We start from the raw sequence: 57,430 nt of genomic DNA on the forward strand, positions 1-57,430 counted from the left end.
CACTTTCGGGCTCGAGGTCTGGTAAGCGGTCTCGCCATCGACCGTGGCGCGCGCATTGCCGCGCGCATCCTTCTGCACGCCGAACGCGTCCAGCACCTGCTGAACCGGCGAGACGAAGCCCATCGCCAGCAGCACCAGGTCGGCCTTCATCTCGAACTCCGAATCCGGCACCTCAAGCATCTTGCCGTCCTTCCATTCGACGCGGCAGGCGATCAGCTTTTCGACCTTGCCGCCCTTGCCTTCCAGGCGCTTGGTGGCCACCGCCCAGTCGCGCTCGCAGCCTTCCTCGTGCGACGACGAGGTGCGCAGGCGGGTCGGCCAGTAAGGCCAGACCAGCGGCTTGTTCTCGTGCTCGGGCGGCTGCGGCAGCAGCTCGAACTGGGTCACCGACGCGGCGCCATGGCGGTTCGAGGTGCCGACGCAGTCCGAACCGGTGTCGCCGCCGCCGATCACCACCACGTGCTTGCCGGTCGCCTTCAGCTGGTCCTTCAGCTTGTCGCCGGCATTCACGCGGTTCTGCTGCGGCAGGAAGTCCATCGCGAAGTGCACGCCTTTCAGCTGGCGCCCCGGCACCGGCAGGTCGCGCGGCTGCTCGGCGCCACCGGCCAGGATCACGGCGTCGAATTCCTTGTCCAGGTCTTCCGGGAAGATGGTGTCGCGCGCCATGTTGCTGACGCTGGCCGGGAAGTCCTTGCCGATCAGGACACCGGTGCGGAACGTTACACCTTCGGCCTGCATCTGCTCGACCCGGCGGTCGATCAGTCCCTTTTCCATTTTAAAATCGGGGATGCCGTAGCGCAGCAGGCCGCCCACGCGATCGCTCTTTTCGAACACGGTGACGTCATGGCCGACGCGCGCCAACTGCTGGGCCGCGGCCAGGCCGGCCGGGCCGGAGCCGACGATGGCGACCTTTTTTCCGGTCTTGGCGGCGGGAGGCTGCGGCACCACCCAGCCGTGTTCCCAGCCGGTGTCGATGATCTTGCGTTCGATCGACTTGATGCCTACGGGATCGTTGTTGATGCCCAGGGTGCAGGCCGATTCGCACGGGGCCGGGCAGATGCGGCCGGTGAACTCGGGGAAGTTATTCGTCGAGTGCAGGTTTTCCAGCGCGTGGCGGTAATTGTTGTGGAAGACCAGGTCGTTCCAGTCCGGGATCATGTTGTTGACCGGGCAGCCCGTGTTGCAGAACGGGATGCCGCAATCCATGCAGCGCGCGCCCTGGACCTTGGCTTGCGCGTCGGTCAGGGTGATCGTGAATTCCTTGTAGTTCTTGAGTCGCGCGGCGGGTTCGAGGTGGTCCTCTTCCTGCCGTTCGAATTCCATGAAGCCGGTGATTTTACCCATCTGTTTTCCTTGTCAGTCGGTCAGCGCTGCAGGCGTTACGCTGCCAGCTCGATCTTGTCGTTCGCTTCTTCCATGCTCGAGAAATGCATCTCTTCGAGCGCGCGCTTATAATCGGTCGGGAACACCTTGACGAACTTGGCGCGGCTGTTGGCCCAGTCGTCGAGCAGGTTGCGCGCGCGCGTGCTGCCGGTGTACTTGAAGTGGCGTTCGATCAGGCGCCGCAGGATGACCTCATCGGCCTCGCGCTCGCCGTCGCGGGTCTGGCTGTGCCAGGCCGCGGGGTCAAGCTGCTCGCGCGCGGACAGCACCGGCTCCAGGTTGACCATGGTGGTATTGCAGCGGCCCGCGAAGTCGCCCTTCGGGTCGTACACGAAAGCCACGCCGCCCGACATGCCGGCCGCGAAGTTGCGCCCGGTCTCGCCCAGCACCACCACGGTCCCGCCGGTCATGTATTCGCAACCGTGGTCGCCGCAGCCTTCCACCACCGTGGTGGCGCCCGAATTGCGCACCGCGAAGCGTTCGCCGGCCACGCCGTTGAAGAAGGCTTCGCCCGAGATCGCGCCATACATCACGGTATTGCCGACGATGATGTTGTCGACCGCGCGGCCGCGGAACTCGGTATTCGGCCGCACGATGATGCGCCCGCCCGACAGGCCCTTGCCGACGTAGTCGTTGCCCTCGCCGACCAGGTCGAGCGTGATGCCGCCGGCCAGGAACGCTGCCGCCGACTGGCCCGCGGTGCCTTGCAGCTGGATGTGGATGGTGTCGTCCGGCAGGCCGGCGTGGCCATAGCGCTTGGCGACTTCGCCCGACAGCATGGCGCCGACGGTGCGGTTCAGGTTCTTCACCGGCGAGATGAACGAGACGCGCTCGCCCTTCTCCAGCGCCGCCTTGGCCTGCGCGATCAGCTTGTGGTCCAGGGCCTTATCGAGGCCATGGTCCTGCTCTTCGGTGTGGAACAGGGCGCGCGGGCTGTCGACCTTCGGCTGGTAGAAGATGTTCGAGAAGTCCAGGCCCTGCGCCTTCCAGTGCCCGATCGCTTTCGACTTGTCGAGCAGGTCGGCGCGGCCGATCAATTCGTCATAGGTGCGGATGCCCAGCTGCGCCATGATCTGGCGCGCTTCCTCGGCCACGAAGAAGAAGTAGTTCACCACGTGTTCCGGTTTGCCCTGGAACTTGGCGCGCAGGACTGGATCCTGGGTCGCGACGCCGACCGGGCAGGTATTCAGGTGACACTTGCGCATCATGATGCAGCCTTCCACCACCAGCGGTGCGGTGGCGAAGCCGATTTCGTCGGCGCCCAGCATGGCGGCGATCACGACGTCGCGGCCGGTGCGCATCTGGCCGTCCGCTTGCACGCGGATGCGGCTGCGCAGGCCGTTCAGCACCAGCGTCTGCTGGGTTTCTGCCAGGCCGAGTTCCCACGGCGTGCCGGCGTGCTTCACCGACGACAGCGGCGAGGCGCCGGTGCCGCCGTCGTGGCCCGCGACCACCACGTGGTCGGCCTTGGCCTTCGAGACGCCGGCGGCGACGGTGCCGATGCCGACTTCCGACACCAGTTTCACCGAGATCGAGGCGCGCGGGTTGGCGTTCTTGAGATCGTGGATCAGCTGTGCCAGATCTTCGATCGAATAGATGTCGTGGTGCGGCGGCGGCGAGATCAGGCCCACGCCCGGCACCGAGAAGCGGAGGGAAGCGATGTACTCGGACACCTTGTGGCCCGGCAGCTGGCCGCCCTCGCCCGGCTTGGCGCCTTGCGCCATCTTGATCTGGATCTGGTCGGCCGAGTTCAGGTACTCGGCGGTGACGCCGAAGCGGCCCGAGGCCACCTGCTTGATCTTCGAGCGCAGCGAGTCGCCGTCTTCCAGCGGAATGTCCGCCACTACCCGGTCGGCGCCGAGCACCGAACCCAGGGTCTCGCCCTTCTTGATGACGATGCCCTTGAATTCGTTGGTGTAGCGCAGCGGGTCTTCGCCGCCTTCGCCGGTATTGCTCTTGCCGCCGATGCGGTTCATCGCGATCGCCAGCGTGGCATGGGCTTCGGTACTGATCGAGCCGAGCGACATGGCGCCGGTGGCGAAGCGCTTGACGATGTCCTTGGCCGGTTCCACTTCGTCCAGCGGGATCGCCTTTTCGCGCTCGATGCGGAATTCGAACAGGCCGCGCAGCGTCAGGTGGCGCTTGCTCTGGTCGTTGATCAGCTGCGCGTATTCCTTGTAGGTGGAATAGTTGTTGGCACGGGTCGAGTGCTGCAGCTTGGCGATCGCATCCGGCGTCCACAGGTGGTCTTCGCCGCGCACGCGGAAGGCGTATTCGCCGCCGACGTCGAGTGCGTTGGCCAGCACAGGGTCGGCGCCGAAGGCCAGCGCGTGCAGGCGCAGCGCTTCCTCGGCTACCTCGAACACGCCGATGCCCTCGACGTTCGAGGCAGTGCCCTTGAAGTACTTGTCGACCAGCGACTTGTTCAGGCCCACGGCCTCGAAGATCTGGGCGCCGCAGTAGGACATGTAGGTGGAGATGCCCATCTTTGACATCACTTTCAGCAGGCCCTTGCCGACCGCCTTGATGTAGTTGTAGCTCGCCGTCTCGGCCGACATCTCGTGCGGCAGGCCGTGGGCCAGCTCGGTCAGGGTTTCGAGTGCGAGGTAAGGGTGCACGGCTTCGGCGCCGTAGCCGGCCAGCAGCGCGAAGTGGTGGGTCTCGCGCGCCGAGCCGGTTTCCACCACCAGGCCGGTGGACGCGCGCAGGCCGCGCGCCACCAGGTGCTGGTGCACGGCGGAGGTGGCGAGCAACGCCGGAATCGCGACCAGGTCGGGCGACAGGCGGCGGTCCGAGACGATCAGGATGTTGTGGCCGGATTTGACGGCGTCCACCGCTTCCGCGCACAGCGAGGCGATCGAGGCTTCGATGCCTTCCTTGCCCCAGGCGACCGGATAGCAGATGTTCAGCTCATAGGCCTTGAACTTGCCGCCGGTGTGCTGCGAGATGCCGCGCAGGCGCGCCATGTCGTCGAAGCCCAGGATCGGCTGCGCCACTTCCAGGCGCATCGGCGGGTTGACGTTGTTGGTGTCGAGGATGTTCGGCTTGGGGCCGATGAACGACACCAGCGACATCACCATGCTTTCGCGGATCGGGTCGATCGGCGGGTTGGTCACCTGGGCGAACAGCTGCTTGAAGTAGTTGTACAGGGGTTTCAGCTTGTTCGAGGTGACGGCCAGCGGCGAATCGTTGCCCATCGAGCCGGTGGCTTCCTCGCCCAGCACCGCCATCGGCGCCATCAGGAATTTCAGGTCTTCCTGGGTGTAGCCGAAGGCTTGCTGGCGGTCGAGCAGCGTCAGCGCCGGCTTTTCGCCTTGCGCGTCCTGGGTGCGCTGCTGGCTCTCGGCGAGCTTGATTTCATTGAGTTTGATGCGCACAGACTTGATCCACGCCTTGTACGGCTTGGCGTTGGCGTAGGTGTCCTTGAGTTCCTTGTCGTCGATGATGCGGCCGGCTTCCAGGTCGATCAGGAACATCTTGCCCGGCTGCAGGCGCCATTTCTGGACGATGCGCGATTCGGGAATCGGCAGCACGCCGGATTCGGACGCCATCACCACCAGGTCGTCCTCGGTGATCACGTAGCGCGCCGGACGCAGGCCGTTGCGGTCCAGGGTACCGCCGATGTGGCGGCCATCGGTGAAGGCCATCGCGGCCGGGCCGTCCCACGGCTCCATCATCGCAGCGTGGTATTCGTAGAAGGCGCGGCGGTTGTCGTCCATCGCCGGATGGTTTTCCCAGGCTTCGGGAATCATCATCATCATCGCCTGGCCGATCGGGTAGCCGGCCATGATCAGCAGTTCGAGCGCGTTGTCGAAGCAGGCGGTGTCGGACTGGCCTTCATAGATCAGCGGGAACAGCTTCTGCAGGTCGTCGCCCAGCACCGCCGACTTGAGGATGCCTTCGCGCGCGCGGGTCCAGTTGAAGTTGCCCTTGACGGTGTTGATCTCGCCGTTGTGCGCGATCAGGCGGTACGGGTGGGCCAGCGGCCACTCGGGGAAGGTGTTGGTGGAGAAACGCTGGTGCACCAGGGCCAGGGCCGAGATGCAGCGCGGATCCTGCAGGTCCTTGTAGAACACGCCGACCTGGTCGGCCAGCAGCAGGCCTTTATAAACCACGGTGCGCGCCGACATCGACGGCACGAAGAACTCCTTGCCGTGCAGGAGTTTCAGGGCCTGGATCGCGTGGCCGGACGACTTGCGGATCACATACAGTTTACGTTCGAGCGCATCGGTGACCATGATGTCCGGGCCGCGGCCGATGAAGATCTGGCGGATCACCGGCTCCTTGGCGCGCACGAAGGGCGACATCGGCATGGTCTCGTCGACCGGCACGTTGCGCCAGCCCAGCACCACCTGGCCCTCGATGCGCACGGCGCGTTCGATTTCCTGTTCGCAGGCGATGCGCGACGCGTGTTCCTTGGGCAGGAACACCATGCCGACGCCATACTCGCCGGGCGGCGGCAGTTCGACGCCCTGTTTCGCCATCTCGTCGCGGTAGAACTGGTCCGGGATCTGGATCAGGATGCCGGCCCCGTCGCCCATCAGCGCATCGGCGCCGACCGCGCCCCGGTGGTCGAGGTTCTTCAGGATCTGCAGACCCTGTTCAACAATCGAGTGACTCTTGTTGCCCTTGATATGGGCGATGAAGCCGACGCCGCAGGCATCGTGTTCATTGGCGGGGTCATACAAACCTTGGGCAATCATGAGGCGTTCTCCACAGCTTTTTCGAGGGTCGAACGCCGAGAATAGTGCAATGCAAAATCCCCCGTCAACCTAAACAATTAGGGTCAGAGTCGAATTGTTTGACAACTTTTTGCGGGAGGGATTAATTAGGGACAGAGTCAATCACAGAATTGGATCGGCTGCGGATGACTTGTTAAGCCTTTGATTTTTATAGGAATGCAGATGCAAAAACGGCACGGATAACCGTGCCGTCAGAGGGGTAATTCGTGCCGCTCAGGGCTGTGGAAGCGGTGGTAGAGGACGCGCAAACGGGCGTCCGCGCTTGGCAGGCAAGATCTGGCGCTGGGTTTTACGCTCGAGGTCGGTCTTGAAACCATTCGAGCCCAGCGGCTGGTTCTTCAGGATCGACAGCGTGATGAATTCGACCTCTTCCGTGGTGAGACCCTGCTGCACCATGTCCATGTAGGCGGCCTCGCGCTGGAACGGCGTATTGCCCAGCGCCCAGAACAGCGCGTGGTCGGCCACCAAGGTATCGACCTTGGCGCCGGCGTGGTGCGCATAGCTGGACCAGGGATAGTCGCCCGGTCCGGCCACCATCTGGGCGCGCACCGGATTGAGCTCGATGTAGCGGCTGCAAGTCATGAAGTAGCGGTCGGTGTCGATCAGCGAGGTGCGGAAGCGGCCTTCGAACAGGCCGCCGGTGCGCTCATACTTGTGATTGAACCAGGGAACGTAGAGGCGGCCGAGCTTCTGCATCATCAGCGCCAGGCCGGTGGCGTCGGCGGGCGTGGCCAGCAGGTGCAGGTGGTTCGGCATCAGGACATAGGAATGAATCGCGACCTCGTAGAAGCGCGCCGCATCCTTGAGCCAGACCAGGAAACGCTGGTAGTCGGCCTCTTCGCGGAAGATCACCTGGCGGTCGTTGCCACGCTGGATTACGTGGTGCGGTTGCTGGGGAACGATGAGTCGGGGTTGGCGGGCCATGGCGTCTGCTTCATTGTTGAGCAGCGATTCTACCGCGTAAAAATGACTCTGTCCCTAATTAATCGCAAGCTCGGCCCAAATTGACTTGACTCTGTCCCTAATTATTGATGAACAGATCCCGAAGACCGTTGACTCTGTCCCTTTTTAGCGAAATCGAGTCCTAACGGCCATATAAGCGAATAAATTGGCCAATAATTCGACTCTGACCCTAATTGTCCGAGTGGATATTGGCCAACAATTCTACTCTGACCCTAATCAGAGGGGGGATGGGGGCGCCGTGGGGGCGCCGGGGTCAGGCGAGGGTGAAGCCGGCGGAGAGGCTGTAGCCTTCGCCGTAGGCGCTGCGCAGGGGCAGGTCCTGGCCGAGGCCGGAGCGGGCTTTCTTGCGCAGGCGGTAGACCAGCATGTCGACCCGGCGGCTGGCGTCCGGGTCTTCGCCGCCCATGCCGGCCACGATCACGTGGCGCGGGACCGGACGGGTGTTGATCGTCAACAGGTGCAGGAAGTTGCACTCTTTTTCGGTCAGGTCGATCGTCTTGTCCATCAATTGCAGCTGGCGCGCGCTGACGCGCAGGGTCCACTTGCTCGGGGCCGGCGCCGGATCGGGCGGGCGCACGCGGCGGTCGAGGGCTTCGATGTGGGCGGCCAGCTCGGGGAACTTGATCGGCTTGGTCAGATAGTGGTCGGCACCCAGGCGCAGGCCCAGGATGCGGTGGTCGAACGCCACGCGGCCGGTCAATACCAGCAGCCCGATCTCGGGATACAGCTGGCGCATGCGCGGAATCACGTTGAATCCGTCCTCGTCCGGCAGGCCGAGGTCGAGCACCACCACGGCCGCGGGCGTGCGCGTCAGCGCCGCCCACATCTCGCTGGCCGTCCTGGCGATCGTGACCTCATGGTCGAGTTCGGTAAGGAACTCGGCCATGTCGTCGGCGTACTCGCCATTGTCTTCAACAATCAATATCTGCGTCATGCGTTGGCCATGTTGGTCTCGTTACCCAGCCGTGTTAGCGTTATCCATACCGGGTCGATCCCGATTATCACTGTTGAGGCTAACTGAGGCAAGGAGTTGTTCCTCTACATTCCAAGCGCCGGCATCCAGAGGCGGAATTCGGCGCCTCCCCGTTTTTGCTCCTGCTCCTGCTCCGGCAGGGGCGCCAGGCTCAGCATCCCCCCGTGCACTTCGACGATCGAACGGGCCATGTACAGACCCAGCCCGCTGCCCGCCATGCCGGCCGCGTTCTTGCCGCGGTAGCCCTTGTCGAACACCCGCTCGGCATCTTCCGGCGCCACCCCGTCGCCGCCGTCCAGCACCGCCAGCTCGACCCCGCCGCCGCTGCGCCGTGCGCGCAGGGTGACCGGGCTGCCGGGCGGCGAAAAGGCCAGCGCGTTGTCGATCAATACTTTCAGCGCCAGCCGCAAGCCTTCCGGTTCGCCGCGCAGCATCAGCGGCAACTCTTCGGTTTCCAGCAGAGCCTGGCGGTGCGCGGCGCGCACTTGCTGCACCCCGGTCTCGACCAGGTCGCGCACCGTGATCGTGTTCGGCTGGCGCGTGCGGCCCAGCGCGGCCATGCGGTCCGGCGACAGATATTCATCCAGCATTCCGATCAGGCGGTCGACCGCGGCGCCGATCTTGCGGTAGCGCTGGCGGGTGGCGTCGTCGGCCTGGCTCGAGGTCGCTTCAAGACGCTGGATGGCGCCGTCGATGGTGGCCAGCGGGGTGCGGAATTCGTGGTTCAGCATGCTGGCGAAGCGTTTCTGCTCGGCCAGGTAGGCACGGCGCTCGGACAGGTCGCACAACAGGCCGACCAGGGCCGTGGACGAATCTTCGCCCTGCACGACGGTCGCGATCGCTTCCAGCGCCAGCGGCCGGCCTTCGGCATGCGGCAAATCGAATTCGCGCACACAGCGCTCGCCCGGCACGCCGTAGGACGCTTCGGTCAGCCAGGCGCCCAGCGGCGCCAGCGGCGCCGGGCCGATGCCGTCCAGCGCGCCCTGCAGGGCGGCGGCGTCATGACCGCTCAGCTCGGCAAAGCTCGGGCTCAGGTAGGCCAGACGGCCTTCCGGCAAGGCGATGCTGAAGGCGACGTCGCCGCCCAGTTCGGCCATGGTCCGGAACTGGTCGAGCGTCGGCAGGCCCGCCGCCTCGGACGAATCCGGGACGGTGGACGAGGCGGCGGTCGGGCTGGACTTCATAGGAATAATTTCTTAACCAACTGTAAATTGTGTTGTGTTTACTATCAAGTATAGCTCTGCTGTTCAATATCTGCAGGAATAATATGTTTCAACAGAGTTTTGTCCCGCGCGCGGAACGCGAAACAATTGCGCCACGGTGGCGGGAGATGCGCGATAATTCGCGCACTATGACCGATACCGCAACCCTCCCCCCACTCCCAGACCGGCTCTCGATCGATCCGAGCAGCCCTTTCCACAACCGTGACGTGTTCCAGCACGAAGTCGGCATCCGTTTCAACGACAAGGACCGCTACGACGTCGAAGAATATTGCCTGAGCGAAGGCTGGATCAAGGTCGCCGCCGGCAAGACCCTGGACCGCAAGGGCAAGCCGATGCTGATCAAGCTGAAGGGCAAGGTCGAAGCGTTTTACAAGTAATTCTCGCAGTAATACACGTAAATGAAACAGGGCGCACTTGGCGCCCTGTTTCTTGTTCACATCCGCATCAGCCTTCTTCCAGCGGCGCGAAGATCGCCTGCAGATCTTCCTGCGTCAGCGCCATCTTCTGCGATTCGCCTTCCGACAGGATCGACTGCGCCAGCTCCGACTTCTTCTGCTGCAGCTGCTGGATCTTCTCTTCCAGCGTGCCCTTGGCGATCAGTTTATACACGAACACCGGTTTATCCTGCCCGATGCGCCAGGCGCGGTCGGTGGCCTGGTTTTCGGCCGCCGGGTTCCACCACGGGTCGTAGTGGATCACGGTGTCGGCCGCCGTCAGATTGAGGCCGACGCCGCCGGCCTTCAGGCTGATCAGGAAGATCGGCACCGCGCCCTGCTGGAAGGCGGCCACCTGGGCCGAGCGGTCGCGCGTCTCGCCAGTGAGCAGCGCATAGCGGATGCCGCGTGCGTCGAGTTCTTCCTCGATCAGGCCGAGCATGCTGGTGAACTGCGAGAACACCAGGATCTTGCGCCCTTCGCCCAGCAGGTCTTCCACCATCTGCATCAGGTCCGTCAGCTTGGCCGACACCGCCGCCGTGTTCTTCTTGGCCGGCATCGCCTTCACCAGGCGCGGATCGCAGCAGACCTGGCGCAGCTTGAGCAGCGCTTCCAGGATCACGATCTGGCTGCGCGCCACGCCCTTGCGGTCGATCTCTTCGCGCACCTTCTTGTCCATCGCCAGGCGCACCGTTTCGTACAGGTCGCGCTGCGGGCCCGAGAGCTCGATGCGGCGCACCATCTCGGTCTTCTCGGGCAGCTCCTTGGCCACGTGGTCCTTGGTCCGGCGCAGCAGGAACGGACGGATGCGGCGATTGAGCAGCGCACGGCGCACCGGATCGTCCTGGCGTTCGATCGGATGGCGGAACTGGGTGTTGAAGGTTTTCTCGTCGCCCAGCAGGCCCGGGAGCAGGAAGTGGAACTGCGACCAGAGCTCGCCCAGGTGGTTCTCGAGCGGGGTGCCCGACAGGCACAGGCGATGGCGCGCGTCGAGCGAGCCGGCGGTCTGCGCCGCTTTCGAGCGGGTGTTCTTGATGTAGTGCGATTCGTCCAGGATCACCAGGTGATAGTGGTGCTTGCGCAGCTCTTCCTCGTCGCGCGGCAGCAGCGCGTAGGTGGTCAGGACCACGTCGGCATGGTCGATCTGGTCGAACTGGTCCATGCGCTCCTTGCCCTGCAGGAGCAGCACCTTCAGGCTCGGCGCGAAGCGCGCGGCTTCCTCGAACCAGTTGGTCATCAGGCTGGTCGGCGCGATCACCAGTGCGGGACTGGTCAGGCGGCCGGCTTCCTTTTCGGTCAGGATGTGGGCCAGCGTCTGCACGGTTTTACCGAGACCCATGTCGTCGGCCAGGATGCCGCCCAGGTCGTACTCGCGCAGGAACTGCATCCACGACAGGCCGTCGAGCTGGTAGTCGCGCAAGGTCGCCTGCAAGCCCGCGGGCGCTTCCACTTTTTTCACCGCGCCGAACTGGCTCAGTTTGCGGCCGGTCTCGCGCAGGCGCTCGCCGCCGGTCCAGCGCAGCTCGACGCCGCGCGCCAGTTCTTCCAGGCGCGCCGCATCCAGCGTCGACAGGCGCACCTTGGATTTGATCTTGTCGTTGAAATACAGCTCGCCCAGCGTGGCCAGGATCGGTTTCAGGCGGCCCCACGGCAGCGCCACCCGCACGCCGTCCGGCAGCACGGCCAGCATCTGGTCGGCTTCCTGGTGCGCGGCCAGTACGCTCGGATCGAATTCGAGCGGCGCGCTGCGGATCAGCTGCACCAGCACCGGCAGCAGCGGCACGCGCTTCTTCGCCACCACGATGCCCAGCTCCAGCTCGAACCAGGCATTGCCTGCTTCGGCCGGTTCGTCGATGTCGGCATACCAGTCTTCGACCGCGACCACGTCGTAGCGGTACTTGGCCGACTTCTGCACGTGCCAGCCGGCGTCGGACAGCGCATCCAGGTCGCCCTCGGCGAAGCGCAGCCAGTGCGCCTGGCTTTCCAGCTGCAGCGCGCCGGCCATGGCGTTGAACGGCGCGGTGGCCGGTTTGCGGAAGCCCAGTTCGCCCAATTTATCCAGGGCGTCGCTTTCAAGCTTCGGATCGCGTTCGATGATCTCGGTGAGGTCGCCGATCTGGCGCACCACGCGCTGCGACGGATCGAACGAGACGCGCTGGCCGTCGTAGTCGTAGGCCAGCACGGCGAAGTCGTGCCAGCGCGTGACGCCGCCGTCGGCCAGCTGCACCGAGTCTAGCAGCAGGTGTGGAATCGGCTTGACGTCATTCCGCAGGCGCTGGGTCAGCGGCTGCGGCAGCGGCATCAATTGCTGCAGGCCGTGCGCCAGCAGCAGCTGCGACACGCGCTTCTTGTCGGTGCCGCTCAAGAGCGGCGCCTGCGCCACCAGCGCCTGCAGCTCGGCCAGCGAGATGTCGATGCCGCCGCGATTCAGGTCCAGCGGTCCGCACGACAGGTTGTCGATGTACCACGGCGGATCGGTCGGCAGCATGTAGTCGATCTGGTCGGCCGCGCTGTGGGTGGCGGCGCCGTTCACCGGCGCCACCGACCACCCCAGTTTGGCGGTGCGGCCTTCGTCGCGCCAGGCCAGGCTGGCCAGGCGGGTTGGCCCCGCCTGCAGCGGATAGACCAGGCCATTGGCCATGTCGGACCACGAGTTCGCCCACAGCAGCTTGCCCTGCTCGAGCAGCATCTGCAGCAGGATCGCGCCGACTTTGCCTTTCGGTTCGGTGGCGCTGGTGCCCTGCGACGAGCCGCTGCGCATGGCGATGAAGAAGCGCACCAGGTCGACGTCGTCGCCTTCCAGGTAGGCGGGCGGCGCCGACAGCAGCGAGAACACTTCGCTCACCGGGCTGGCCGCGGCCACTTCGCCGTTGGCGCGCAGGCGCGCCTTGCACAGGCAGACCGCGACGTGGCGGCCGCCACTGGTGGGCGCCATCACGTACACGAACTTGTACTGCGCCGCCTTCGGATCCGCGACCTCGTCGGTCAGCTTCGGCTGCGGATGCGCCGCCGCTTCGACCCGCTGGAGCCAGCTGACCACGGGCGCAGGCAGGGCGGGAGCACGTGCGGGAGCGCGGGCCGCGGGTAGCTCGCCGGCTTTCTCGCGAAGATAATCGACTGTGGTCATTGGGTCTCGTGGCAGGTAACAAAAAAGGCAATAACGGGCATTATCTCGCATGCGAACACTTCCGTTTTGTTCGGAATCGCACTTAGCAGGCAAATCTCATCCGTGCGTAATGCCGCGTTTTCATCTCAACCGGTTGTTCTCTCATGTTCGGATTACGCTGTCAAGACTGGCGTATCGTTCATGTTTGCGTATCATTGGTTGCTTGACTCAGTTGCTACACACTTGCCACAACATCGCATCACGCATGCCTGCCTGATTTTTTCGCACCTCCGTTTTTGCTCTTCGCTTTCCGACTGCCCATGCTGCCTTCCATCGAACAACGCCTCGCCCAAGAACTGGCCGCCCGTCCGGCCCAGGTGGCCGCCGCCATCGCCCTGCTCGACGAAGGCGCCACCGTGCCCTTCATCGCCCGCTACCGCAAGGAAGCCACGGGCGGTCTCGACGACACCCAGCTGCGCCTGCTGGAAGAGCGCCTGCGCTACCTGCGCGAGCTGGAAGACCGGCGCGCGGCGATCATCGGCTCGATCACGGAACAGAACAAGATGACGCCGGAGCTGATGCAGGCGATCGCGCTGGCCGAAGACAAGACCCGCCTCGAAGACCTGTACCTGCCGTATAAACAGAAGCGCCGCACCAAGGCCCAGATCGCGATCGAGGCCGGCCTGATGCCGCTGGCCGATGCGCTACTGGCCGATCCGGCGCTCGATCCGGAAAGCATTGCGAAAGACTATCTGCGCGAAGCCTTCACCAACGCCGATGGCGGCGCCAATCCGGGCGTCGTGGATACCAAAGCGGCGCTGGACGGCGCGCGCCAGATCCTGATGGAGCGCTTCGCCGAAGACGCCGAGCTGCTGCAGTCGCTGCGCGAGTACGTGCAGGAGCACGGCGTGGTGGAATCGAAAGTCGTCGCCGGCAAGGAAGACGAAGGCGAGAAGTTCGCCGACTATTTCGACTACAACGAGCCGCTGCATGCAGTGCCGTCGCACCGCGCGCTGGCGCTGCTGCGCGGACGGCGCGAGGGCGTGCTGGACGTGACGCTGCGCCTGGATTCGGAACCCGAGAAACCGAAGTGGGATGCGCCGCTCAATCCGTGCGAAGGCCGCATCGCGGCGCGATTCGGCATCAAGGCGCAAGGCCGCGCGGCCGACAAATGGCTGCAGGACACCGCGCGCTGGACCTGGCGCGTGAAGAGCTTCATGCACCTCGAGACCGATTTGATGGGCGCACTGCGCGACAAGGCCGAACAGGATGCGATCGGCGTCTTCGCGCGCAACCTGAAGGCCCTGCTGCTGGCGGCGCCGGCCGGCCCGCGCGCGACCATGGGCCTGGACCCGGGCCTGCGCACCGGCGTCAAGGTGGCGGTGGTGGACGCCACCGGCAAGGTGGTCGATACCGCCACCGTGTATCCGCACCAGCCGCGCAACGACTGGGATGGGGCCCTGCACACGCTGGCCAGGCTGGCCGCGAAACACAATGTGTCGCTGATCTCGATCGGCAATGGCACCGGCTCGCGCGAGACCGACAAGCTGGCGCAAGACCTGATCAAGCAGAACCAGGAACTCAAGCTGACCAAGATCGTGGTGTCGGAAGCCGGCGCCTCGGTGTATTCGGCGTCCGAATTCGCGTCGCGCGAATTGCCCGACATGGACGTGTCGCTGCGCGGCGCGGTCTCGATCGCGCGCCGCCTGCAAGACCCGCTGGCAGAACTGGTGAAGATCGATCCGAAGTCGATCGGCGTCGGCCAGTACCAGCACGACGTGTCGCAGACCCAGCTCGCGCGTTCGCTCGACGCGGTGGTGGAAGACTGCGTGAACGCGGTCGGCGTGGACGTCAACACGGCGTCGGCGCCGCTGCTGGCGCGCGTGTCGGGCCTGTCGAACACGGTGGCCCAGGGGATCGTGGCCTACCGCGACAGCAACGGCGCGTTCGCTTCGCGCGCGGCGCTGAAAAAGGTGCCGCGCCTGGGCGACAAAACGTTTGAACAGGCGGCGGGCTTCCTGCGCGTGATGAACGGCGCCAATCCACTCGACGCGTCGGCGGTGCACCCGGAATCGTATCCGGTGGTCGAGAAGATCCTGGCGGACGTGAAGCGCGACGTGAAATCAGTGATCGGCGATGGCCCATTGCTCAAAGGCTTATCCGCGGCCAGGTATGCGGACGAGAAGTTCGGCGTGCCGACCGTGAGCGACATCCTGAAGGAACTGGAAAAGCCGGGGCGCGACCCGCGTCCGGAATTCACCACCGCCACCTTCAAGGAAGGCGTGGAAGCGATCTCGGACCTGAAGGTCGACATGATCCTGGAAGGCGTGGTGACCAACGTCGCGGCCTTTGGCGCGTTCGTCGACATCGGCGTGCACCAGGACGGCCTGGTGCACATCTCGGCGCTGTCGAACACGTTCGTCAAAGACCCGCACACGGTGGTCAAGGCCGGCCAGGTGGTGAAGGTCAAGGTGCTGGAAGTGGATCCAAAGCGCAAGCGCATCGCGCTGACCATGCGCCTGAGCGACAGCGCGCCGCAGGCGGGTTCGCGTCCGGAACAACGTGGCGACCGCGTCGACGCCAAGCGCGTGGCCCAGCACCAGCGCCAGGAACGCGCGGCGCCGCCGTCCGGCAATGCGATGGCGGCGGCATTCGCCAAGCTGATGAAGTAAGCCGGTGCTGCGCGTCGCTCTTGCCGATCCCGCCAGCCTTGAATCGCTGCGCTTGATCGCGCAGCTCGACGCGGCGCTGAGCGCGATCACCGGCGACAGCGGCGCCTCGTCGTTCGATCCGCGCGACGTGCAGGGACTGGACGCGGCCTTCGTGATCGCCTGGAATGCGCGCGGCGAGGCGGTCGGCTGCGGCGCCTTTCGCAAGCTCGAAGGGGACGTGGCCGAACTCAAGCGCATGTACGCGCGGCCCGGCAGCGGCGCCGGCGCATGCATGCTGGCCGACCTGGAACGGCGCGCGGCCGCTTGCGGGTACCGGCAGGTGTGGCTGTCGACGCGGCGCGTGAACACGCGCGCCGTCGGCTTCTACGAACGGCATGGCTACGCGCCGGTCGCGCCGTGGGGACGCTATGTCGGCCGCGAGGTCTCGGTGTGCCTGGGCCGCAGCCTGGGGTAGTCCTGCTTGATCAGCTGTGCTTGAGCAGGATGCCGACCAGGTAGACCGCCAGGCAGCCGAAGCCGATCAACAGCATCTTCGCCTGCGGGATGGCCGGCAGACCGGTCTTCCTGATGTACATCGCATCGCGCACCAGCAGCACCGCATACACCAGCGCCGCCAGGCCCGACAGGATGTCGCCCGGAATCTGCTGCGTGATGCCGCGATAGATGTTGAGGATGCCGGGAATGCCCAGCAGGGCGGCGATCACGAGGTTCGCGTTCGGCGACGGCACACGCGGGCGGGGTTGTTCTTGCATCGGGATTCTCCGGTCGGCTTGTCAAATTGGCGCGATCATACCGCATGGCCGGGCGCCGACCCAGCGACAGCGGTCAGCCGATCGCCTGCGTCCCCTGCAGCACCAGCTTCACCAGGAAGCCGCCGGCGAACAGGCCGAAGCAGATGTAGCCGGCCAGCGTGACTTCGCGCGAGGCCAGCCTGGCGTCGTTCCCGGCGCGGCGCTGCAGCGCGCAGTAGGCCAGGAAGCCGGCCATCAGCAGCGGACCGATGGCGAAGAAGAAGCGCGCCGGCTGGTGCGAGGTGATGCCGACGGCGATGTCGTACAGGGCCGGCAGCCCGAGCAGCGCGGCGAAGATCCACATGGCGAGCGGCGGCAGGGTGGCGAAGGTGTTGTGCATGGTGCTTGACGGAGTTGGAATCCGGTTGATGATAGCAGCAGGTGGCGCTACGCAACGATGACCGGCTGGTTCTGATGCGCATGCAGAAATTGGGCCCCCACCTGCGTGGGGGCGACGTTGTGGGCTGATGCCCACAACGTCGAATTCTTATAAAATGGCGCCATCCAACCTATTTTTCCAAAGGCAGAACCAAAATGAGCGACGTGCAAACCTGGATCAAAGAAACCGTGACCTCTACCCCGGTCGTGCTGTTCATGAAGGGTACCGCCCAGTTCCCGCAGTGCGGCTTCTCGGGCCGTGCCATCCAGATCCTGAAAGCCTGCGGCGTTAACAATGTTGCCACCGTCAACGTGCTGGACGACCCTGAAGTGCGCCAGGGCATCAAGGACTTCTCGAACTGGCCAACCGTGCCGCAGCTGTACGTGAACGGCGAGTTCATCGGCGGCACCGACATCATGAACGAGATGTACGAGTCGGGCGAACTGCAGACCCTGCTGAAGAATGACTGATCGTCCGCGCCGGATCGTCGTCGCCATCACCGGCGCGACCGGCGCGACCTACGGCGTGCAGCTGCTCAAGCGCCTGCACGCCACACCCGGCGTCGAGACCCACCTGGTCATTTCCGACGCCGCCTCCCTCACCCTGCACCAGGAACTCGGCCTGCAGCGGCGCGACGCCGAAGCGCTGGCCCACGTGGTCCATCGCAACCGCGACATCGGCGCCACCATCGCCAGCGGTTCGTTCCCGACCGACGGCATGGTGATCGCTCCCTGTTCGATGAAGACGCTGGCGGCCGTGGCCCATGGCCTGTCCGACAACCTGGTCACGCGCGCGGCCGACGTGATCCTGAAGGAACGCCGGCGCCTGGTGCTGATGGTGCGCGAAACGCCGTTCAACCTGGCGCACCTGCGCAACATGACGGCCGTGACCGAGATGGGCGGCATCGTGTTCCCGCCGCTGCCCAGTTTTTATCACCGGCCGGCGTCGATCGCGGACATGGTCGAGCACAGCGTCGACCGGGTGCTGGATTTGCTGGGGATAGAGAATGCCCAGGCCGCCCGCTGGGGCGGCATGAAGGGCGGCCTGAAAGACGACCTGCCGGCAGACTAGGCCGGCGCTGCGCCGGCCTCCAGGCTCAGCGCCGGCCGTCGCCCGTGCTGTCGTACAGGTTGCCGTCGGCCTTTTTTGCTTCGCGTGCTTCTTCAAGCATCCGCCGCCGGGCATTGCGTTCCCGTAGCACTTCGGCGTGACGCGCCGCCGTCATCGGCGGCGCAGTCATCAATTCCTTGAGCTGGGCGGTGTTGGCGTAGTTGTTTCGCATGCGTCAGCTGCTCCTCGATGGATCCGGTAGCAGCGATCGCAGCCACCGAAGCTGATTATGAACCAGCTGCGGCCGTTTGTGCTGCACGGCATGACGAAAAGTGCAACGCCGGGTGTCGACGGGGCTTACTTGGTTTCCGCTTTCTGGTGATTCATGCGGACCAGCATGCGGATGAACTCGCGCGCCAGCTGGCGGTGGTGTTCATCCAGGCGCTGCAGATCGGCGATCAGTTTGACGTCGGCCGATTCGAAGCGCGCGCCGCCGCCGGCCGCATCGGCGCTGGCAGCCTGCTCGGCGCCGCCGAAGCGCAGCCAGTCGGCAGGCACGCCCAGCCACTGGGCGATCATGCGCAGCTTTTCCTGGGTCGGAATGGCTTCGCCCACCAGCCATTTACGGGCGGCGTGTACCGTAATCGGACGTCCTTCAAAGCGGATATTGAATTCCCGGGCCAGCCGGGTCGGGCTATCGGGGGAGTAATGCGCGTTCTTCAGGGCCTGCTGCAGTCGCTCGCTGAAGCTCTCCCGTTCATTCGTTGAGTTCATCGTGGTACTTGTTATTGATGCGGACGGGTAACTTCTTCTGTTGAGAAGCATGAATCCTAAATCATACCTCTAAAATGTAACAATGATGTGGTTTTTTAATAGTTTTTACGGATGTGATTTTACGTTCCAAATAGCAAGACTCCGAAGGATGTTTTGTTCAGAATCACCCTGAGCGGCTAAAATGTATTCTTTACGTACAATTACTTAGCATAGTCGATGGAACATACATTCCAAAATATATGTATTTTGTAGTTACAATGATGTGCCAACACGTGTAAATCGGAAAATCCCGTCGTTACTTTGTAACTTTTTCATGTCGCCGTCGTAATAAAGCTTGTGCAAGTGTGCCAATGCCTCACCCAATGCAAAGCTGAGTTGGTGGGCGTCGAGCGGACGCCGGAACATGACGGGGACAATGTCCATCGCCGATTGCGGAGTGCTGCAAACTTGCAACACTTCAGCCAGGCGCGCCGCGTGATGTTCGCGCAGCTGCGCGATGCGGGTATGCAGCCCGCGGAACGGCTTGCCATGCGACGGCAGCACCAGCACGTCGTCGGGCAGGCCGGCGAACTTGTCCAGCGAATCGAGGTACAGCTGCAGCGGATTGCCGTCCGGCTCGACCGCGAACACCGAGACATTGGTCGAGATGCGCGGCAGCACCATGTCGCCCGAGATCAGCACGTTCAGCTCGGCGCAGTACAACGCCGCGTGTTCCGGTGAATGGCCGAAGCCGGTGATCACGCGCCAGCGCCGGGCGCCGATGCGCACTTCCTGCCCGTCCTGCAGGCGGGTGTAGGCGTCGGGCACCGCCGGCACCAGCGAGGGATAGTAATTGCGGCGGCTGCGCATCTGGTCCAGCAGCGCCGCGTCGACCAGGCCATGGCGCTCGAAGTGCGGGATCGCCGACGGCCCGTCCACGCCCGGCAGCGCCGCCGCCATCATGCGTGCAAAGCCGAACTCGCCGGTAGTGATCCAGAACGGCGCCCCGAAGCGCTCGCACAGCCAGCCGGACAGGCCGACGTGGTCAGGATGGCAATGGGTGGCGATCACGCGCACCAGCGGTTCGCCTTTCAAGCCGTCGGCGAACACCTGTTCCCACGCGGCGCGGCTGGCGTCGGTGCCGGCGCCGGTGTCGATCGCGCTCCAGCCGGCGCGGCCGTCGACCTCGTCCTGCAGCAGCCACAGGTTGACGTGGTCGAGTGCGAACGGCAGCGGCATGCGCGCCCAGCGCAGGCCGGGCGCGATCTCGTGCAGTGCGCCCGGCGCGGGAATCAGGTCCGCGAGCGGATAGGCAAGCTGGGCTTCGAGCGGGTTCATGGCAATCTTTCGTGTGCGGAGCAAATTCATCGCGCTACAATGCGCCTGCTACCGACAGTTAACGTAAACGGAAAATGCGTTCTGATTTTAGCGATTTCATTTGTTCTTTGCTATCCCTCTAACAATCATGGCTACTTTTACCATCGCCGAACTGGCGCGCGAATTCGACATCACAGCACGGGCGATCCGTTTTTACGAGGATCAGGGCCTGCTCAGCCCAATGCGCGAAGGCGTCGGCGGACGCAACCGCGTGTACACGCCGCGCGACCGTACCCGTTTGAAACTGACGCTGCGCGGCAAGCGACTGGGGCTGACGCTGTCCGAAATCAAGAGCATCGTCGATATGTACGAGTCGCCCAAGGACACCGCGGCCCAGATCGACCGCTTCCTCGGCGTGCTGGCGCAACAGCGCCTGACGCTGGAACAACAGCGCGCCGACATCGAGATGGCGTTAGAAGAAATTTCCGCCCACGAGGAAGAATGCCGGCGCCTGCTGGCCGAAGACGAGGCCGGCCGCGACGCCGCCTGAGCAACCACAAGTCACATTTATCCCTCACTTTGGTTGACGTTTACGTTAACGTCACAGGCGAGTATGATGATCGCTCATCGGCGCCCTGCCCCAACACCGTTCATCGTGAGGACGACATGCTGCACCTTCCCGGCTTGACCTTTGACCATGGCGAGGACATCGCCGCCTTGCGCGAAGCGGTACAGCAGTTCGCCGCCAGCGAAATCGCCCCGCGCGCGGCGGACATCGACCGCAGCGACCAGTTCCCGATGGACCTCTGGAAGAAGATGGGCGAGCTGGGCCTGCTCGGCATCACCGTCGGCGAGGAATACGGCGGCGCCAACATGGGCTACCTGGCGCACATCGTCGCCATGGAAGAAATCTCGCGCGCCTCGGCCTCGGTCGGTCTCTCCTACGGCGCCCATTCGAACCTGTGCGTCAACCAGATCAAGCGCAACGGCACTGAAGAACAAAAGCGCAAATACCTGCCGAAGCTGATCTCGGGCGAGCACGTGGGCGCGCTGGCGATGTCGGAGCCGAACGCCGGTTCCGACGTGGTCAGCATGAAGCTGCGCGCCGACCTGAAGGGCGACCGCTACGTCCTGAACGGCACCAAGATGTGGATCACCAACGGCCCCGACGCCGACACCCTGGTGGTGTACGCCAAGACCGACCTCGAAGCCGGCCCGCGCGGCATGACCGCCTTCCTGATCGAGAAGGGCTTCAAGGGCTTCTCGATCGCGCAGAAGCTCGACAAGCTGGGCATGCGCGGCTCGCACACGGGCGAACTGGTGTTCCAGGATTGCGAAGTGCCGTTTGAAAACGTGCTGGGCGGCGTCGGCCGCGGCGTGAACGTGCTGATGTCGGGCCTCGACTTCGAGCGCACCGTGCTGTCCGGCGGCCCGCTCGGGATCATGTCGGCCTGCATGGACGTGGTGGTGCCGTACATCCACGAGCGCAAGCAGTTCGGCCAGGCGATCGGCGAGTTCCAGCTCATGCAGGGCAAGATCGCCGACATGTACTCGACCATGATGGCGTGCCGCGCCTACGTGTATGCGGTGGGCCAGGCGTGCGACCGCGCCAATTCTCCGGAAGCGGTGCGCGCGCTGCGCAAGGACGCCGCCGGCGCCATCCTGTACAGCGCCGAGAAGGCGACCTGGATGGCGGGCGAAGCGATCCAGACGCTGGGCGGCAACGGCTACATCAACGAATACCCGGTCGGCCGCTTGTGGCGCGACGCCAAGCTGTACGAGATCGGCGCCGGAACCAGCGAGATCCGGCGCATGCTGATCGGCCGCGAGCTGTTCGGCGAGACCATGTAACTCTTTTCGGAGACCACTACCATGAACGATCCCGTTGTCATCGTCGGCGCCGCGCGCACCCCGATGGGCGCCTTCCAGGGCGATTTTTCCTCCAAAACCGCGAGTGACCTCGGCGCCGTGGCGATCAAGGCCGCGGTCGAGCGCGCCGGCGTCGCGCCGGACGCTGTCGAACACGTCTACTTCGGCAACTGCCTGATGGCCGGCCAGGGCCAGGCCCCGGCGCGCCAGGCGCTGATCAAGGCCGGGCTGCCGCTGTCGACCGGCGCCGTCACCCTCTCCAAGATGTGCGGCTCGGCGATGCAGGCCGCGATCTTCGCCCACGACCAGCTGGTGGCCGGCAGCGCCGACATCGTGGTCGCCGGCGGCATGGAGTCGATGACCAATGCGCCCTACCTGATCCCGAAGGCGCGCGGCGGCTACCGCATCGGCCACGCCCCGATGTTCGACCACATGATGATGGACGGCCTGGAAGACGCCTACTCGCGCAACGAGAAGACCGGCGAAGGCCGCTCGATGGGCACCTTTGCCGAAGAGTGCGTGGCAAGCTATCAATTCACGCGCGAAGAGCAGGATGCCTTCGCCATCGCCTCGGTCAAGCGCGCCCAGGCCGCAGCCAACGGCGGCGGCTTCGACTGGGAGATCGCCCCGGTCAGCGTCACCAGCCGCGCCGGCGAAAGCGTGATCGACAAGGACGAAGGTCCGCTCAAGGCCAAGGTCGACAAGATCCCGTCGCTGAAGCCGGCGTTCAAAAAGGACGGCACCGTGACCGCCGCCTCGTCGTCGTCGATCAACGACGGCGCCGCCGCTCTGGTGATGATGCGCGAATCGAAAGCGAAAGAGTTGGGCCTCACGCCGATCGCGCGCGTGCTGGGCCACGCCACCTTCGCCCAGGAACCGAACCTGTTCACCACCGCCCCGATCGGCGCGATGAAGAAGCTGTTCCAGAAGACCGGCTGGACCCCGCTAGATGTCGACCTGTACGAGATCAACGAAGCCTTTGCCGCGGTGCCGATGGCCGCCATGCGCGACCTCGGGATCCCGCACGACAAGGTCAACGTGCACGGCGGCGCCTGCGCGCTGGGTCACCCGATCGGCGCCTCGGGCGCGCGCATCATCGTCACCCTGCTCGGCGCGCTCAAGCAAAGCGGCGGCAAGCGCGGCGTGGCCTCGCTGTGCATCGGCGGCGGCGAAGCGACGGCGATGGCGGTCGAGCTGGTGTAATTGGTGTCATCAGCCACGCGCGGCGATGATGAACGATCCATGCGACCATTAAGGCATTGCGTCGTCAATCCATTCACAAGGAGTTCATCATGCCTACCGTATTGATCATCGGCGCCTCGCGCGGCATCGGCCACGAGATGGTCCAGCAATACCGCAGCGACGGCTGGCGCGTCATCGCCACCGCGCGCAAGCAGGAAGACTGCGACGCGCTCGCAAGCATGGGCGCCACCGCCCACCAGCTCGACGTCACCAGCGCCGATTCCATCGCCGCCCTCGGCTGGCGCCTGGACGACGAAAAGATCGATAGCGCCTGGCTGGTGGCCGGCGTGTACGGCCCTTCCCACGGCAGTTTCCCGACCGGTCCCGAGTTCGACGCCGTGATGCACACCAACGTGCTGGCGGCGATGCGCCTGATCCCGATCGTCGGCCCGCTGCTGGCCGACACCCGCGGCAAGCTGGCCGTGCTGTCCTCGCGCATGGGCTCGATCGGCGAGCGCAGCGACACTTCGGGCACGCTGTACCGCGCCAGCAAGGCGGCGCTCAATTCGGTGCTGAAGGACGCCTCGATCACCTACGGCGCGCAGGGCGTGACCTGCGTCGCCTTCCACCCGGGCTGGGTCCAGACCGACATGGGTGGCTCGGGAGCCAGCCTGACGCCCGAGCAGAGCGTGCGCGACCTGCGCGCCACGCTGGCCAGGGTGGATGCCGGCGCCAACGGCAGCTTCCTGAACCACGACGGCGCGCCGATTGCCTGGTAACGGTTTATATCGTTAGCGGCGCGCCCGGAACCATAACGAGAATAGTCGAGACACCATGATTCTGAGCGAAGAACACCAGATGATCCGCGACGCCCTGCGCAGCTTCGCGCAGGAGCGCCTGGCGCCGCAAGCGGCGCGCTGGGACCGCGAGCACGTTTTCCCGAAGGACGAATTGAAGGAGCTGGCCGCGCTGGGCGCCTTCGGCGTCGCCGTGCCCGAGGAATACGGCGGCGCCGGCCTGGACTACGTGGCCCTGGCGCTGGTGCTGGAAGAGATCGCGGCCGGCGACGGCGGCACCTCGACCATCATCTCGGTCAACAACTGCCCGGTGTGCAGCATCGCCATGATGTACGCCAGCGAAGCGCAGAAGCAGCGCTGGCTGCGGCCATTGGCCAGCGGCGAACTGCTGGGCGCCTTTGCCCTGACCGAGCCGCATACCGGCAGCGACGCCGCCGCCCTGCGCACCACGGCCACGCGCGACGGCGACGAGTACGTCATCAACGGCAGCAAGCAGTTCATCACCAGCGGCAAGTACGGCGACGTGGCGATCGTCATGGCGGTCACCGACAAGGCCACCGGCAAGAAAGGCATCAGCGCGTTCTGGGTGCCGGTCGACACGCCCGGCTACATCGTGGCCGGCATCGAGCAGAAGATGGGCCAGCATTCGTCGGACACGGCGCAGATCGTGTTCGACAATTGCCGCATTCCGCTTGCTAACCTGATCGGCGAGGAAGGCATGGGCTACAAGATCGCCCTGTCGGGCCTGGAGGGCGGGCGCATCGGCATCGCCTCGCAATCGGTCGGCATGGCGCGCGCGGCGTATGAGGCGGCGCTGGCGTATGCGAAAGAGCGCGAGAGCTTCGGCAAGCCGATCTTCGAGCACCAGTCGGTGCAGTTCCGCCTGGCCGAGATGGCAATGAAGATCGAGGCCGCACGCCAGCTGATCCTGCATGCGGCGGCGATGAAAGATGCGGGCCTGCCGTGCCTGAAGGAAGCGGCGATGGCCAAGCTGTTCGCGTCCGAGATGGCCGAGCGCGTGGTGTCCGATGCGATGCAGGTGTTCGGCGGCTACGGCTACGTGGCCGATTTCCCGGTCGAACGCATCTATCGCGACGTGCGCGTGTGCCAGATCTACGAAGGCACCAGCGACATCCAGAAGATCCTGATCGCACGCGCGCTATGAACGTGCAGATCGTTCCGCTCGAGCCGGAGTACCTGCCGCAGCTGTTCATGTATCTGGACAAGCAGTTGCAGGAAAATGGCCGCGATGGCGCGCCGGTGTTCCAGCCGCTGTCACGCGAGAACGCGCGCCTGCCGCCCGTGAAGGCGGCTTCGTTTGCCGGCGGCCTGTCGATTGCGCTCGGCCAGCCGGGCTGGCGCCGGGTCTGGATCGCACGCGACGCGCATGGCGCCATCGCCGGCCATATCGACCTGCGCGCACGTCCCGACCCCTTGTCCACCCACCGCGCCATGCTCGGCATGGGCGTGCATCGCGCCTACCGCCGCCTTGGACTGGGCCGGATGCTGGTCGATACCGCGCTCGCCTGGACCCATGCCACCTTGATGCTGGACTGGGTCGACCTCGACGTGCTGGCGGGGAATCACGCGGCGCGCCGCTTGTACGAGCGCGCCGGCTTTATCGTCACCGGCGAAGCGCCGGACCTGTACCGCATCGACGGCGAGTCGCACGGCTCGGTCACCATGAGCCGCAGGCTCAGGTAACGCTTATGTAACTGCCGCCTCCAGCAGCGTGATGGTCTGCGCCTGCGTGTCGAGCCTGGCCTGCAGGCCGAGCGGCAGCGTGCACTGGTTGCGGATATGGCCGATCGAATAGCCGGTCACCGCGGGTGTCGTCAACGGATGCAGGTGCAGGCCGAGCGTGCGCTCGAGCGTGAGCGAGACGTCTTCGTGTTCCGGGCCGCAGTTCTCGCAGATGCCGATCACCACCGCCGCCGCATTCCGGAAGCCTCCCGCCAGGTCGAGCTGGGTCATCCAGCGGTCGATGCGGTAGGGCGCTTCGTTGACCTCTTCCAGGAACAGGATGCTGCCGCGGATATCCGCCGCGTACGGCGTGCCGGCCAGCGCCGCCACCATCGACAGGTTACCGCCCATGAGCGCTCCGGTGGCGACGCCATGGGTGTGGGTGTGGATGCCGAAATGCGGCTCGCGCACGGCCTGTGCGGCGTTCTCCGGCGACATCGTGATCGTGTACTGCGGCTGCGGGTCGGCCAGCACCGCCATCATCCGCGCGCGCGAATAGTCGGTCATCGTCGACGAAGCCACCGGGCCGTGGAAGGTCACCAGGCCGGCGTGCCTGTGCAGCGCCAGGTGCAGCGCGCTGATGTCGGAGTAGCCGAGCAGGATCTTCGGGTGGCGCCGAATCAGGCCGTAGTCCAGGTGCGCCAGCAGCGAGATGCAGCCGGAACCGCCGCGGATCGGCCAGATCATGCTCACCTCGGGGTCAAGAAACATCGCGTGCAGGTCGGCCACGCGCTGTTCGACCGAGCCGGCGTAGTTGCCGAAGACTTCGCGCAGATATTTTCCCTGCTTGACCTTGAGGCCGAGCGATTCGATGTTGCGCAGCGCCTTGTCGATGGCGCGCTCGCTCGTGTAGCCGCCGGGCGCGATCAGGCCGACGGTGTCGCCGGGACGCAGGCGTGGGGGTTTGATCAGCTTCATGGGGCCTGGACGGCGGCGCGCTGCTGCGATGCCTGGTGCAGTGACAGAGAAAGCGGCGGCGGTAAATGCGCCGAAACTACGACGGCTGATTTTCATAACTACATTTATAACACCGTCGTCCCCGCGAAGGCGGGGACCCAAGTTCTGCTAGCGCAGACGAAAGGCATGCAAACTTGGGTCCCCGCCTGCGCGGGGACGACGGGTGAAGGTGCGGGTCAGAAGAACTTGTAGGTCGCCATCAGCGTGAACGAGCGCCCGCGCGGATCGGCCACCCGCGGTTCCCAGCTGCTGCCGGCGCCGGTGTTGCTGTCATACGTGATAGCAAACGGCGGATCCTCGTCCATCAGGTTCTTCACGCCGGCCGTCAACGTCAGGTTCTGGAAGCCGGTGTAGTTCACCGTCAGGTTATAGATCGAATAGTCGTCCACCTTGGCGTTGTAGTTCGCCGGCGTCACCTTGCCGCTGGCCACGCCCGGCAGCACCTGGTCGGTGTAGCCCGAACGGTAGATATTCTGCAGCATGCCGCTCCAGTTGCCGTACTTGTAGGTGGCGTAGGCGCTGTGCTTCCACTTCAGGCCCAGGTCACCCGTGAACAGGAAGCGCCCGACTTCGCTCTCGCCGAACGGCGCATCGGTGGTGGCGCGCGACTTCTTCTCGAGCAGGCGCGAGCCGTCGATGCCGATGCTCCACTGCGAACCGGTACTGAACTTGCCGTTGAAGCGGGCGCCGACTTCGACGCCACGCGTGATGCGTTCGCCCGTGTTGATCCAGCGCTGGTCGATGCCGAGCAGCTGGCCGGTCACGTCGTCGCGCACGAAGGCGTCCTGGAAGTACGCATAGTTCGCCACCATGGTCGCCAGGTTGAACGAGTCGATCGTGTTCTCCTTGCGGATCTCCCACAGGTCGGCGCTGGCCGAGAAGAAGTTGGACGGTTCGAACACCACGCCGATGCTGCCCTGCCTGGCGGTCTCCGGCCCCAGCTCGGGACGGCCGCCGCTGGCGGTTTCCGGGTTGACCGCTTCGCAGCCGGGGCGCGCCGTATCTACCTTGCCGCCCGGGCAGGTGGCCGGGTCGGCCAGGTCCTTGCCGGCGTATGGCGTGATGGTGATGCCGTTGAACAGCTGGTTGAACGACGGCGCGCGGAAGCTCTCGTTGTACGAGCCGCGGAACATCAATGACGCCAGCGGCTGGTAGCGGAACGAGACCTTCGGATTGGTGGTGACGCCGAAGCCCGTGTAGTCGTCGCGGCGGATGGCGAAGGTCAGTTCCAGCGCCTGCGTCACCGGCACCAGCACCTCGGCATATACCGCCTTGATGTCGCGCTTGACCTTGTCGAGCGCATTGACGTCGTCGAACGGCGCATTCAGGATCGCGCGCCGTGCGGCGATGCTGCGCTCGTCGCCGTTGAACTTGTATTGTTCGCGCCGCAGGTCGATGCCGACGGCGGCCATCACCGGGCCGGCCGGCAGCTTGAAGAGTTCACCCGACACCGCGCCATCGAGCTGGGTCATGATGGTCTTGCCGCCGTACAGCGTGACGCCGGCTGCGCTGGTCGAGGCGATCAGGTCCAGCGCCTGCTGGCTCTGGGTCTGGCCCGGCAGCAGGAACGGGTTGATGATGCCGCTGCCCAGCGCCTCGGCCAGCGGCTGCGTGTAGTTGTAGCCGCTGCCCAGCAGCGACTTCGATTCGCTGGTGGCGCGCGACAGGCCCACGCGGTAATCGAACGTGCGGCCGAACAGGGTCAGGGGACCGTCGGCGCCCACCAGCAGGCGGCCGGCTTCGGTCTCGGTCTGGATCTCGCGGTTGCCGCACTCCATGCAGCGCCAGCGATAGGCGATCGGCAGGCCATAGTTGGCGGCAATCGACGGGAACACCGCCACCAGCCGGTTGTAGACGTCGTTGTAGGCGGCGCCGCTGCTCGGGTAGAACGAGTTCGGGCCGAAGGTCGAGGACGACGGTGACACCTGGTTGGGCGAGAAGCGCTTGGCCACTTCGACGCGCGAACCGACGGCTTCGGCGAACAGCTGGTGCTGGCCGACGTTGAAGGTGGCGCGCGCCAGCGCATTGCTGTTCTTGACCGGCTGCTGCAGCACGGCCGCGCGCCCGGTGTCCCAAGCGCAGCCATAGGCGGCGCCTGGCGTGTCCCACAGCAGTTCGTCGTAGGCGGCCATGCCGTCGAAGCTGTTGCAGCCGGCGCCGCCCGGCAGGTCGAGCAGGCTGATGCCGTTGTAGGCGACGCTGCCGCCCGGCAGGGTCGGGCCGGTGCCGCTACGCGACAGCAGCGATGGCCCTAGCGTGGTGGCGAAGATGTTGGCGTGCGGCGTGCCGCGCGTGTCGACCGAGACGCCGCGGTTCGACTGGAAGGTGTTCACGAAATCGCGCTGGTCGCCGCGCAGCGCCTTGTTCTCGCTGTGCGCGGCCGTCACCAGCACGTTCCAGCCTTGCGTATCGAGGTCGCCCCAGCCGCCGGTGAGCGAGACGCGGCCGATCTCGCCGCCGCTTTCCTCGGCGACGTCGGTAAACGCTTGCGCTTCCAGGCCCTTGTAGTTCTTGCGCAGGATGAAGTTGATCACGCCGCCGATGGCGTCGGTGCCATACACGGCGGAAGCGCCGTCCTTCAGCACTTCGACCCGCTCCACCGCCGCCATCGGGATCGAATTCAGGTCGACCGCCGAACCCTTCATGCCGTGGGTCGCCACGCGGCGGCCGTTGAGCAGCACCAGGGTCGAGTCGGCGCCCTGGCCGCGCAGGTTGGCCGACGAGGCGCCGTTGTTGCCGCGCTGGGCGCCCGAGGTGACGTCGGCGTTCGAGGCCAGGTTGTCGGAACCGTTGCCGTTGATGTTGAGGGTGGCGATCAGCTGTTCGGCGGTGACGATGCCCTGGTCTTCGAGCTGTTTGCGCGAAATGATTTCCACCGGCAGCGCGCCTTCCTTGGCGATGCGCTTGATGCTCGAGCCGGTGATCTCGACCCGCTGCATCGGTGCCTCGGCCTGTGCCTGCGCCATGCCTGGCGCAACGACGCCCATCAGGGCGATCAGCCCTGCCAGTTTTTTCATCTTCACGTGTTTCTCCTGTTTCTTTGGACTGAGCGATGCCGGATCCAGATTACGCCGCCGAAATCGGCGTCATCCAATGAATTCCGTTGAGTCCAGTATAACCAGCAGGAATGTTTAATTTAGGAAAAACACAACGAACCTAGCGCACGCCTCCGACCATGCGTGCTCTTTGCGCAACATCGACATCGAGGTAGCGCCATGTCGTGAATTCGACCGGGTGGCGTTTGTAGTTTTTCAACCACGGATGGCGCAGATCGCCCGACAGCACATGGGTCAGCGGCACCCACGGGTTGTAGGCGTGCAGCAGCTGGTTCATCTCGAAATACAGTTTGCTGCGCACCGGGCCGTCGGTCAGCGCGCGCGCCTGTTCGTAGCGCACGTTGTAGGCCGGCAGGTCGAAGCGCGCATAGTTGGCGCGGCCGGCATTCGGGCCATACAGCAGCTGGTAAAAATTGTCGCCGTCGGGGAAATCGGCAATCCAGTTACTCTCGAACATCTGCACGGTGCCGAGGCGCGAGGCCTTGATGATCTCGGTCTTCTTGTCCGACCTGAACACCACGCGCAGGCCGATCGCGTTCAGGCACTTGCGCCACAACTCGTCGCGCAGGCGCCCGCCGACGGTGGCTTCGCTGTACATGGTGAGCGTCAGCGGCTTGCCGTCGGGCGCGCGGCGGAACCCGTCGCGGTCGCGCGCCCGGTAGCCATGGCGGTCGAGCAGCGCGTTGGCCAGCGCCGGATCGTACGGCACCGGGCTGCGGTAGCTGGCGTCGTAGCCCAGCACGTTCGGCGGCAACGGCGATTCGGCCTTGATCGCGAAGCCTTTCTTCAGCAGCGCGATGTCTTCCACGCTGTTGTACGACAGCGCGATCGCGCGCCGCAGCGCCACCCGTTCCTTGCCGTAGCCGCCGACCACGGGATCCTTCATATTCATCCACATGTAGTAGGTCTGCAGCACCGGAAAGCGCGACAGCACGATGCCGCGCGCGGCCAGCTCGGGTTTCAACGCGCCGCCTTGCACCACCATCTCGGTCATCGACTCGGGGATCTGCTCCAGGTAGTCGTATTCGGCGTTCAGGAAACCCAGCATGCGGCCCTGGAATTCCTCGGCGATGCGCACCTCGACGCGGTCGACGCGCGGCAGGCGCTGGCCTTCCAGCGCGGCGGCGATGGCCTGGTCGTGCGGGTCGTTGCCCGGCGTCGCGTGGAACACCGCCGTCGAATGGGGATTCGCCAGCAGGACGATGCGGTCGCTGCGCTTCCACTCGCCAATCATGAACGGACCGGTGCCGACCGGGTGGTTGCCGGCCTGGCCCGGATAGGCCTCGATCACTTCGCGCGCCACCACGCCGGTGGCCGGCGTCGCCAGGTAGAACAGGAAGTTGTTGTCGGGGTGCCTCAAGGTGATGCGCAGCGTATGGCGGTCGAGCGCCTCCAATCCGGCCACGCCTTCGAACATATACGCCCACGGTGACCTGAGCGTCGGATCGGACAGACGTTTGAGGCTATAGACGTAATCCTCGGCCGTGACCTCACGCTTCACACCCTTGAACGCCGGGTCGGGCGTGAAATGGATGCCGGGACGGATGCGGAAGGTGTAGCGCAGGCCATCCTTGCTCACCTCCGGCATGGCGGTCGCGGTATTGCCGCGCAGCCTGGCCGGACGCGCCAAGTAGTCGTAGCGTAGCAGCGGGTCGAACAGGTTTTCCAGCAGCGACAGGGTGGCGTTGTCGGACGCCACCGCCGGATCGAGCCCGGTTTCGCTGGTGGACAGGAACATGCGCAATACTTTTTCCTGGCGCGGCGCCACGGGTTCCGCCGCCTGCGCGGTCAGGCAGGTCAGGCACAACAACAAGGTGGCGGCGTAGCGAAATGTCATCAAGTCAGGTCCGGTCTGGCAATGCCTATCATATGCGCCGCGCCCCGCGCGAGGCAACAAAAGCGGTCCCCACATCATTTTTGAACATGGCACTGGTGCATTCTTTCATCTGTGCAGCTTGCTCTCGGCCTATACTCTCCGCTGCACATCAGGCCTCATCCCGCAGACACACTATGGCACTTACCTATATCTGGACCGGTTTCTTCCTGGTCGGCTTCCTGGCAGCACTGGCGCAATGGATCTTCCTCGGCGATACCGAGATCTTCAAGCGCATCATCGACGGCACTTTCGACTCGGCCAAGATGGCGGTGATGGACATCGCCCTGCCGCTGGCCGGCGTGATGACCTTCTGGCTCGGCATCATGAACGTGGGCGAAAAGGCGGGCCTGATCAACGTGTTCGCACGCGCCATCGCGCCGTTCTTCTCGCGCATCTTCCCCGGCGTGCCGAAGGACCACCCGGCCAACGGCCACATGGTGATGAACTTCTCGGCCAATATGCTGGGCCTGGACAACGCCGCCACGCCGTTCGGCCTGAAGGCGATGGAGTCGCTGCAGTCGATCAATCCGAACAAGGACGAGGCCAGCGACGCGCAGCTGATGTTCCTGGTGATCCAGACCTCGGGCCTGACCATCATCCCGCTGGCGGTAATGGCGCAGCGCGCGGTGCTGGGCGCGGCCAATCCGGCCGACATCTTCATCCCGACCCTGATCGCGACCTACACCGCCACCATCGCCAGCATCATCGCGGTGGGCATCCGCCAGCGCATCAACCTGCTCGACCCGGTGGTGTTCGGCTGGATCGGCGGCACCACGGCGCTGATCGCGTCGATGGTGTTCAGCTTCACCTACTTCCTCGACAAGGCGCAGATCCAGCTGGTGTCCACCGTGGTGGCCAACCTGGCGCTGTTCAGCGTCATCGCCGCCTTCATGACGGCGGCCGTGATCAAGAAGGTCAACGTGTTCGAGGCCTTCATCGAAGGCGCCAAGAACGGCGTCGAGACCTCGATCAAGATCATTCCCTACCTGGTCGGGATGCTGGTGGCGATCAGCGTGGTGCGCAATTCCGGCATCCTGGGCCAGGTCGTCAACGGCTTCGCCTGGGTGTTCGGCGCCCTCGGCCTGCAGACCGATTTCGTCGGCGCGCTGCCGACCGCGCTCATGAAGTCGCTGTCGGGCAGCGGCGCGCGCGCCATGATGATCGACGCCATCAACACCTACGGCGTGGATTCCTTCGTCGGCCGCCTGGCCAGCATCCTGCAGGGCGCATCGGACACCACCTTCTACATCATCGCCCTGTATTTCGGCTCGGTCGGGATCCGCAAGACGCGCTATGCGGTCAGCTACGGCCTGCTGGCCGACCTGGTCGGCATCATCGCCGCGGTGTTGGTGGCGTACCTCTTCTTCGGTTGACGTTTTCAAACAAGGACCAGCATGCTCCGTCGCCTCGCTCTCGCCGCCACGCTGTTCGCCAGCTTCCCGTTCGCCCACGCCCAGCTGCCGGCGCCGGTGGCGCAAACGATGAAACTGAACGGCATCGCCGACCACGAAGTCGGGGTGCTGGTATTGCGCAGCGACGCCACCGTGCTGGCGCACGGCGAACGGGTGGCGATGCAGCCCGCGTCGACCATGAAGCTGGTGACCACGCTGGTAAGCCTGGAGCGCCTGGGCCCCGTGTTCCGCGGCCGCACCGAGTTGCGCAGCAACGGCCGGGTCGAGGGAGGCGTGCTGCGCGGCGACCTGGTCTTGAGGGGCGGCGCCGATGCCGACCTGGATGGGAAGGTACTGGAAGACATGCTGCGCGCCCTGCGCTACGCCGGCATCGAACGCATCGAGGGCAACCTGGTGCTGGACCGCAGCCTGTTCCAGCCGGCGCGCCAGGATCTCGGCGCGCCGCCTTTCGACGAGGCGCCCGAAGCCTATTACAACGTCATCCCCGACGCGCTGCTGGTCAACAAGAACATGCTGCAGGTCGACATGCGTTCTACCAGCGGCTCGCTGGCGCTGCGCATGCATCCGGAGCTCGACCGCGTGTCGCTGACGTCCGAGATGACGCTGGTCGACGCCGCCTGCGCCAAATGGGAAGCCGGCTGGAAGCTGCCCGAAGCGCGGCGCCAGCCCGACGGCAGCGTGCAGGTGGTCTTGCGCGGCACCTTCCCGAAGAACTGCGTGCACAGCTACGGCATCAATGTGCTCGACCGCGACGACTACGTCGGCGCCCTGGTGCGCCGCACCTGGCAGGGACTGGGCGGCACCATCAGCGGCCGCACGCTGGCCGGGACCACGCCGCCGGATACCCGTCTGCTGGCCGCGCACGCCGCGCGCGCCCTGCCCGAAATCATCCGCGACACCAACAAGCTGTCGGACAACGCGCTGGCGCGCACCCTGCTTCTGAGCCTTGGCAGCCTGCAGGCCGACCCGCTCGAAGGCAGCCTGCCGCTGCCGGCTCCGCAGGAAGGCGTGACAACGCAAGCACGCGCCGACGCCGCGATCCGCGACTGGATGCGCAGCCAGCGCATCGACGATGCGGGCTTCGTGATCGAGAACGGTTCCGGCCTGTCGCGCACCGAGCGCATCACCCCGCAGCAGATGGGGCAAGTCCTCCAGGCCGGCCTGCGCAGCCAGTGGGCGCCCGAATTCCAGGCCAGCCTGCCGATCGGCGCGGTCGACGGCACCATGCGCCGGCGCCTGCAGGACAGCCCGGCGGCGGGCCGCGCGCGCCTGAAGACCGGCTCCATCCGCAATGTCGTGGCGCTGGCCGGCTACGTGCCGGATGCGGGCGGTACGCCGTGCGTGTTCGTGGCGTTCGTGAACAGCGAGCGCGCCGGCGAAGGGCGCGGACGGGCGGTGCTCGATGCGCTGGTGGATTGGGTGGCAAGATCGGGAACTGCGCAGTTGCCTGCCCCCGTACAGCCGCAAGCGCCGGCGGCCCTGCAGCCGGTCTTATAGCCGCCCAGCGTCTACAACACGCGGCGGAAGGTCGACCGCACCAGTTCGCGGTCGCCGCAATCGAAATGCCACCACTCGGTGCGGATGGCGAGGAAGCCCGCCTGCAGCATCGCCGCCCGCAGCAGGCGGCGGTTGGCCACCTGCTCGTCGCTGAGCTTCCCGGCCAGCAGGAAGCCTTCTTCCAGCGCCGGATGCGAGAGCTCCGTCATGTCGTCGAAACCGGTGCCCATGTCCAGTTCGCGCCCCGTCGCATCCACCAGCGTGAGGTCGAGCGCCATGCCGTAGGAGTGGATCGAGCCGCGCGCCGGGTCGGCCAGGTACAGGCGCAGGCCGGTGCCGTCCAGCGCGTCCCACAGCTGCTGCTGCACCCGTTGCGGGCGCAGGGCGTCCAGCACCAGCGGTGTCAGGTCCGGGCGGCGCTCCTTGAGCCAGGCCACCACGCGCTCCAGGGCTTCGGCGGCCCGCACGTGCAGCCAGGCGCAGTCGTAGGGCGAATACAGGTCGCGGCCGACGAAGTTGTTGTCCGTGGCATAGCGCAGGTCGACCCGGATGCCGGCGATGCTGTCCAGGTGGCGGAACTCGGGGTTAGCCGCCACGTCTTCGCTGGCCACGGTATGGATCATGGCGTGTTCGGTTCGAGCAGGGCGCGCGCGCTGGCGCCGATGCAGTTGGCCAGCTCGCGCGCGCCGTGCGACAGCGGCGCGTGACTGGCGCTGAGCAGGTACAGGTGCACGGGAATCGCCGGCGCCCACTGGCGGCACTGCACCTTCGACCGGTCGCTTGACGCAGCGGTGAAAGGATCGAGCACCGCGCTGCCGGCGCCGGCTTCGACCAGCGAGCGCGCGATCTGATAAGTCTGCACCACGGTGTGGAACAGCGGCGCTACGTCCTGCGCTTCGCAGGCCGCCACCATGATCTCGCCCAGCGGATCGTTGCCGGCCAGGCCGATCAGCTCTCCGCGCAGGCCAGCGGCGGATACCGGCGTGGCGCATTCTTCGTCGCTCCAGGTGCCGCGTGGCGCCACCACGGTCAACAGGCCGTGGGCGATCGGCTCGGCCACGATGCCGGGATGGCGCGGGTCCTGCAGCGACAGCCCCAGGTCGGCTTCGCCCAGGCGCAGCACGTTGACGATTTCGCCGGTATGGTGGGTGGCCAGTTCGCAGCGCGCCTGCGGAAAGTCGCGCCGCCAGCTGGTGACCGCCGCCGGCAGGATGCTGGTGGCGATGGTCGGCGTGGAGACCAGGCGCACGGTTTCCAGCGCCCGGCTTTTGAGGCTGGCGGCCAGGCGCCGGATGCCCTGCAGGTCGCGGTTGAGTTTCTCGGTTTCGGCGAACAGGCGGTGCGCCTCGGGCTTGGGATACAGCTTGCCGCGCACGCGCTCGAACAGCGGCATGCCCAGCTGCAGCTCGGCGTGCTGCAGCACCTTGGTCACTGCCGGCTGCGAGATGTGCAGCACCTGGGCGGCGCCGCTGATGGTGCCGACCTGCATGATGGCGTGGAAGACTTCGATATGGCGCAGACGCATCGCTTCATCCTTCAGAAAGGTCGACGGCGCGGCCCGCAGCATGCGCCGACCCGTCGAAGGATACAGCGAAACCGGGGCCGCGGCGCCGCTTACAGCGTGCTGGTGCCGGTCGGCGCAGGCGCAGGCGGCGTCGGCGGCACCGGTGGTACCGGCGCGGTTTCCGGCAGCGGTGACGCTGGCGGAACAGGCGCCGGGACTGGCGGCACGGCCGGTGCGGTGAGCGGTGCCGAAGTTGGCGGCACTGCGGGCGGCGCTGGTGGCACCGGCTGGCCCGGCATCAAAGGCACCGGCATCGGCACCGGCGGCACCGGCGGCGTGATCACCGGCAGCGGCGTGCCCGGCGGCGTGGTCAGGACTTCCAGCAGCGCCGCGGTCTCGGCGTCCGGCACGCCGGCGATGTCGCGCGGGCGGTACTTCATCTGGAACGCGGTCAGCACCGCGCGCGTCTGCACGTCCAGCACGCCGCTCTGCACGAAGCCGAAGCCGTGGGTGGCCAGCTTGCGCTGGAACCAGGCGACGTCCGGCAGGGTGGCGTCGAACACCGGACGCACGGCGGCCAGGCGGTTGGCGTCCGGCCACTTGATCAGCCCTTCCTGCGCCAGGCGCTGCCACGGGAACTGCGGCCCCGGGTCTTGCTTCCTCAGCGGCGCGATGTCGCTGTGGCCGAGGATGTTCTCGGGCGCGATGCCGTGGCGCTGCACGATGTCCTTCAGCAGCGGCACCAGGGCGTCGATCTGGGTCTGCGCGAACGGCGCGTAGACGCGGCCCTGCGGCGTGTCCTTCCAGCCCGGGTTGACGATCTCGATGCCGATCGAGCTGTTGTTCAGCTGCGTGAAATTCTTCCAGCTCGAATTGCCCGCGTGCCAGGCGGCGCGGTTCTCGTCGACCAGGCGGTAGATCTTCGGCTGCGCTTCGTCGGTGAGCAGGTAATGGGCGCTGACTTCCTGCTCGGTCAGGATCTTGATCGAGCGGGGCGTGTCGGACACGGTGTAGTGCAGCACCACGAAGCGCGCCCGGCTGGCCTGGCCCTTGGCGGTGTAGGTGTCGTCGTATTGCTTGACGCCGGTGGTGGTGCAACCGGCCAGCACGGACAGGGCAAGAATGGCGGCGAGCGATTTCATGGGGGTTCCTGTGAATGGGTTGATGGGGCGGCGCCGGCCCCGAGTGCCAGGCGCGCGGCGGCATGATGCGAGCGCAATCCGGTCTGGCTCAGCGAGACGCTGGCCGGCAGCGCGGCGCGCATGGTGTCGACGATGACGGGATGCAGTTCGGCGGCGCGGCCGGCCAGCGCCACCGGGCGTTCGCCGAAGCGGTTCACCAGCGCCAGCGCCAGCCGGGCCAGCTCGCGCCCGGCCTCGCGCAGGATGGCGGCGGCGGCCGGATCGCGCTCGGCGCTGGCGGCGACGGCCAGCGCCAGGCGGCCGACCGCGCCGCGTTCGCCGCCATAGATGAACTGGCGCGACAAGGCCCAATCGGCGCCGCCGATGTGGTCGAACACGGCGTGCGCCATGGGCGACGCGCGCCAGGCGCCGGGGTCTTCGTCCTCCTTGCGCCAGATCTGGCGCAGCGCTTCGCGCGCGATCCAGAAGCCGCCGCCGCCGTCATCCAGCACCACGCCACGGCCGCCGGCGCGGTGGAACTGGCCGTCAAGGTCGATGAAGGCGCCGATCGAGCCGGTGCCGGCGTAGACCAGGTAGCCTTCGCCGGGCGCGAAGCTGGCGCGGTAGGCGATCTCGATGTCGTTGCACAGCGTGACCGCGCCGGGCGCCATGCCCAGCAATTCGGCCAGCCATGCGGCGAGCTGCGCGCCGTCGCCGCCGAAGCCGGTCAGGCCGGCCTGCACGTGCGCAGGACGCGCGTGCGCCAGCACCGCCTGCGCCAGCGCGGCGAAGGTGGCGCGCACGGCCGCGCGGCCGGACTCGGTGGCCATCTGCAGCGCGGACAGGCCGCCAACAACGCCTTCGGCCACGATCCGCCCGCCCGGCGCGGCGAGCGCCCAGCGCGTTTCGGTGCCGCCGGCGTCGATGCCCAGGCCCGGTGCGTCAGTGATGTGGTGGTCGGTGTGCATATGCCAGAGCTATGCTACCCGCATTACGGTTTCGGCCACACACGCACGCGCTGGCCTTCGTTGCCGAGGCGGTCGACGGCGCTCACCACCACCGCGTCGGCCGGGCCCAGCCTGGCGTCGTCGGGAATCGACCAGTCCACGCGCGATGCCGGCGCCACCGCGAAGCGCCATTCGCCGTTGTAGCGCGACCAGATCGCGTACAGGGCATTGGCGCTGCCGGCTTTCAGCTTGAGGTCGACCGACTTGGCGCGGCGCGCGGCGCTCACTTGCGGCGTGCCGGGACGCTCGCTGCCCATCCATGGCGAGGCCGGCACAAGCGCGGGGCCGGTATAGCTGGTGCTGCGCAGCTGGTCGGCGATGCCCTTGCGGTTCTGCATCAGGGCGACCATGCTGAAGTGGATGTGGCCGGTCGAGAGCGGACGCGAACGGGTCACCGCGACCTGCTGCACGATCTCCTGCGGCTGGTAATCCCTGCTGGGGGCGCCGATGCGGCTGGTGAACAGGCCCGGCCAGATGTGGCGGCCCTTCGGATTCTGCGCGATCCAGTAGTCGAGCAGGGTCGGATAGGCCTGGCCGCGCGGCCCGATCGGCCAGTACAGCTGCGGCGCGAAATAGTCGACCCAGCCTTTCTCGAGCCACAGCTCGGCGTCGGCGTACAGCTGGTCGTACTGCGAGAAGCCGACGATGCCCTGCGGACGGCGGTCCGGACGGCCGATGCCGAACGGGCTGATCCCGAAGCGCACCCAGCTCTTTTCGGCGTGGATGCCCTTGTACATGGCTTCGATCAGGCGATTGACGTTGTCGCGCCGCCACGAGGCGCGGTCGAGCGTGCCGCCGCCGGCCAGGTAGCGCTGCCAGGCCGGGTCGTCCGGGAACTCCAGCTGCGCCTTCACGCCGCGCCCGTCCAGCGCGGCGGCATTGCCCGCCACTTCGGGCGCGGCATCGATCGGGTAAGGATAGAAATAGTCGTCGATGTGGACGGCGTCGATGTCGTAGCGGCGCACCACGTCCAGGATCACGTCCATGGTCTGCTTCGCCGCCGCCGGCTCACCCGGGTCCATCCACAGGAATTTGCCGTAGCGTTTCACCACCGCCGGATTGGTGTTGGTGATGTGGTTCGGCGCCGTCTGCGAACGCGCCGCGTCCATGCGCGCGCGGTAGGGATTGAACCAGGCGTGCAGCTCGATGCCGCGCGCGTGCGCCTGCGCCACCCAGAATTTCAAGGGGTCGTACCACGGCTGCGGCGCCTTGCCCTGGCTGCCGGCCAGGTACTCGGACCACGGCTCGATTTTCGAGGCATAGATGGCATCGGCCGACGGACGCACCTGCAGCACGATGGCGTTCAGGTTCAGGGCCTTGGCGCGGTCGAGGATGGCCACGGCTTCGGCCTGCTGCTGGGCCGAATTCAGGTTGGGACGGCTCGGCCAGTCGATGTTGGCGACGGTGGAGACCCAGGCCGCGCGCAGTTCGCGCGGGGCCGGCGGCGGTTCGTCGGCGCTGGGCAGCGGCGCCACGGGCTTGGTGGCGCAGCCGGCCAGCAGGGCGCCGAGGGCCAGGGCGGCGGTCAGGCCGCCGAGGGTGAAGTCACGTTTGGTAAAGTCGGGCAGCAATTCGAGTGTCCTAATTCTTTGTCGTTTCCGGTAGGGTTGGCGGCTACGCCGCCGACGCGTCGCTTGTTGGCGGCGCCGGGTTCGTGCCGGATGATCTGGCTGCCAACGATCACCGCGTCGGCGGCCGAGCCGCCAACCCTACGCTTATTTCTTACCGAACTCCGGGTCTATTCTCACCAGCGCCGCCATGATGAAGGCGGGGATGGTCGCCAGGCAGGTCCAGATGAAGAAGTTCTTGTAGCCGAGGGTTTCCTGCAGGTCGCCGCTCCACATTCCCGGCACCATCATGCCCAGCGCCATCAGGCCGGTGCAGATCGCGTAGTGCGCGGTTTTATGCGGGCCGTCGGCCACCATGATCATGTACATCATCAGCGCGGTGAAGCCGAAGCCGTAGCCGAACTGCTCCAGCGCCAGGAAGCTCGATACCGTCACCAGGTCGGTCGGCTGGGTCTGCGACAGGAACACGAACACCAGGTCGGGCAGGTGGATCGCGAACACCATCAGCCACAGGCAGCGCTTCAGCCCCAGGCGCGAGATCAGCCAGCCGCCGGCCAGGCCGCCCAGCGTCAGGGCGATGATGCCGACGGTGCCGTAGGCGATGCCGTATTCGGCGGTGGTCAGCCCGAGGCCCCCCTCGCTGACCGGATCGCGCAGGAACGGCGCCACGAGTTTGAGCAGCTGCGCCTCACCCAGACGGAAGGTAAGGATAAAGCCGACGATCAGCCAGATGTCGCGCTTTTTGAAAAACGCGGCAAAGGTGCCGAAGAAGTCGCGCAGCGGGTTGTCGCTGGACGGCGCCGGACGGTCGGTGTCGGGCACCGGCAGCACGAACTGGTGCCAGGCGAAGGCGGCGAAGAACACCGCGGCCATCACGTAGAACACGATCGACCAGGCCTGCGCCACGTCGCCCAGGCTCACCGCCAGGTAGCCGGCCAGCACCACCAGCGGCCCCTGGCCGAACAAAGTCGCCAGGCGGTAGAAGGTACTGCGCACGCCGACGAACGCCGCCTGCTGCTGCTGGCGCAGGCCGAGCATGTAGAAGCCATCGGCCGAGATGTCGTGGGTGGCGGAGCTGAACGCCATGATCCACATGACGGCCAGGCTGACGGCGAAGAAGGCGGGCAGGTGCAGCACGGTGCCGACCGCGATCAGGGACGCGCCCACCGCCAGCTGCAGCAGCACGGTCCAGCGGCGCTTGGTGCCGAACATGTCGACGATGGGCGACCATAATGGCTTGATCACCCACGGCAGGTACAGCAGGCTGGTATAGAAGGCGATGTCGGAGTTCGACACCCCCATGTCCTTGTACATGATGACGGACAGGTACATCACCACCACGTAGGGGATGGCCTGGGCGAAGTACAGGGACGGCACCCACAGCCACGGGCTGCTGTTCGCTTGCGGTTTTTGCATGGTTCTTTCGTGCGCCGGGCCGGCGAAAAGCGCTGGGGGCGCGGCGCCCGGATTGAAGCTCAGGCGAGCGCCCGGCGCACGCTGCCGTGCGCCGCTTCCAGCAGCGCTTGCGCCTGCTCGACACTGGTTTGTTTGGACAAGGCCACGATCGCGGTCTTGACGTGGAATCCGCACGCTTCCAGCGTCGTCCGCGCGGCATCCTCGTCGGCGCCGGTGGCGAAGCTGGTGAGGCGGATGGCACGCCGTACCAGTTTGGCATTGGTAGCTTTCAAGTCTACCATCAGGTTGCCGTAAACCTTGTTCAAACGCACCATCAGGGCGCTGGAAAAGGTGTTCAGCGCGATCTTCTGGGCGGTGCCGGCCTTCAGGCGGGTGCTGCCGGAGATGACTTCGGGGCCGGTGTCGAGCAGGATGCCGATCTCGGCCTGCTCGATCACCGGCGCAGCCGGGTTGTTGGCGAAGCCCAGCGTCAGCGCGCCGGCCGCGCGCGCCGCCGCGAGCGCGCCCAGCACGTACGGCGTGCTGCCGGAAGCGGCGATGCCCAGCACCACGTCGTTCGGACCGACCTCCAGGCCGGCCAGGTCGGCCATGCCTTGCTCATGGTCGTCCTCGGCGCCCTCGACCGCGACGAACATGGCGTCGTTGCCGCCGGCCAGCAGCGCTACCGCGCGCCCGTGCGGCCAGGAAAAGGTCGGATACAGTTCCACGCTGTCCAGCACGCCCAGGCGGCCCGAGGTGCCGGCGCCGACATAGACCAGGCGCCCGCCGGCCTCGATGCGCGGCAGCGCGGCGCCGACGGCGGCGGCGATGCGGGGGCCGGCCGCATGCACCGCCTGCACCGCGCCCAGCTGGTCGTCGACGAAGACGCTCACCAGTTCGGCGGTCGGGTACTGGTCGAGGGCGGCATGGGCCCGGGACGGGGTTTCGGTGTTGAGCATCGCCGTGTCGCTCCGCGCTGAAGGGGTCGAACCAGTGTAATACCAATTCGACAAGCACTTCCATGAAAGGATCGGGCCTCATTATGCCCAGAGGTTATGCGGTGCGGCGCAGGTCTCGATGCAACAATGCGCTTGCTCAGCGTCGCAATTCGGCGACGAAGTCGTAATGGTCGCTGCGGCAATAGGAATGGGTCAGCTCGACCGGCGCGCCCGAGTCCAGGTAGCCGACACGGGTAATGAACAGCACCGCGCGCCCTTCCGGCACCTCCAGGCGCTTGGCCAGCACGGCGTCGGCGTTCATGGCGCGGATATGTTGCAGGGCGCGCGCCGGCAGGTGGCCGCTGCCTGATAAATGGGCGTACAGCGAGGCGTCGACCTCTTCGGGACGCGGCAGCACGGCGGCCGGCAGCACGCTCACCTCGTAGGCCATGACGATGTCGTCGGCCAGGCGCAGGCGCTCCAGGCGCGCCACCTTCGCCCCCGGCGACAGGCCCAGGGCCAGCTGCGCGTCGGCGTCGGCCGCGGCCAGTTCGCGCCGCAGCCAGCGCGAGCGCGGGGTGTAGCCGCGCTGCTGCAGCTGCTCGGAAAAGCTCGACAGGTTCGACAGCGGCTGCTCGATGCGCGGCGCGATGTAGTTGCCCGAGCCGCGCCGGCGCACCACCAGGCCCTGCTCCACCAGCTGGTCGATCGCCTTGCGCGCGGTAACGCGCGAGACGTCCAGCTGCTCGGACAGCATGCGCTCGGACGGCAAGGCCTGGTCGGCCTGGTAGCGGCCCTCGCGCACGTCCTGTGCGAGCCTGCGCGCCAGCTGCATGTAGAGTGGCGAATGGTCGTCCTGGTCGAGCCGGAATCCTCGGGTGTCGGTGTGCATGGGGCGAGGATACCACTTGCGGCCACCCGGCCGTGCGCATGTCGCCTCGGCGCATAGATTCCGGTTATGCCCGCCCGTTCACCATTCATTGGCCGCAGCGGCGGGCGGCGCTTAAGCTCCCTGTCCACATCCGAAAAAAGAGTTTGGCATGCAGCACATCATCGTCATCGGCGGCGGCGTGGTCGGCCTGGCCTCGGCCTGGTGGCTGGCCGAAGCCGGCCACGACGTCACCCTGCTCGAGCGCGCGCCGGAGGTCGGCAGCGGCGCCAGCTACGGCAATGGCGGCCAGCTCAGCTACCGCTATGTGTCGCCCTTGGCCGACGGGGGCGTGCCGCTCAAGGCGCTGCGCTGGCTGTTCCAGGCCGACGGTCCGCTGCGCTTCAAGCCCGAGGCGGATTGGCGCCAGTATCGCTGGCTGGCCAGCTTTCTGGCCCACTGCCGCGCCGACGTCAACCGCCGCACCACGGCCAAACTGCTGCAGCTGGGAGAACTGTCGCGCCAGGCGATGGCGCAGCTGGCGCCTGTGCTGCCGTTCGAATCGTTCGGCTGGCGCGACGCCGGCAAGCTGGTGGTGTACCGCTCGCGCGACGCGTTCGCGCAGGCGGCCGATAAACCGGGCGCCGGCGAGATCTGGTCGCCCGAGCAGTGCGGCGCGCGCGAACCGTCCCTGGCCGCGGCCCAGCACCTGCTGGCGGGCGGCATCTACAACGCCGGCGAGGCGGTGGCCGACTGCCACGCGTTCTGCCTGCAGCTGGCCGAGCGCCTGCGCGCCCATCCGCGCTGTCGCGGCATCATGCATGGCGAAGCGCTGCGCCTGCGCGCCGAGCGTGGCCGCATCGCCGCCATCGAGACGAATGCCGGCCCGCTCGCCGCCGACGCCTACGTGCTCGCCGCCGGCATCGGGAGCCGCACGCTGGCCGCCAGCGCCGGCGTCAGGCTGCCTTTGTATCCGCTCAAGGGCTACAGCCTGAGCGCCCCGATCCGCCAGGACGATGTCGCGCCCGGGATCAGCGTCACCGATTTCGAACGCAAGGTGCTGTACGCGCGCATCGGCGACACGCTGCGGGTGGCGGCGATGGTGGACATGGTGGGCGAAGACCTGCGGCCCGACCCGAAGCGGGTCGATGGCTTGCTGCGGCTGGTGCGCGAGACCATGCCGCGTGCGGCCGACTATTCGCAGGTCGCCGTGTGGACCGGGCTGCGGCCGGCGACGCCGGGCGGCGCCCCGATCATCGGCGCCACCCGCTACGCCAACCTGTGGCTGAACGTGGGGCACGGGCCGCTGGGGTTCACCTTCGCCTGCGGCAGCGCCGGCATCTTGACGGATCTGGTGCAGGGCAAGGCGCCGCCGTTCGCACTGGATGGGTTGACGCTGCGGCGGTGAAGCTGGACCGGAGAATCAGCCGGCGTTCACGCCATCTCCACGTCACGCGGCTGGATGGCGTCGATGATCGCCTTGCCTTCGGTCTCGATCGTCTTCCTCAGTTCGTACATCATCTGCAGGTTCAGCCAGAACTCCGCAGTCGTGCCGAAATAACGCGACAGACGCAGTGCGGTATCCGGCGTAATGCCGCGCTTCTCGCGTACGATTTCGTTCACCCGGGCTGCGGTCAGGTGCAGCGCACCTGCCAGGGCGTTGGCTGATATGCGCAAGGGCTTGAGGAATTCCTCACGCAATATCTCACCTGAATGGATAAGACGCGTTCATTAGCAAACATACTATCTCCATCTGCTTCAACGTTAAGCAGCAGTATATCGCTGACCGATAAGTGACAGAAGCGTTCCAAGTTCTACAACAAGAGGAACCATCAGGTTTAATCTCCTGCAAACTTCAAGCGGCCGCAAAATCGCGGATAATTGCCGCCATGTCCCCCCGTCCTCCCTCCCCCTGCCCCTGCGGCGGCCCCAACTTCGAGCGTTGCTGCGCTCCTTACCTGGCCGGCACGGCCCTGCCGCCGACTGCCGAAGCGCTGATGCGCTCGCGCTACACCGCCTTTACACGCCAGGATGAGCCGTATCTTCTTGCCACCTGGCATCCCAGCACCCGCCCGCAAGAGCCACTGTTCGACGATGGCGAGTCGATGCGCTGGCTTGGCCTGGAGATAAAATCTGCTTTACGTTTACGTCAACGTAAAGCAGAATTGCCGGACGCTCCAGACCAGGACCCGGACCGCGACACCGTCGAGTTCGTCGCCCGCTTCAAGACCGGCGGCCGCGCACATCGCTTGCATGAGCTCAGCCGCTTCGTGCGCGAAGTCGACCCGGCTTCCGGACCCGACGGCGTGCCACGCTGGTTCTATCTGGACGGCAGTTTCCCTGAGAAGAAAACCAGCTGAGAACAGAAGGACGGCACATGCCCCAGATCGAGAGCAAACTCAACCCGCGCGGCGAAGACTTCAAGGCCAACGCCGCAGCGATGCAGGCGGTGGTCGACGACTTGCGCGAGAAAGTCGCGCATTTGTCCAAGGGCGGCGGTGCCGACGCTTGTGCTCGTCACCTTGCGCGCGGCAAGCTGCTCCCGCGCGAGCGCGTCGAACACCTGCTCGATCCCGGCACGCCGTTCCTCGAGTTCTCGCAACTGGCGGCCTATGACATGTACGATGGCGCCGCGCCCAGCGCCGGCATCATCACCGGCATCGGCCGCATCAAAGGCCAGGAATGCGTGATCGTCTGTAACGATGCCACCGTCAAGGGCGGCACCTACTACCCGATGACGGTGAAAAAACACCTGCGCGCGCAGGAGATCGCCGAACAGAACAACCTGCCCTGCATCTACCTGGTCGACTCGGGCGGCGCCAACCTGCCCAACCAGGACGACGTGTTCCCCGACCGCGACCACTTCGGCCGCATCTTCTACAACCAGGCCAACCTGTCCGCCAAGGGCATCCCGCAGATCGCGGTGGTGATGGGTTCCTGCACCGCCGGCGGCGCCTACGTGCCGGCGATGAGCGACGAGTCGATCATCGTCAAGGAACAGGGCACCATCTTCCTCGGCGGCCCGCCGCTGGTGAAGGCCGCGACCGGCGAAGTGGTGAGCGCCGAAGACCTGGGCGGCGGCGACGTCCATACCCGCCTGTCGGGCGTGGCCGACCACCTGGCGCAGAACGATCCGCATGCGCTGGCACTGGCGCGCACCATCGTCTCGAACCTGAACCGGGTCAAGCCGCAGCAGGGAGCGATGCGCCCAGCGCTTGAGCCTCGCTATGCGCCGGAAGAACTGTACGGCGTGATCCCGGTGGATACAAGAAAACCGTTCGACGTGCGCGAAGTGATTGCGCGCGTGGTCGACGGCAGCGAGTTCGATGAGTTCAAGGCGAGATATGGCACGACTTTGGTCTGCGGCTTCGCCCACATCTTCGGCATAAAGGTCGGCATCATCGCCAACAACGGCATCCTGTTCTCGGAGTCGGCCCTGAAAGGCGCCCACTTCATCGAACTGTGCTGCCAGCGCAAGATTCCGCTGGTCTTTTTGCAGAACATCACCGGCTTCATGGTCGGCCGCAAGTACGAAAACGAAGGCATCGCCCGCAACGGCGCCAAGATGGTCACGGCCGTCGCCACCGCTTCGGTGCCGAAGTTCACCGTCATCATCGGCGGCTCGTTCGGGGCCGGCAATTACGGCATGTGCGGCCGCGCGTTTTCGCCGCGCTTCCTGTGGATGTGGCCCAATGCGCGCATCTCGGTGATGGGCGGCGACCAGGCGGCGTCGGTCCTGGCCACCGTGAAACGCGACGGCATCGAGTCGAAAGGCGGCCAGTGGTCGCAAGACGAAGAAGCCGCCTTCAAGCAGCCGATCAAGGACCAGTACGAGCACCAGGGCCATCCCTACTACGCGTCGGCGCGGCTGTGGGATGATGGCGTGATCGACCCGCTCGATACCCGCACCGTGCTGGGCCTGGGCCTGTCCGCCGCCCTCAACAAGCCGATCGAAGACACCAAGTTCGGCGTATTCCGCATGTAACGTAGAAAGCTATCATGGACTTCCAGACCCTGACCGTATCGATCCTCGATGGCGTGGCCACCGTCACCCTGAACCGCCCGGAGCTGCGCAACGCCTTCAACGAAGAAGCGATCCACGAACTCGCCGTGGCCTTCGCCGCGCTGGGCACGACCGGAAACGTGCGCGCCATCGTGCTGGCCGCGAACGGCCCGGCGTTCTGCGCCGGCGGTGACCTGAACTGGATGAAGAAGATGGCCGGCTACTCCGAGGAGGAGAACCAGCAGGACGCGATGCGCCTGGCCGACATGCTGCGCACCATCTACCTGTGCCCGAAGCCGGTGGTGGCGCGCGTGCACGGCGACTGCTACGCCGGCGGCATGGGCCTGGTGGCGGCCTGCGACATCGTGGTCGCCAGCGACAACGCGGCATTCTGCCTGTCCGAAGTGAAGCTGGGCCTGATTCCGGCTACCATCTCGCCTTACGTGATCAAGGCCATGGGCGAGCAGGCGTCGCGCCGCTACTTCCTGACCGCGGAGCGATTCACTGCAGCGGAGGCGCACCGCATCGGCCTGGCGCACGAGGTGGTGCCGGCGGACGAACTGGACGCCACGGTCGGCGCCATCGTCAAGTCGTTGCTGGGCAACAGCCCGAACGCGGTCAAGGAAGCCAAGACGCTGGTGCGCGAAGTGGTCGGCCAGCCGGTCGGCGACACGCTGCTGATCGACACCGCCAACCGCATCGCCGCCATCCGCGCATCCGATGAGGGACGCGAGGGCGTGACCTCGTTCCTGGAAAAACGCAAGCCGAACTGGCTAAACAGTTAATATAGTTAGTAGATATTGGAATCAAAGTGAAGCAACAAACCTCCCTCGACTGGATCGCGCGCAGCCTGCGCAGCGTTTGGCATCCCTGCACCCAGATGCAGCACCACGAGGAGGTGCCGCTGATCGCGGTCAGCCACGGCAAGGGTCCGTGGCTGTACGACCATGAAGGCCGGCGCTACCTGGACGGCATCAGCTCGTGGTGGGTCAATATGTTCGGCCACGCCAACCCGCGCATCAACGCCGCGCTGAAGGATCAACTGGACAAGCTGGAACACGCGATGCTGGCCGGCTTCACCCACGAGCCGGTGATCGAACTGTCCGAACGCCTGGCCGCCCTCACCGGCCACGCGCTGGGCCACGCCTTCTACGCCTCCGACGGCGCCTCGGCGGTCGAGATCGCGATGAAGATGAGCTTCCATGCCTGGCGCAACGCCGGCTACCCGGACAAGCAGGAATTCGTCTGCCTGCAGGGCAGCTACCACGGCGAGACCATCGGCGCGCTGGCCGTCACCGACGTCCCGCTGTTCAAGGACGCCTATGGTCCGCTGCTGCGCGCCGCGCACGTGGTCGGCGCGCCGGATGCGCGCAACGCCGCAGAAGGCGAGACAGCGCAGGACGTCGCCAAACGCGCGATCGCCGAAGTCAAAGCCCTGTTCGAAGAGCGAGGCGACAAGATCGCCGCCATCATCGTCGAACCGCTGGTGCAGTGCGCCACCGGCATGGCGATGTACGACCCGCTGTACCTGAAACTGCTGCGCGAGCTGTGCGACCAGCACCACGTGCACCTGATCGCCGACGAGATCGCGGTCGGCTGCGGACGCACCGGCACCTTCTTCGCCTGCGAACAGGCCGCCATCTGGCCGGACTTCCTGTGCCTGTCGAAGGGCATCAGCGGCGGCTACCTGCCGCTGTCGCTGGTGCTGTCGACCGACGCCATCTACCAGGCCTTCTACAGCGAAGACATCACGCGCGGATTCCTGCATTCGCACTCGTACACCGGCAATCCGCTGGCCTGCCGCGCGGCGCTGGCCACGCTCGACATCTTCCAGGAAGACGATGTCCTGAACCGCAACCGCGAACTGGCCACCAGGCTGACCATCGCGCTGGCCCCGCTGGCCGAGCACGAACGCACGCGCCATTTCCGCCAGCGCGGCATGATCTTCGCGTTCGACGCGATCGAACCGGATAGCGACCGCGCCTCGACCTTCTCGCGTCGCTTCTTCAGTACCGCAGTCGAGAACGAACTGCTGCTGCGCCCGATCGGCCGCACCGTGTACCTGATGCCGCCCTACGTGCTGGACGACGAAGAAGTCGCCGGCCTGGCTGCGCGCACGCAGAAAGTGTTCGAATCGGTGATCGCGGGGTGATGCGATGAACCTGATCGCCGACATCGACCGCAAGCTGGACGCCCTCGCCGCGCACAGCCTGATCCGGCGCCGCCGCGTCACCGACGGCGCCTGCGCGCCGCGCCAGACCGTGGACGGGCGCGACCTGCTCGCCTTTTGCAGCAACGACTATCTGGGCCTCGCGGCACACCCGCAAGTCATCGAAGCCCTGCGCGAAGGTGCATCGTTGTACGGCGCCGGCAGCGGCGCTTCGCACCTGGTCTCGGGCCACAGCCGCGCCCACCAGATATTGGAAGAGCGATTGGCCGAGTGGATGGTGCCAAACCTGATCGAGGCGCGCGCCTTGAGCCTGTGCACCGGCTACATGGCCAACCTGGCGATCCTGACCGCGCTGGGCCAGGACGCCGACGCCATGATCTTCTCGGAAGCGCTGAACCACGCCTCGCTGATCGACGGCGCGCGCCTGGCGAAAGCCGGCGTCAGCGTCTATCCGCACGGCGACGTCGCTGCATTGGAAGCGATGCTGGCCGCCAGCGCCGCTGCGACGAAAATCGTGGTCACCGACAGCGTCTTCAGCATGGACGGCAACCTGGCGCCATTGCCGGAGCTGCTGGCCGCATGCGAGCGTCACGGCGCCTGGCTGGTGGTCGACGACGCCCACGGCTTCGGCGTGCTGGGCCGGAGCGGCCGCGGCGCGCTGGAGCACTTCGGCATGAAGTCGCCCAACCTGATCTACATGGGCACCCTGGGCAAGGCGGCCGGCGTGGGCGGCGCCTTCATCGCGGCCCACGCCAGCGTGATCGAACTGCTGATCCAGCGCGCCCGCCCCTACATCTACACCACGGCCGCGCCGCCGGCGCTGGCGCACGCCCTGCTCGCCAGCCTTGCTATCATTGGCGGCGCAGAAGGCGCGCAGCGCCGCGCGCACCTGGCGAAGCTGATCGACACCCTGCGCGGCGCCCTGCGTTTCGAACACTGGCAGCTGCCGGTCTCGCATACCGCGATCCAACCGGTCATCATCGGCAGCAACGACGACGCCCTGCGCGTCAGCGCCAGCCTGCATGAACAGGGGCTGTGGGTGCCGGCGATCCGGCCGCCGACGGTGGCGCCGGGCACGGCGCGCCTGCGCGTGACCTTGTCCGCGTCGCACACGCTGGACGACGTGACGCGCCTGGCGCATGCGCTCAATGAACTGGAAAAGGCCGCACCATGAACAACCTGAACGACAACGAAGAACCGGTGGTAGCGCCGCCGCCGAGCGCTGCGCAACCCGAGCTCGATGCGCCGGAGCCTGTGCTCGAACCCGAGCTGCAAGCCATTGAGAACGTGCCGACGCGCTTCTCGTGCTTCGTCACCGGCACCGACACCGAGATCGGCAAGACGCTGATTTCCGCCGCCATCCTGCACAAGCTGGCCTCCAGCGGCCAGCGCGCCTGCGGCATGAAGCCGGTGGCGGCCGGCGCCAGCATGATCGACGGCGCCCTGCACAACGAAGATGCCGACATGTTGATCGCGGCCGGCAACGTGCACCTGCCATCCTCGATCACCACGCCTTACATGCTGCGCGAACCGGCGGCGCCGCACATTGCCGCCGCGCTGGAAAACGTGACCATCGAGGCGGTCCCGATCATCGCCGCCTTCGCCGAGATCCAGGCGGCATCCGACGCGGTGGTGGTCGAAGGCGTGGGCGGCTTCCGGGTGCCGTTCAACGATACGTTCGACAGCGCCGACCTGGCCGCGCAACTGAACCTGCCGGTGATCCTGGTAGTCGGCATGCGTCTGGGCTGCATCAGCCACGCGCTGCTCACGGTCGAGGCAATCATTGCGCGCGGCCTGGTGCTGGCCGGCTGGATCGCCAACACCGCCGACCCTGACATGCGCTTCGAACAAGAAAACATCGACGCGCTGGCACAGCGCATCCCGGCCCCGCTGCTGGGCCGCGTGCCGCGTCTGCAAGAACCCACGGCCGCCGCGGCGGCCGCATTTATCGACCTCGCTGGACTGCCGGGATGGCCGTCCACGCGGGTCCAGTCCTGAAGGAATCACAACATGTCCGATATGAATACCGTCGCCCTGCACCGCCCAGTGGCTGCCATCAAAGAACGCGACAACGCCACCTGGCCGCTGGCCGACGTGCTGGCGCTGTTCGAGCTGCCGTTCCCGGAGCTGATGCACCGCGCTGCGACCCTGCACCGCGCCCACTTCCCCGACGGCGACGTCGAACTGGCGACCCTGCTGTCGATCAAGACCGGCGGCTGCGAGGAAGACTGCGGCTACTGCCCGCAGGCGGCGCGCTACGACACCGGCGTCGAAGCCAAGAAGATCCTCGACATCGACACCGTGCTCGACGCGGCGCGCGCGGCGAAAGCCAGCGGCGCCACCCGCTTCTGCATGGGCGCCGCCTGGCGCAGCCCGAAAGAGCGCGACATGGAAAAGGTCGAGACCATGGTGCGCGAAGTGAAGGCGCTGGGCCTGGAAACCTGCGCCACCCTCGGCATGCTGGAAGAAGGCCAGGCCGAACAGCTGAAAAACGCGGGCCTCGACTACTACAACCACAACATCGACACCGCGCCCGATTTTTATAACAACGTGATTTCGACGCGCGAATACCAGGACCGCCTGGACACGCTGGGCCGCGTGCGCCAGGCCGGCCTGAAGGTCTGCTGCGGCGGCATCGTCGGCATGGGCGAGACGCGCGAACAGCGCGCCGGCCTGATCGCGCAGCTGGCCAACCTGAACCCGTATCCGGAATCGGTGCCGGTCAACCACCTGGTGCAGGTCGCCGGCACGCCGCTGCACGGCATGGACAAGCTGGACCCGATCGAATTCGTGCGCACCATCGCGGTGGCGCGCATCACCATGCCGGAAGCGCGCGTGCGCCTGTCGGCCGGCCGGCGCGAGCTGGGCGAAGCGGTGCAGGCGATGTGCTTCATGGCCGGCGCCAACTCGATCTTCTACGGCGACAAGCTGCTGACCACCGACAATCCGGAAGCGGACGACGACCGCGTGCTGCTCGAGAAGCTGGGCCTGAAAACCCGCGCATCGACGCTGCAATCGGTGCAGAAGGAAGCCTGCGGCTGCTGATCCCGGCCCCGTAGTACCGCGCGGCCGGGGAGACACGGCCGCGCACCATCACATTGAACAACCATAAGCGAAAGATAAGCGCATGTTCACCAAGATCCTCATCGCCAACCGCGGCGAAATCGCCTGCCGCGTCGCCGCCACCGCGCGCCGCATGGGCGTCAAGACCGTCGCCGTGTATTCCGAAGCCGACGCCGGCGCCAAGCACGTCGCGGTGTGCGATGAAGCGGTCCTGATCGGCCCCGCCGCAGCCAAGGACAGCTACCTGCGCGGCCAGAAGATCATCGACGTCGCCAAGGCCACGGGCGCACAAGCCATCCACCCCGGCTACGGCTTCCTGTCCGAGAACGCGGAATTCGCCGAAGCCGTGCAGGCCGCAGGCCTGGTCTTCATCGGCCCGCCGGGATCGTCGATGCGCGCGATGGGATCGAAGTCGGCCGCCAAGCAGCTGATGGAAGGCGCCAACGTGCCGCTGGTGCCGGGCTACCACGGCGACGAGCAGGACCCGGCTTTCCTGCGCCAGCAGGCCGACCGCATCGGCTATCCGGTGCTGCTGAAAGCCAGCGCCGGCGGCGGCGGCAAGGGCATGCGCGTGGTCGAGCGTTCGGAAGATTTTGAAAGTGCGCTGGCCTCGTGCAAGCGCGAAGCGATCAGCAGCTTCGGCGACGACAAGGTGCTGGTCGAGAAATACCTGATCCGCCCGCGCCACATCGAGATCCAGGTGTTCGCCGACAGCCACGGCAACTGCGTCTACCTGCACGAGCGCGACTGCTCGGTGCAGCGCCGCCACCAGAAGGTGCTGGAAGAAGCGCCCGCTCCCGGCATGCCGGAAGACCGCCGCGCGGCCATGGGCGAGGCGGCGGTGAACGCCGCGCGCGCGGTCGGCTACGTCGGCGCCGGCACGGTGGAATTCATCGCCAACCAGGATGGCTCGTTCTACTTCATGGAGATGAATACCCGCCTGCAGGTCGAGCATCCGGTGACGGAAATGATCACCGGGACCGATCTGGTGGAATGGCAGCTGCGCGTCGCCTTCGGCGAACCGCTGCCGAAGAAGCAGCACGAACTGGCCATCCACGGCCACGCGATCGAAGCGCGCGTGTACGCGGAAAATCCCGAGAAGGGTTTCCTGCCGTCGATCGGCACCTTGCGCCACATGGACGCGCCGCGCGCGGTCGAATTCGAACTCGGCGCCGACGGAACCAATCCAGCCGCCGTGCGCGTCGATTCGGGCGTGCGCGAGGGCGACGCCATTTCTCCGTTCTACGACCCGATGATCGCCAAGCTGATCGTCTGGGGCGCGGACCGCACGCAAGCGCTGGCGCGCCTGGCGCAGGCGCTGGGCGAGTTCCGCATCGTCGGTTTGGCGACCAACATCGCCTTCCTCAAGCGCCTGGTCGAAGGCGAAGCGTTTTCCAGCGCCGACCTGGACACCGGCCTGATCGAGCGCCACGGCGCGGCGCTGTTCCCGCCGGCAGCTCCGGTCCCGCTGCGCGCGCTGGCGCTGGCAGCGCTGGTCCTGAGCGAAGCCGGCCAGGCAGCCAACGAATCCGATCCATGGAGCCGACCGAACGGCTGGCGCATGAACGGCGACTACCGCCGCACGCTCTCCTTTGCCGACGACTACAGCGCCGGCCAGGAAGGGGGCGCCTACCGCGTCGGCCTGACCTACCGCCACGACGGTTGGGAGATCGACCTCGACGGCCAGCGTCAGCGCCTGGAACTGGTCAAGCGCGACGGCGCCGAACTGTCGCTGCGCCTGGGCGACACCGCCCTGCACGGCTGCGTGCGACGTGACGGCGCCCTGTTCCACGTCTTCACCGGCGGCCGCCATTTCACGCTGGCGTACAATGACCCGATGGCACATGCCGGTGAGGCAGAAGCCGCCGGCGGACGCCTGACGGCGCCGATGCCGGGCAAGGTGGTCGCGGTGCTGGTCGAATCCGGCAAGATTGTTGCAAAGGGCGAGCCGCTGGTGATCATGGAAGCGATGAAGATGGAGCACACCATTGCCGCCCCGAGCGACGGCCTGGTGGAAGAAGTGCTGTACGGCGTCGGCGACCAGGTCGCGGACGGCGCACCGCTGCTGGCGTTCAAGGCGGCGTAAGCGCGGCAACAACAACACCACCCTGACAAAAACGAGGGGGAGACATGCGCATTGTCCTGTACCGGGGCGATGGCGTCATCGAGCCGTGGGAACGCGAGTTCGCGGCCATGATGCCGGACGTCCAGACGGTCACGTGGAAGGAAGGCGAGCTGCTGGCGCCCTGCGACTACGCCGTGTTGTGGAATCCGGCCCCGGCCCTGCTGGCGCAGCTGGGCGAGGTCAAGGCCATCTTTTTGATGGGCGCCGGCGTCGACGCCGTGCTCAAGTTCGGCGAGGCCCTGCCCGACGTGCCGCTGGTGCGCCTGGGCGACGCCGGCATGGGCGTGCAGATGGCCGAGTACGTGGCGCACGCCGTGCTGCGCTACTTCCGCCGCTTCGACGAGTATGAACAGCAGGCGCGCCACGGCGCCTGGAATCCGCTGCCGCAGCACGCCAAGGACAGCTTCACCATCGGCGTCATGGGTCTCGGAAAGCTGGGCATGCCGGTGGTCGAGGCGATGCGCCATTTCGGCTTCCCGGTGCGCGGCTGGAGCCGCAGCCCGAAGGACTTGCCGGGCGTGCCGACCTTCGCCGGCATGGAAGCGCTGGGCGACTTCCTGCACGGTACAAAGGTGCTGGTGTGCATGCTGCCGCTCACGCAAGACACCGGCAACCTGCTCGACCGCCACAATCTGGGACGCCTCGCCCCCGGCGCCTACCTGATCAACGTCTCTCGCGGCGCCATCGTCAACGAACCGGATCTGATGGCGCTGATCCGCTCGGGCCAGATCGCCGGCGCCACGCTCGACGTGTTCCGCCACGAACCGCTGCCGGCGCCGCATCCGTTCTGGAACGAACCGCGCATCACCCTCACCCCGCACATCTCGGCGCTCACCATGCGTCTGGAAGCCGTGCGCCAGATCGCCGCCAAGGTGCAGGCGCTGGAGAATGGCGAAACGGTCGCCGACCTGGTCGACCGCGAACTCGGCTATTAACCTTTGGATATTGAACATGAACCAGCCACCCCTGCCACCCAAGGTCAAGATCGTCGAAGTCGGCCCGCGCGACGGCCTGCAGAACGAAAAGGAAGCACTCGGCGCCGACGTGAAGGTTGAACTGGTCGAGCGCCTGGCGCGTGCCGGCTTCGTCAACGTCGAAGCGGCGGCCTTCGTGTCGCCCAAGTGGGTACCGCAGATGGCGACCAGCGCCGAAGTGTTGGCGCGCATCGAGCGCCGTCCCGGCACGATCTATTCGGCGCTGGTGCCGAACATGCAGGGCTTCGAGGCGGCTCTTAACGGCAAGGCCGACGAGGTGGTGGTGTTCGGCGCCGCCTCCGAGGCGTTTTCGCAAAAGAACATCAACTGCTCGATCGCCGAGTCGATCGCGCGTTTCGAACCGGTGGCCAAGGCCGCGAAAGCCAACGGCCTGCGCCTGCGCGGCTCGATCAGCACGGCCTTCGGCTGCCCCTACCAGGGCGAGGTGCCGCTCGACGCCGTGGGCGACGTGGTGGCGCGCATGCGCGACCTCGGCTGCGACGAGATCGACATCGCCGACACCATCGGCGTCTCGACCGCGCGCAAGACCCAGGCGGTGATGCTGCGCGCGGCGCAGGAGTTCCCGGTGACGCAACTGGCCGGACACTTCCACGATACCTACGGCCAGGCGTTGGCCAACATCTATGCGGCGATGGAAGTGGGGGTGGCGATCTTCCACTCGTCGGTGGCAGGGCTGGGCGGCTGTCCGTACGCCAAGGGCGCGACCGGCAACGTGGCGACCGAGGATGTGCTGTACCTGATGCAAGGGCTGGGGATCGAGACCGGGGTCGACCTGGATCAGGTGGTCGATGCGGGGCTGTTCATTTCGCAGCAGCTGGGGCGCAAGAGCATCAGCCGCGCGGGGAACGCGATCGCGGCGAAACGAGCGGGCTGACAGCGTAGGGTCGGCGGCACAGCCGCCAACCCTACGCGAAAAAGAAAAAAGCCGACAACTTGCGTTGTCGGCTTTTCTCACTAATGCTGGTCGGAGTACAAGGATTCGAACCTTGGACCCCCTGGTCCCAAACCAGGTGCGCTACCGGGCTGCGCTACACTCCGAAGAAGCAAGATAATACCGGCTTGGCGCCACTCGGTCAAGGGTTGGTGAAAAAAAACAATCCCGGCGTGGCGTTTGCCGGCGCCGGCACGTTACTCGCCCTTGATCTGCAACGCCCGCTCATACAGGGCATTCTTCTTGCGCCCGGTGATTTGCGCCGCCAGATTGGCCGCCTGCTTGACGCTGCACTCTGACAGCAGGATCTGCAGCACGCGCTCGGCCTCGGCATCCTCGGCGTCCGTCGCCGCCACTGCGCCTTCCACCAGCACCACGAATTCGCCGCGCTCGCGATGCTGGTCGGCCTTGACCCAGGCCAGCGCCTCGCTCAACGGGCAGCGGTGCACCTCTTCGAACAGCTTGCTCAGTTCGCGCGCGAACACCACCTGGCGGGTCGGCTCGAACGCCGCCATCAAGGCCTCGACGCAATCGACGATGCGGTGCGGCGCCTCATAAAACACCAGGGTCGAGGTTTCGCGCGCCAGCGGCGCCAGCGCCGCCTCGCGCCCCTTGGCCTTGGCCGGCAGGAAGCCGACGAAGTGGAAGCGGTCGTTCACCAGGCCGCTGGCCGACAGCGCCGTCACCGCCGCCGAAGGGCCGGGCAACGGCACCACGTTCAGGCCCGCCGTGCGCACCGCATCGACGATGCGCGCGCCGGGGTCGGACACGGCCGGGGTGCCGGCGTCGGACACCAGCGCCACCCGCTGCCCGTTGCGCAGGCGCTCGACGATCTTGTCGGCCACTTCGCGCTCGTTGTGCTGGTGCGCGGCGAGGGTCTGCTTGTTCAGGCCGAAGCGCTGCAGCAGGGCGCCGGTCTTGCGCGTGTCCTCGCAGGCGACCACGTCGGCGAGGGCCAGCAGGTGCAGCGCGCGCAGGGTGATGTCGGTCACGTTGCCAATCGGAGTAGCCACGACATACAGCGTTGCGGTAGGATAGGACTGCTGGGCCGCCTCGCCCATGACGGGAAGTCGGGCGATGTCGATGGTCTGCTGTTCTGTCATAAAGGGTTCCGATGCTGAAGAAAAAAAATCTCACGGGGCTGCTCTCCGCAGCCACCATGACGCTGCTGGCCGGTTGCGGCAGCACGCCGTTGCCACCCGATACCGGTTGTGGCGTACCGGGCGGATTTTGCGCGCCTGCGACGCCGGTGACAAGTGCAACGCCGGTCCAACCCACTTATACCCCCGCCCCGCAAGCGGATAGCGGCGTACGTACCAGCCCGGTCGAAGCGCCGCCGAACGCCGACGGCAGCATGCCGTCCGCTTCCGCGCTGCCGGCCGGGTCGAATGTCCGCGTCGCCCTGCTGCTGCCGCTCGAATCGCAGGCGCTGGCCCAGCCGGCCGAAGCGGTGCGCGCCGGCTTCATGGCGGGCTACGAGCGCGACCGCGCCGGCATCACCGTCAACCTGGTGCCGACCGGCGACTCGTCGCAGGCGGCGCTCGAGGCCTACCGCAGCGCGGCCGAG

General features: G+C 66.2%; 48 protein-coding genes, 1 tRNA gene and 1 pseudogene (2 of these 50 running past the window's edge). 25 read left to right on the top strand and 25 right to left on the bottom strand.

Annotation, left to right across the window (positions count from 1 at the left end; genetic code table 11):
- From QPK27_RS08320 to QPK27_RS08340, 5 genes are all read right to left on the bottom strand, one after another.
- Positions 1 to 1,344, bottom strand: partial view of a glutamate synthase subunit beta gene (locus tag QPK27_RS08320; RefSeq protein WP_290417755.1) — the 5' portion only. 120 nt of this gene lie to the left of the window's left edge; 1,344 of the gene's 1,464 nt are visible here — the first part of the coding sequence; its start codon is at positions 1,342 to 1,344; its stop codon lies beyond the left edge, outside the window.
- Positions 1,345 to 1,379: 35 nt separating this feature from the next.
- The gene (locus QPK27_RS08325) at positions 1,380 to 6,086 is read right to left on the bottom strand and encodes a glutamate synthase-related protein (protein ID WP_290417756.1); all 4,707 of its coding nucleotides are present in this window, start codon (positions 6,084 to 6,086) and stop codon (positions 1,380 to 1,382) included.
- 252 nt (positions 6,087 to 6,338) lie between these two features.
- Entirely contained in the window at positions 6,339 to 7,049 is a 711-nt protein-coding gene (locus QPK27_RS08330; protein ID WP_290417757.1) for a transposase, read from the bottom strand.
- A gap of 292 nt (positions 7,050 to 7,341) precedes the next feature.
- Positions 7,342 to 8,022: a response regulator transcription factor gene (locus QPK27_RS08335; protein ID WP_290417758.1), complete on the bottom strand. Its 681-nt coding sequence runs from the start codon at positions 8,020 to 8,022 to the stop codon at positions 7,342 to 7,344.
- Positions 8,023 to 8,126: 104 nt separating this feature from the next.
- Positions 8,127 to 9,245, bottom strand: a complete 1,119-nt coding sequence (locus QPK27_RS08340; protein WP_290417759.1) for a HAMP domain-containing sensor histidine kinase — start codon at positions 9,243 to 9,245, stop codon at positions 8,127 to 8,129.
- Between the two features lie 167 nt (positions 9,246 to 9,412).
- Between QPK27_RS08340 and QPK27_RS08345 the strand changes: the two genes are divergently transcribed.
- Positions 9,413 to 9,661, top strand: a complete 249-nt coding sequence (locus tag QPK27_RS08345; protein ID WP_290417760.1) for a DUF3297 family protein — start codon at positions 9,413 to 9,415, stop codon at positions 9,659 to 9,661.
- A gap of 67 nt (positions 9,662 to 9,728) precedes the next feature.
- Here the strand turns inward: QPK27_RS08345 and QPK27_RS08350 are convergent, their stop codons facing one another.
- Positions 9,729 to 12,845, bottom strand: a complete 3,117-nt coding sequence (locus QPK27_RS08350) for a DEAD/DEAH box helicase (protein ID WP_290417761.1) — start codon at positions 12,843 to 12,845, stop codon at positions 9,729 to 9,731.
- A gap of 299 nt (positions 12,846 to 13,144) precedes the next feature.
- Between QPK27_RS08350 and QPK27_RS08355 the strand changes: the two genes are divergently transcribed.
- Entirely contained in the window at positions 13,145 to 15,496 is a 2,352-nt protein-coding gene (locus QPK27_RS08355) for a Tex family protein (RefSeq protein WP_290417762.1), read from the top strand.
- Between the two features lie 4 nt (positions 15,497 to 15,500).
- Positions 15,501 to 15,950, top strand: a complete 450-nt coding sequence (locus QPK27_RS08360; protein ID WP_290417763.1) for a GNAT family N-acetyltransferase — start codon at positions 15,501 to 15,503, stop codon at positions 15,948 to 15,950.
- Positions 15,951 to 15,960: 10 nt separating this feature from the next.
- Here QPK27_RS08360 and QPK27_RS08365 read toward each other — a convergent pair whose 3' ends face one another.
- Together QPK27_RS08365 and QPK27_RS08370 are read right to left on the bottom strand one after the other, a co-directional pair.
- A complete protein-coding gene (locus tag QPK27_RS08365; RefSeq protein WP_290417764.1) occupies positions 15,961 to 16,248 on the bottom strand; it encodes a hypothetical protein in 288 nt (95 codons plus the stop codon).
- Positions 16,249 to 16,321: 73 nt separating this feature from the next.
- Positions 16,322 to 16,627: a hypothetical protein gene (locus QPK27_RS08370; RefSeq protein WP_290417765.1), complete on the bottom strand. Its 306-nt coding sequence runs from the start codon at positions 16,625 to 16,627 to the stop codon at positions 16,322 to 16,324.
- A gap of 194 nt (positions 16,628 to 16,821) precedes the next feature.
- On the opposite strand from QPK27_RS08370, the gene grxD reads away from it, so the two are divergent.
- Complete coding sequence (gene grxD / locus QPK27_RS08375; RefSeq protein ID WP_290417766.1) at positions 16,822 to 17,136, top strand: Grx4 family monothiol glutaredoxin; 315 nt, start codon at positions 16,822 to 16,824, stop codon at positions 17,134 to 17,136.
- The gene (locus tag QPK27_RS08380; RefSeq protein ID WP_290417767.1) at positions 17,129 to 17,737 is read left to right on the top strand and encodes a UbiX family flavin prenyltransferase; all 609 of its coding nucleotides are present in this window, start codon (positions 17,129 to 17,131) and stop codon (positions 17,735 to 17,737) included. Before grxD ends, QPK27_RS08380 begins: the two co-directional genes overlap by 8 nt.
- Positions 17,738 to 17,762: 25 nt before the next feature.
- Here QPK27_RS08380 and QPK27_RS08385 read toward each other — a convergent pair whose 3' ends face one another.
- The 3 genes from QPK27_RS08385 to QPK27_RS08395 form a co-directional block, all read right to left on the bottom strand.
- Entirely contained in the window at positions 17,763 to 17,948 is a 186-nt protein-coding gene (locus tag QPK27_RS08385; protein ID WP_290417768.1) for a hypothetical protein, read from the bottom strand.
- A gap of 125 nt (positions 17,949 to 18,073) precedes the next feature.
- Positions 18,074 to 18,490 carry a hypothetical protein gene (locus QPK27_RS08390; RefSeq protein ID WP_290417769.1) on the bottom strand — a complete coding sequence of 139 codons (417 nt, stop codon included), beginning with the start codon at positions 18,488 to 18,490 and terminating at the stop codon, positions 18,074 to 18,076.
- Positions 18,491 to 18,742: 252 nt separating this feature from the next.
- Positions 18,743 to 19,807 (bottom strand): MBL fold metallo-hydrolase, encoded by a 1,065-nt coding sequence (locus tag QPK27_RS08395; RefSeq protein WP_290417770.1) that lies wholly within the window; start codon positions 19,805 to 19,807, stop codon positions 18,743 to 18,745.
- Positions 19,808 to 19,934: 127 nt separating this feature from the next.
- Between QPK27_RS08395 and QPK27_RS08400 the strand changes: the two genes are divergently transcribed.
- The 6 genes from QPK27_RS08400 (at position 19,935) to QPK27_RS08425 (ending at position 25,338) form a co-directional block, all read left to right on the top strand.
- Positions 19,935 to 20,336: a MerR family DNA-binding transcriptional regulator gene (locus QPK27_RS08400; protein ID WP_290417771.1), complete on the top strand. Its 402-nt coding sequence runs from the start codon at positions 19,935 to 19,937 to the stop codon at positions 20,334 to 20,336.
- A gap of 116 nt (positions 20,337 to 20,452) precedes the next feature.
- Positions 20,453 to 21,637: an isovaleryl-CoA dehydrogenase gene (locus QPK27_RS08405; RefSeq protein WP_290417772.1), complete on the top strand. Its 1,185-nt coding sequence runs from the start codon at positions 20,453 to 20,455 to the stop codon at positions 21,635 to 21,637.
- A gap of 21 nt (positions 21,638 to 21,658) precedes the next feature.
- Entirely contained in the window at positions 21,659 to 22,858 is a 1,200-nt protein-coding gene (locus QPK27_RS08410) for an acetyl-CoA C-acyltransferase (RefSeq protein ID WP_290417773.1), read from the top strand.
- An 89-nt stretch (positions 22,859 to 22,947) separates the two neighbouring features.
- Entirely contained in the window at positions 22,948 to 23,616 is a 669-nt protein-coding gene (locus QPK27_RS08415) for an SDR family oxidoreductase (protein WP_290417774.1), read from the top strand.
- 55 nt (positions 23,617 to 23,671) lie between these two features.
- Complete coding sequence (locus QPK27_RS08420) at positions 23,672 to 24,799, top strand: acyl-CoA dehydrogenase family protein (RefSeq protein ID WP_290417775.1); 1,128 nt, start codon at positions 23,672 to 23,674, stop codon at positions 24,797 to 24,799.
- Complete coding sequence (locus QPK27_RS08425; RefSeq protein ID WP_290417776.1) at positions 24,796 to 25,338, top strand: GNAT family N-acetyltransferase; 543 nt, start codon at positions 24,796 to 24,798, stop codon at positions 25,336 to 25,338. The genes QPK27_RS08420 and QPK27_RS08425 overlap by 4 nt, the downstream gene beginning before the upstream one ends.
- A gap of 3 nt (positions 25,339 to 25,341) precedes the next feature.
- Here the strand turns inward: QPK27_RS08425 and QPK27_RS08430 are convergent, their stop codons facing one another.
- From QPK27_RS08430 to QPK27_RS08440, 3 genes are all read right to left on the bottom strand, one after another.
- Entirely contained in the window at positions 25,342 to 26,295 is a 954-nt protein-coding gene (locus QPK27_RS08430) for an LD-carboxypeptidase (protein WP_290417777.1), read from the bottom strand.
- 215 nt (positions 26,296 to 26,510) lie between these two features.
- Positions 26,511 to 29,351 carry a TonB-dependent receptor domain-containing protein gene (locus tag QPK27_RS08435; protein WP_290417915.1) on the bottom strand — a complete coding sequence of 947 codons (2,841 nt, stop codon included), beginning with the start codon at positions 29,349 to 29,351 and terminating at the stop codon, positions 26,511 to 26,513.
- A 139-nt stretch (positions 29,352 to 29,490) separates the two neighbouring features.
- A complete protein-coding gene (locus QPK27_RS08440) occupies positions 29,491 to 31,227 on the bottom strand; it encodes an ABC transporter substrate-binding protein (protein ID WP_290417778.1) in 1,737 nt (578 codons plus the stop codon).
- Positions 31,228 to 31,400: 173 nt separating this feature from the next.
- On the opposite strand from QPK27_RS08440, the gene QPK27_RS08445 reads away from it, so the two are divergent.
- Positions 31,401 to 32,639 (top strand): nucleoside recognition domain-containing protein, encoded by a 1,239-nt coding sequence (locus QPK27_RS08445; RefSeq protein ID WP_290417779.1) that lies wholly within the window; start codon positions 31,401 to 31,403, stop codon positions 32,637 to 32,639.
- A gap of 21 nt (positions 32,640 to 32,660) precedes the next feature.
- Positions 32,661 to 34,175 carry a D-alanyl-D-alanine carboxypeptidase/D-alanyl-D-alanine-endopeptidase gene (dacB, locus tag QPK27_RS08450; RefSeq protein WP_290417780.1) on the top strand — a complete coding sequence of 505 codons (1,515 nt, stop codon included), beginning with the start codon at positions 32,661 to 32,663 and terminating at the stop codon, positions 34,173 to 34,175.
- Positions 34,176 to 34,186: 11 nt separating this feature from the next.
- Here the strand turns inward: dacB and QPK27_RS08455 are convergent, their stop codons facing one another.
- The 8 genes and pseudogenes from QPK27_RS08455 to QPK27_RS08490 all read right to left on the bottom strand — a co-directional run bounded on the left by QPK27_RS08455 (position 34,187) and on the right by QPK27_RS08490 (position 42,600).
- On the bottom strand, positions 34,187 to 34,798 hold the full coding sequence (locus QPK27_RS08455) for a M15 family metallopeptidase (protein WP_290417781.1): 612 nt from the start codon (positions 34,796 to 34,798) through the stop codon (positions 34,187 to 34,189).
- Positions 34,795 to 35,700, bottom strand: a complete 906-nt coding sequence (locus QPK27_RS08460; RefSeq protein ID WP_290417782.1) for a LysR family transcriptional regulator — start codon at positions 35,698 to 35,700, stop codon at positions 34,795 to 34,797. Before QPK27_RS08460 ends, QPK27_RS08455 begins: the two co-directional genes overlap by 4 nt.
- Positions 35,701 to 36,050: 350 nt before the next feature.
- Positions 36,051 to 36,821, bottom strand: a pseudogene (locus QPK27_RS08465) (N-acetylmuramoyl-L-alanine amidase); the annotation flags it as partial.
- A complete protein-coding gene (locus QPK27_RS08470) occupies positions 36,818 to 37,768 on the bottom strand; it encodes an N-acetylglucosamine kinase (protein WP_290417784.1) in 951 nt (316 codons plus the stop codon). The gene QPK27_RS08470 and the pseudogene QPK27_RS08465, both read right to left, overlap by 4 nt.
- 23 nt (positions 37,769 to 37,791) lie before the next feature.
- Entirely contained in the window at positions 37,792 to 39,378 is a 1,587-nt protein-coding gene (locus tag QPK27_RS08475) for a glycoside hydrolase family 10 protein (RefSeq protein WP_290417785.1), read from the bottom strand.
- A 144-nt stretch (positions 39,379 to 39,522) separates the two neighbouring features.
- The gene (locus QPK27_RS08480) at positions 39,523 to 40,791 is read right to left on the bottom strand and encodes an MFS transporter (RefSeq protein ID WP_290417786.1); all 1,269 of its coding nucleotides are present in this window, start codon (positions 40,789 to 40,791) and stop codon (positions 39,523 to 39,525) included.
- Between the two features lie 59 nt (positions 40,792 to 40,850).
- On the bottom strand, positions 40,851 to 41,783 hold the full coding sequence (gene murQ / locus QPK27_RS08485) for an N-acetylmuramic acid 6-phosphate etherase (protein ID WP_290417787.1): 933 nt from the start codon (positions 41,781 to 41,783) through the stop codon (positions 40,851 to 40,853).
- An 82-nt stretch (positions 41,784 to 41,865) separates the two neighbouring features.
- A complete protein-coding gene (locus QPK27_RS08490) occupies positions 41,866 to 42,600 on the bottom strand; it encodes a GntR family transcriptional regulator (RefSeq protein WP_290417788.1) in 735 nt (244 codons plus the stop codon).
- 148 nt (positions 42,601 to 42,748) lie between these two features.
- Here QPK27_RS08490 and QPK27_RS08495 point away from each other — a divergent pair, with 148 nt between their 5' ends.
- Entirely contained in the window at positions 42,749 to 43,984 is a 1,236-nt protein-coding gene (locus tag QPK27_RS08495) for a D-amino acid dehydrogenase (RefSeq protein WP_290417789.1), read from the top strand.
- Positions 43,985 to 44,010: 26 nt separating this feature from the next.
- Here the strand turns inward: QPK27_RS08495 and QPK27_RS08500 are convergent, their stop codons facing one another.
- A complete protein-coding gene (locus QPK27_RS08500; protein ID WP_374047030.1) occupies positions 44,011 to 44,277 on the bottom strand; it encodes a HigA family addiction module antitoxin in 267 nt (88 codons plus the stop codon).
- 188 nt (positions 44,278 to 44,465) lie between these two features.
- On the opposite strand from QPK27_RS08500, the gene QPK27_RS08505 reads away from it, so the two are divergent.
- From QPK27_RS08505 to QPK27_RS08550, 10 genes are all read left to right on the top strand, one after another.
- Positions 44,466 to 44,936 (top strand): YchJ family protein, encoded by a 471-nt coding sequence (locus tag QPK27_RS08505; RefSeq protein ID WP_290417790.1) that lies wholly within the window; start codon positions 44,466 to 44,468, stop codon positions 44,934 to 44,936.
- 17 nt (positions 44,937 to 44,953) lie between these two features.
- Positions 44,954 to 46,561, top strand: coding sequence for a carboxyl transferase domain-containing protein (locus QPK27_RS08510; protein ID WP_290417791.1), 1,608 nt, complete (start codon positions 44,954 to 44,956; stop codon positions 46,559 to 46,561).
- A gap of 11 nt (positions 46,562 to 46,572) precedes the next feature.
- Complete coding sequence (locus tag QPK27_RS08515; RefSeq protein ID WP_374047037.1) at positions 46,573 to 47,364, top strand: enoyl-CoA hydratase/isomerase family protein; 792 nt, start codon at positions 46,573 to 46,575, stop codon at positions 47,362 to 47,364.
- Positions 47,365 to 47,390: 26 nt separating this feature from the next.
- Positions 47,391 to 48,731: an adenosylmethionine--8-amino-7-oxononanoate transaminase gene (gene bioA / locus QPK27_RS08520; RefSeq protein WP_374047031.1), complete on the top strand. Its 1,341-nt coding sequence runs from the start codon at positions 47,391 to 47,393 to the stop codon at positions 48,729 to 48,731.
- A 4-nt stretch (positions 48,732 to 48,735) separates the two neighbouring features.
- Positions 48,736 to 49,923, top strand: coding sequence for an 8-amino-7-oxononanoate synthase (gene bioF, locus QPK27_RS08525; RefSeq protein ID WP_290417793.1), 1,188 nt, complete (start codon positions 48,736 to 48,738; stop codon positions 49,921 to 49,923).
- The gene (gene bioD / locus QPK27_RS08530) at positions 49,920 to 50,747 is read left to right on the top strand and encodes a dethiobiotin synthase (RefSeq protein ID WP_290417794.1); all 828 of its coding nucleotides are present in this window, start codon (positions 49,920 to 49,922) and stop codon (positions 50,745 to 50,747) included. Before bioF ends, bioD begins: the two co-directional genes overlap by 4 nt.
- 12 nt (positions 50,748 to 50,759) lie before the next feature.
- Positions 50,760 to 51,794, top strand: coding sequence for a biotin synthase BioB (gene bioB / locus QPK27_RS08535; protein WP_374047032.1), 1,035 nt, complete (start codon positions 50,760 to 50,762; stop codon positions 51,792 to 51,794).
- An 82-nt stretch (positions 51,795 to 51,876) separates the two neighbouring features.
- Positions 51,877 to 53,898, top strand: coding sequence for an acetyl/propionyl/methylcrotonyl-CoA carboxylase subunit alpha (locus tag QPK27_RS08540; protein WP_290417795.1), 2,022 nt, complete (start codon positions 51,877 to 51,879; stop codon positions 53,896 to 53,898).
- Between the two features lie 44 nt (positions 53,899 to 53,942).
- Positions 53,943 to 54,872, top strand: coding sequence for a glyoxylate/hydroxypyruvate reductase A (locus QPK27_RS08545; protein ID WP_290417796.1), 930 nt, complete (start codon positions 53,943 to 53,945; stop codon positions 54,870 to 54,872).
- Positions 54,873 to 54,888: 16 nt separating this feature from the next.
- Positions 54,889 to 55,806 carry a hydroxymethylglutaryl-CoA lyase gene (locus QPK27_RS08550; protein ID WP_290417797.1) on the top strand — a complete coding sequence of 306 codons (918 nt, stop codon included), beginning with the start codon at positions 54,889 to 54,891 and terminating at the stop codon, positions 55,804 to 55,806.
- A gap of 87 nt (positions 55,807 to 55,893) precedes the next feature.
- Here the strand turns inward: QPK27_RS08550 and QPK27_RS08555 are convergent.
- Both QPK27_RS08555 and rsmI read right to left on the bottom strand, forming a co-directional pair.
- Positions 55,894 to 55,970 (bottom strand) — tRNA-Pro (locus tag QPK27_RS08555).
- Between the two features lie 90 nt (positions 55,971 to 56,060).
- Positions 56,061 to 56,966: a 16S rRNA (cytidine(1402)-2'-O)-methyltransferase gene (gene rsmI, locus QPK27_RS08560; RefSeq protein ID WP_290417798.1), complete on the bottom strand. Its 906-nt coding sequence runs from the start codon at positions 56,964 to 56,966 to the stop codon at positions 56,061 to 56,063.
- Between the two features lie 11 nt (positions 56,967 to 56,977).
- Between rsmI and QPK27_RS08565 the strand changes: the two genes are divergently transcribed.
- A protein-coding gene (locus QPK27_RS08565) for a penicillin-binding protein activator (protein WP_290417799.1) crosses the window boundary here: on the top strand, positions 56,978 to 57,430 show its 5' portion. Its footprint extends 846 nt past the window's final position; 453 of the gene's 1,299 nt are visible here — the first part of the coding sequence; the start codon lies at positions 56,978 to 56,980; its stop codon lies beyond the right edge, outside the window.

Origin of the sequence: Massilia sp. YIM B02443, assembly GCF_030411955.1 — a bacterium.
In the GTDB taxonomy this organism is placed as follows: Bacteria; Pseudomonadota; Gammaproteobacteria; order Burkholderiales; family Burkholderiaceae_D; genus Telluria.

Bases quoted from the DNA above. Each gene is read 5' to 3' on its own strand.
- QPK27_RS08325 (WP_290417756.1), bottom strand. From the start codon at position 6,086: ATGATTGCCCAAGGTTTGTATGACCCCGCCAATGAACACGATGCCTGC.
- QPK27_RS08330 (WP_290417757.1), bottom strand. From the start codon at position 7,049: ATGGCCCGCCAACCCCGACTCATCGTTCCCCAGCAACCGCACCACGTA.
- QPK27_RS08335 (WP_290417758.1), bottom strand. From the start codon at position 8,022: ATGACGCAGATATTGATTGTTGAAGACAATGGCGAGTACGCCGACGAC.
- QPK27_RS08340 (WP_290417759.1), bottom strand. From the start codon at position 9,245: ATGAAGTCCAGCCCGACCGCCGCCTCGTCCACCGTCCCGGATTCGTCC.
- QPK27_RS08345 (WP_290417760.1), top strand. From the start codon at position 9,413: ATGACCGATACCGCAACCCTCCCCCCACTCCCAGACCGGCTCTCGATC.
- QPK27_RS08350 (WP_290417761.1), bottom strand. From the start codon at position 12,845: ATGACCACAGTCGATTATCTTCGCGAGAAAGCCGGCGAGCTACCCGCG.
- QPK27_RS08355 (WP_290417762.1), top strand. From the start codon at position 13,145: ATGCTGCCTTCCATCGAACAACGCCTCGCCCAAGAACTGGCCGCCCGT.
- QPK27_RS08365 (WP_290417764.1), bottom strand. From the start codon at position 16,248: ATGCAAGAACAACCCCGCCCGCGTGTGCCGTCGCCGAACGCGAACCTC.
- QPK27_RS08370 (WP_290417765.1), bottom strand. From the start codon at position 16,627: ATGCACAACACCTTCGCCACCCTGCCGCCGCTCGCCATGTGGATCTTC.
- grxD (WP_290417766.1), top strand. From the start codon at position 16,822: ATGAGCGACGTGCAAACCTGGATCAAAGAAACCGTGACCTCTACCCCG.
- QPK27_RS08380 (WP_290417767.1), top strand. From the start codon at position 17,129: ATGACTGATCGTCCGCGCCGGATCGTCGTCGCCATCACCGGCGCGACC.
- QPK27_RS08385 (WP_290417768.1), bottom strand. From the start codon at position 17,948: ATGCGAAACAACTACGCCAACACCGCCCAGCTCAAGGAATTGATGACT.
- QPK27_RS08390 (WP_290417769.1), bottom strand. From the start codon at position 18,490: ATGAACTCAACGAATGAACGGGAGAGCTTCAGCGAGCGACTGCAGCAG.
- QPK27_RS08395 (WP_290417770.1), bottom strand. From the start codon at position 19,807: ATGAACCCGCTCGAAGCCCAGCTTGCCTATCCGCTCGCGGACCTGATT.
- QPK27_RS08400 (WP_290417771.1), top strand. From the start codon at position 19,935: ATGGCTACTTTTACCATCGCCGAACTGGCGCGCGAATTCGACATCACA.
- QPK27_RS08405 (WP_290417772.1), top strand. From the start codon at position 20,453: ATGCTGCACCTTCCCGGCTTGACCTTTGACCATGGCGAGGACATCGCC.
- QPK27_RS08410 (WP_290417773.1), top strand. From the start codon at position 21,659: ATGAACGATCCCGTTGTCATCGTCGGCGCCGCGCGCACCCCGATGGGC.
- QPK27_RS08415 (WP_290417774.1), top strand. From the start codon at position 22,948: ATGCCTACCGTATTGATCATCGGCGCCTCGCGCGGCATCGGCCACGAG.
- QPK27_RS08420 (WP_290417775.1), top strand. From the start codon at position 23,672: ATGATTCTGAGCGAAGAACACCAGATGATCCGCGACGCCCTGCGCAGC.
- QPK27_RS08425 (WP_290417776.1), top strand. From the start codon at position 24,796: ATGAACGTGCAGATCGTTCCGCTCGAGCCGGAGTACCTGCCGCAGCTG.
- QPK27_RS08430 (WP_290417777.1), bottom strand. From the start codon at position 26,295: ATGAAGCTGATCAAACCCCCACGCCTGCGTCCCGGCGACACCGTCGGC.
- QPK27_RS08435 (WP_290417915.1), bottom strand. From the start codon at position 29,351: ATGAAAAAACTGGCAGGGCTGATCGCCCTGATGGGCGTCGTTGCGCCA.
- QPK27_RS08440 (WP_290417778.1), bottom strand. From the start codon at position 31,227: ATGACATTTCGCTACGCCGCCACCTTGTTGTTGTGCCTGACCTGCCTG.
- QPK27_RS08445 (WP_290417779.1), top strand. From the start codon at position 31,401: ATGGCACTTACCTATATCTGGACCGGTTTCTTCCTGGTCGGCTTCCTG.
- dacB (WP_290417780.1), top strand. From the start codon at position 32,661: ATGCTCCGTCGCCTCGCTCTCGCCGCCACGCTGTTCGCCAGCTTCCCG.
- QPK27_RS08455 (WP_290417781.1), bottom strand. From the start codon at position 34,798: ATGATCCATACCGTGGCCAGCGAAGACGTGGCGGCTAACCCCGAGTTC.
- QPK27_RS08460 (WP_290417782.1), bottom strand. From the start codon at position 35,700: ATGCGTCTGCGCCATATCGAAGTCTTCCACGCCATCATGCAGGTCGGC.
- QPK27_RS08470 (WP_290417784.1), bottom strand. From the start codon at position 37,768: ATGCACACCGACCACCACATCACTGACGCACCGGGCCTGGGCATCGAC.
- QPK27_RS08480 (WP_290417786.1), bottom strand. From the start codon at position 40,791: ATGCAAAAACCGCAAGCGAACAGCAGCCCGTGGCTGTGGGTGCCGTCC.
- QPK27_RS08490 (WP_290417788.1), bottom strand. From the start codon at position 42,600: ATGCACACCGACACCCGAGGATTCCGGCTCGACCAGGACGACCATTCG.
- QPK27_RS08495 (WP_290417789.1), top strand. From the start codon at position 42,749: ATGCAGCACATCATCGTCATCGGCGGCGGCGTGGTCGGCCTGGCCTCG.
- QPK27_RS08505 (WP_290417790.1), top strand. From the start codon at position 44,466: ATGTCCCCCCGTCCTCCCTCCCCCTGCCCCTGCGGCGGCCCCAACTTC.
- QPK27_RS08510 (WP_290417791.1), top strand. From the start codon at position 44,954: ATGCCCCAGATCGAGAGCAAACTCAACCCGCGCGGCGAAGACTTCAAG.
- bioF (WP_290417793.1), top strand. From the start codon at position 48,736: ATGAACCTGATCGCCGACATCGACCGCAAGCTGGACGCCCTCGCCGCG.
- bioD (WP_290417794.1), top strand. From the start codon at position 49,920: ATGAACAACCTGAACGACAACGAAGAACCGGTGGTAGCGCCGCCGCCG.
- bioB (WP_374047032.1), top strand. From the start codon at position 50,760: ATGTCCGATATGAATACCGTCGCCCTGCACCGCCCAGTGGCTGCCATC.
- QPK27_RS08540 (WP_290417795.1), top strand. From the start codon at position 51,877: ATGTTCACCAAGATCCTCATCGCCAACCGCGGCGAAATCGCCTGCCGC.
- QPK27_RS08545 (WP_290417796.1), top strand. From the start codon at position 53,943: ATGCGCATTGTCCTGTACCGGGGCGATGGCGTCATCGAGCCGTGGGAA.
- QPK27_RS08550 (WP_290417797.1), top strand. From the start codon at position 54,889: ATGAACCAGCCACCCCTGCCACCCAAGGTCAAGATCGTCGAAGTCGGC.
- rsmI (WP_290417798.1), bottom strand. From the start codon at position 56,966: ATGACAGAACAGCAGACCATCGACATCGCCCGACTTCCCGTCATGGGC.